The organism is Microvirga sp. BF8, assembly GCF_059888585.1.
The window spans coordinates 4,308,548-4,365,168 of the sequence record NZ_CM187619.1; the positions used below are offsets into that span (position 1 = coordinate 4,308,548).

General features: G+C 66.2%; 49 protein-coding genes (1 of these 49 cut by a window edge). 23 read left to right on the forward strand and 26 right to left on the reverse strand.

All coding sequences use genetic code 11. The annotated features are described in order from the left end of the window. From mnmE to AC522E_RS20370, 5 genes are all read left to right on the forward strand, one after another. On the forward strand, nucleotides 1-854 hold the 3' portion of the coding sequence (gene mnmE / locus AC522E_RS20350) for a tRNA uridine-5-carboxymethylaminomethyl(34) synthesis GTPase MnmE (protein WP_500748040.1). The gene continues 454 nt to the left of window position 1, outside the view; only the last 854 of its 1,308 coding nucleotides appear in the window; its start codon lies off the left edge, out of view; the stop codon is at nucleotides 852-854. A 189-nt stretch (nucleotides 855-1,043) separates the two neighbouring features. Continuing rightward, on the forward strand, nucleotides 1,044-2,930 hold the full coding sequence (mnmG, locus tag AC522E_RS20355; protein WP_500748041.1) for a tRNA uridine-5-carboxymethylaminomethyl(34) synthesis enzyme MnmG: 1,887 nt from the start codon (nucleotides 1,044-1,046) through the stop codon (nucleotides 2,928-2,930). After that, nucleotides 2,927-3,562, forward strand: coding sequence for a 16S rRNA (guanine(527)-N(7))-methyltransferase RsmG (rsmG, locus tag AC522E_RS20360; RefSeq protein ID WP_500748042.1), 636 nt, complete (start codon nucleotides 2,927-2,929; stop codon nucleotides 3,560-3,562). Before mnmG ends, rsmG begins: the two co-directional genes overlap by 4 nt. Further along, nucleotides 3,559-4,398: a ParA family protein gene (locus tag AC522E_RS20365; protein WP_500748043.1), complete on the forward strand. Its 840-nt coding sequence runs from the start codon at nucleotides 3,559-3,561 to the stop codon at nucleotides 4,396-4,398. Before rsmG ends, AC522E_RS20365 begins: the two co-directional genes overlap by 4 nt. Nucleotides 4,399-4,423: 25 nt before the next feature. Further along, the gene (locus tag AC522E_RS20370) at nucleotides 4,424-5,308 is read left to right on the forward strand and encodes a ParB/RepB/Spo0J family partition protein (protein ID WP_500748044.1); all 885 of its coding nucleotides are present in this window, start codon (nucleotides 4,424-4,426) and stop codon (nucleotides 5,306-5,308) included. A gap of 318 nt (nucleotides 5,309-5,626) precedes the next feature. Here AC522E_RS20370 and holA read toward each other — a convergent pair whose 3' ends face one another. From holA to leuS, 3 genes are read right to left on the reverse strand one after another with little or no spacing between them, the layout of a single operon-like run. Then, nucleotides 5,627-6,646: a DNA polymerase III subunit delta gene (holA, locus tag AC522E_RS20375; protein WP_500748045.1), complete on the reverse strand. Its 1,020-nt coding sequence runs from the start codon at nucleotides 6,644-6,646 to the stop codon at nucleotides 5,627-5,629. A 3-nt stretch (nucleotides 6,647-6,649) separates the two neighbouring features. Beyond that, nucleotides 6,650-7,189: an LPS assembly lipoprotein LptE gene (gene lptE, locus AC522E_RS20380; protein WP_500748046.1), complete on the reverse strand. Its 540-nt coding sequence runs from the start codon at nucleotides 7,187-7,189 to the stop codon at nucleotides 6,650-6,652. Next, nucleotides 7,176-9,797, reverse strand: coding sequence for a leucine--tRNA ligase (leuS, locus tag AC522E_RS20385; protein WP_500748047.1), 2,622 nt, complete (start codon nucleotides 9,795-9,797; stop codon nucleotides 7,176-7,178). The genes lptE and leuS overlap by 14 nt, the downstream gene beginning before the upstream one ends. Nucleotides 9,798-9,924: 127 nt before the next feature. Here leuS and AC522E_RS20390 point away from each other — a divergent pair, with 127 nt between their 5' ends. Beyond that, on the forward strand, nucleotides 9,925-10,611 hold the full coding sequence (locus tag AC522E_RS20390; RefSeq protein ID WP_500748048.1) for a YggS family pyridoxal phosphate-dependent enzyme: 687 nt from the start codon (nucleotides 9,925-9,927) through the stop codon (nucleotides 10,609-10,611). Between the two features lie 192 nt (nucleotides 10,612-10,803). Here the strand turns inward: AC522E_RS20390 and AC522E_RS20395 are convergent, their stop codons facing one another. Continuing rightward, complete coding sequence (locus AC522E_RS20395) at nucleotides 10,804-11,799, reverse strand: aldo/keto reductase (protein WP_500748049.1); 996 nt, start codon at nucleotides 11,797-11,799, stop codon at nucleotides 10,804-10,806. 117 nt (nucleotides 11,800-11,916) lie between these two features. On the opposite strand from AC522E_RS20395, the gene AC522E_RS20400 reads away from it, so the two are divergent. Then, a complete protein-coding gene (locus AC522E_RS20400; protein WP_500748050.1) occupies nucleotides 11,917-12,852 on the forward strand; it encodes a LysR family transcriptional regulator in 936 nt (311 codons plus the stop codon). A 317-nt stretch (nucleotides 12,853-13,169) separates the two neighbouring features. Then, a complete protein-coding gene (locus AC522E_RS20405; protein ID WP_500748051.1) occupies nucleotides 13,170-14,684 on the forward strand; it encodes an ABC-F family ATP-binding cassette domain-containing protein in 1,515 nt (504 codons plus the stop codon). A gap of 37 nt (nucleotides 14,685-14,721) precedes the next feature. Here AC522E_RS20405 and AC522E_RS20410 read toward each other — a convergent pair whose 3' ends face one another. The 4 genes from AC522E_RS20410 to AC522E_RS20425 form a co-directional block, all read right to left on the reverse strand. Then, nucleotides 14,722-16,830: a methyl-accepting chemotaxis protein gene (locus AC522E_RS20410; RefSeq protein ID WP_500748052.1), complete on the reverse strand. Its 2,109-nt coding sequence runs from the start codon at nucleotides 16,828-16,830 to the stop codon at nucleotides 14,722-14,724. 171 nt (nucleotides 16,831-17,001) lie between these two features. Then, complete coding sequence (locus AC522E_RS20415) at nucleotides 17,002-17,457, reverse strand: host attachment protein (RefSeq protein WP_500748053.1); 456 nt, start codon at nucleotides 17,455-17,457, stop codon at nucleotides 17,002-17,004. Nucleotides 17,458-17,533: 76 nt separating this feature from the next. Next, nucleotides 17,534-17,731 (reverse strand): YqaE/Pmp3 family membrane protein, encoded by a 198-nt coding sequence (locus tag AC522E_RS20420; RefSeq protein ID WP_500748054.1) that lies wholly within the window; start codon nucleotides 17,729-17,731, stop codon nucleotides 17,534-17,536. 95 nt (nucleotides 17,732-17,826) lie between these two features. Continuing rightward, complete coding sequence (locus AC522E_RS20425; protein WP_500748055.1) at nucleotides 17,827-18,360, reverse strand: L,D-transpeptidase family protein; 534 nt, start codon at nucleotides 18,358-18,360, stop codon at nucleotides 17,827-17,829. A 122-nt stretch (nucleotides 18,361-18,482) separates the two neighbouring features. Between AC522E_RS20425 and AC522E_RS20430 the strand changes: the two genes are divergently transcribed. After that, a complete protein-coding gene (locus tag AC522E_RS20430) occupies nucleotides 18,483-19,169 on the forward strand; it encodes a response regulator transcription factor (protein WP_500748056.1) in 687 nt (228 codons plus the stop codon). Nucleotide 19,170: 1 nt separating this feature from the next. Next, nucleotides 19,171-19,671, forward strand: a complete 501-nt coding sequence (locus tag AC522E_RS20435; RefSeq protein WP_500748057.1) for a cyclic nucleotide-binding domain-containing protein — start codon at nucleotides 19,171-19,173, stop codon at nucleotides 19,669-19,671. Nucleotides 19,672-19,705: 34 nt separating this feature from the next. Here AC522E_RS20435 and AC522E_RS20440 read toward each other — a convergent pair whose 3' ends face one another. The 5 genes from AC522E_RS20440 to AC522E_RS20460 all read right to left on the reverse strand — a co-directional run bounded on the left by AC522E_RS20440 (nucleotide 19,706) and on the right by AC522E_RS20460 (nucleotide 27,335). Then, nucleotides 19,706-21,415, reverse strand: a complete 1,710-nt coding sequence (locus tag AC522E_RS20440; protein WP_500748058.1) for a methyl-accepting chemotaxis protein — start codon at nucleotides 21,413-21,415, stop codon at nucleotides 19,706-19,708. A 422-nt stretch (nucleotides 21,416-21,837) separates the two neighbouring features. Further along, nucleotides 21,838-22,650, reverse strand: a complete 813-nt coding sequence (gene xth, locus AC522E_RS20445; protein ID WP_500748059.1) for an exodeoxyribonuclease III — start codon at nucleotides 22,648-22,650, stop codon at nucleotides 21,838-21,840. A 114-nt stretch (nucleotides 22,651-22,764) separates the two neighbouring features. Then, a complete protein-coding gene (locus AC522E_RS20450; protein ID WP_500748060.1) occupies nucleotides 22,765-23,565 on the reverse strand; it encodes a class I SAM-dependent methyltransferase in 801 nt (266 codons plus the stop codon). A 60-nt stretch (nucleotides 23,566-23,625) separates the two neighbouring features. Beyond that, entirely contained in the window at nucleotides 23,626-24,630 is a 1,005-nt protein-coding gene (locus AC522E_RS20455; RefSeq protein WP_500748061.1) for a LolA family protein, read from the reverse strand. 110 nt (nucleotides 24,631-24,740) lie between these two features. After that, complete coding sequence (locus tag AC522E_RS20460) at nucleotides 24,741-27,335, reverse strand: FtsK/SpoIIIE family DNA translocase (RefSeq protein WP_500750788.1); 2,595 nt, start codon at nucleotides 27,333-27,335, stop codon at nucleotides 24,741-24,743. 94 nt (nucleotides 27,336-27,429) lie between these two features. On the opposite strand from AC522E_RS20460, the gene AC522E_RS20465 reads away from it, so the two are divergent. The 3 genes from AC522E_RS20465 to AC522E_RS20475 are packed head-to-tail and all read left to right on the forward strand — an operon-like array spanning nucleotide 27,430 to nucleotide 29,523. Beyond that, nucleotides 27,430-27,867 (forward strand): DUF2946 family protein, encoded by a 438-nt coding sequence (locus tag AC522E_RS20465; protein WP_500748062.1) that lies wholly within the window; start codon nucleotides 27,430-27,432, stop codon nucleotides 27,865-27,867. 44 nt (nucleotides 27,868-27,911) lie between these two features. Further along, the gene (locus tag AC522E_RS20470; RefSeq protein WP_500748063.1) at nucleotides 27,912-28,901 is read left to right on the forward strand and encodes a DUF1775 domain-containing protein; all 990 of its coding nucleotides are present in this window, start codon (nucleotides 27,912-27,914) and stop codon (nucleotides 28,899-28,901) included. 19 nt (nucleotides 28,902-28,920) lie between these two features. Next, a complete protein-coding gene (locus tag AC522E_RS20475; protein WP_500748064.1) occupies nucleotides 28,921-29,523 on the forward strand; it encodes an SCO family protein in 603 nt (200 codons plus the stop codon). Nucleotides 29,524-29,783: 260 nt separating this feature from the next. Here AC522E_RS20475 and AC522E_RS20480 read toward each other — a convergent pair whose 3' ends face one another. The 4 genes from AC522E_RS20480 to AC522E_RS20495 all read right to left on the reverse strand — a co-directional run bounded on the left by AC522E_RS20480 (nucleotide 29,784) and on the right by AC522E_RS20495 (nucleotide 33,572). Next, on the reverse strand, nucleotides 29,784-31,121 hold the full coding sequence (locus AC522E_RS20480) for an ammonium transporter (RefSeq protein WP_500748065.1): 1,338 nt from the start codon (nucleotides 31,119-31,121) through the stop codon (nucleotides 29,784-29,786). A gap of 37 nt (nucleotides 31,122-31,158) precedes the next feature. Beyond that, a complete protein-coding gene (locus AC522E_RS20485; protein WP_224311611.1) occupies nucleotides 31,159-31,497 on the reverse strand; it encodes a P-II family nitrogen regulator in 339 nt (112 codons plus the stop codon). A gap of 368 nt (nucleotides 31,498-31,865) precedes the next feature. After that, entirely contained in the window at nucleotides 31,866-32,681 is an 816-nt protein-coding gene (locus tag AC522E_RS20490) for a hypothetical protein (protein WP_500748066.1), read from the reverse strand. Between the two features lie 333 nt (nucleotides 32,682-33,014). Beyond that, nucleotides 33,015-33,572, reverse strand: coding sequence for a transglutaminase-like cysteine peptidase (locus tag AC522E_RS20495; RefSeq protein WP_500748067.1), 558 nt, complete (start codon nucleotides 33,570-33,572; stop codon nucleotides 33,015-33,017). A gap of 310 nt (nucleotides 33,573-33,882) precedes the next feature. Here AC522E_RS20495 and AC522E_RS20500 point away from each other — a divergent pair, with 310 nt between their 5' ends. From AC522E_RS20500 to AC522E_RS20510, 3 genes are all read left to right on the forward strand, one after another. Further along, nucleotides 33,883-34,701 carry an ABC transporter ATP-binding protein gene (locus AC522E_RS20500; RefSeq protein WP_500748068.1) on the forward strand — a complete coding sequence of 273 codons (819 nt, stop codon included), beginning with the start codon at nucleotides 33,883-33,885 and terminating at the stop codon, nucleotides 34,699-34,701. 196 nt (nucleotides 34,702-34,897) lie between these two features. After that, complete coding sequence (locus AC522E_RS20505; RefSeq protein ID WP_500748069.1) at nucleotides 34,898-35,689, forward strand: ABC transporter permease; 792 nt, start codon at nucleotides 34,898-34,900, stop codon at nucleotides 35,687-35,689. 44 nt (nucleotides 35,690-35,733) lie between these two features. Further along, entirely contained in the window at nucleotides 35,734-36,756 is a 1,023-nt protein-coding gene (locus AC522E_RS20510; protein ID WP_500748070.1) for an ABC transporter substrate-binding protein, read from the forward strand. 59 nt (nucleotides 36,757-36,815) lie between these two features. On the opposite strand, the gene AC522E_RS20515 is transcribed toward AC522E_RS20510, so the two are convergent. After that, on the reverse strand, nucleotides 36,816-37,739 hold the full coding sequence (locus AC522E_RS20515; protein ID WP_500748071.1) for a LysR family transcriptional regulator: 924 nt from the start codon (nucleotides 37,737-37,739) through the stop codon (nucleotides 36,816-36,818). A 107-nt stretch (nucleotides 37,740-37,846) separates the two neighbouring features. Here AC522E_RS20515 and AC522E_RS20520 point away from each other — a divergent pair, with 107 nt between their 5' ends. Further along, nucleotides 37,847-39,028, forward strand: coding sequence for an MFS transporter (locus AC522E_RS20520; RefSeq protein ID WP_500748072.1), 1,182 nt, complete (start codon nucleotides 37,847-37,849; stop codon nucleotides 39,026-39,028). A gap of 2 nt (nucleotides 39,029-39,030) precedes the next feature. After that, on the forward strand, nucleotides 39,031-40,065 hold the full coding sequence (locus AC522E_RS20525; RefSeq protein ID WP_500748073.1) for an aldo/keto reductase: 1,035 nt from the start codon (nucleotides 39,031-39,033) through the stop codon (nucleotides 40,063-40,065). Nucleotides 40,066-40,106: 41 nt separating this feature from the next. Here the strand turns inward: AC522E_RS20525 and tesB are convergent, their stop codons facing one another. Next, nucleotides 40,107-40,964, reverse strand: coding sequence for an acyl-CoA thioesterase II (gene tesB / locus AC522E_RS20530; protein WP_500748074.1), 858 nt, complete (start codon nucleotides 40,962-40,964; stop codon nucleotides 40,107-40,109). 134 nt (nucleotides 40,965-41,098) lie between these two features. On the opposite strand from tesB, the gene AC522E_RS20535 reads away from it, so the two are divergent. From AC522E_RS20535 to AC522E_RS20545, 3 genes are all read left to right on the forward strand, one after another. Then, complete coding sequence (locus AC522E_RS20535; protein WP_500748075.1) at nucleotides 41,099-42,352, forward strand: ubiquinone biosynthesis hydroxylase; 1,254 nt, start codon at nucleotides 41,099-41,101, stop codon at nucleotides 42,350-42,352. An 87-nt stretch (nucleotides 42,353-42,439) separates the two neighbouring features. Further along, nucleotides 42,440-44,563, forward strand: coding sequence for a cadherin domain-containing protein (locus tag AC522E_RS20540; RefSeq protein WP_500748076.1), 2,124 nt, complete (start codon nucleotides 42,440-42,442; stop codon nucleotides 44,561-44,563). 470 nt (nucleotides 44,564-45,033) lie between these two features. Then, on the forward strand, nucleotides 45,034-47,307 hold the full coding sequence (locus AC522E_RS20545) for a CDC48 family AAA ATPase (RefSeq protein ID WP_500748077.1): 2,274 nt from the start codon (nucleotides 45,034-45,036) through the stop codon (nucleotides 47,305-47,307). Nucleotides 47,308-47,316: 9 nt separating this feature from the next. Here the strand turns inward: AC522E_RS20545 and AC522E_RS20550 are convergent, their stop codons facing one another. The 3 genes from AC522E_RS20550 to AC522E_RS20560 form a co-directional block, all read right to left on the reverse strand. Further along, entirely contained in the window at nucleotides 47,317-48,555 is a 1,239-nt protein-coding gene (locus AC522E_RS20550) for an NAD(P)/FAD-dependent oxidoreductase (protein ID WP_500748078.1), read from the reverse strand. Between the two features lie 9 nt (nucleotides 48,556-48,564). Continuing rightward, on the reverse strand, nucleotides 48,565-49,593 hold the full coding sequence (locus AC522E_RS20555; RefSeq protein ID WP_500748079.1) for a 4-hydroxyproline epimerase: 1,029 nt from the start codon (nucleotides 49,591-49,593) through the stop codon (nucleotides 48,565-48,567). A gap of 87 nt (nucleotides 49,594-49,680) precedes the next feature. After that, complete coding sequence (locus tag AC522E_RS20560) at nucleotides 49,681-50,610, reverse strand: dihydrodipicolinate synthase family protein (RefSeq protein WP_500748080.1); 930 nt, start codon at nucleotides 50,608-50,610, stop codon at nucleotides 49,681-49,683. Between the two features lie 128 nt (nucleotides 50,611-50,738). Between AC522E_RS20560 and AC522E_RS20565 the strand changes: the two genes are divergently transcribed. Beyond that, nucleotides 50,739-51,437 (forward strand): GntR family transcriptional regulator, encoded by a 699-nt coding sequence (locus tag AC522E_RS20565; RefSeq protein ID WP_500748081.1) that lies wholly within the window; start codon nucleotides 50,739-50,741, stop codon nucleotides 51,435-51,437. Between the two features lie 46 nt (nucleotides 51,438-51,483). Continuing rightward, a complete protein-coding gene (locus AC522E_RS20570) occupies nucleotides 51,484-52,959 on the forward strand; it encodes an aldehyde dehydrogenase family protein (protein ID WP_500748082.1) in 1,476 nt (491 codons plus the stop codon). A gap of 60 nt (nucleotides 52,960-53,019) precedes the next feature. Here AC522E_RS20570 and AC522E_RS20575 read toward each other — a convergent pair whose 3' ends face one another. From AC522E_RS20575 to ppa, 4 genes are all read right to left on the reverse strand, one after another. After that, complete coding sequence (locus AC522E_RS20575) at nucleotides 53,020-53,508, reverse strand: DUF2165 family protein (RefSeq protein ID WP_500748083.1); 489 nt, start codon at nucleotides 53,506-53,508, stop codon at nucleotides 53,020-53,022. A gap of 29 nt (nucleotides 53,509-53,537) precedes the next feature. Next, nucleotides 53,538-55,154, reverse strand: coding sequence for a GMC family oxidoreductase (locus AC522E_RS20580; protein WP_500748084.1), 1,617 nt, complete (start codon nucleotides 55,152-55,154; stop codon nucleotides 53,538-53,540). Nucleotides 55,155-55,171: 17 nt separating this feature from the next. Further along, nucleotides 55,172-55,600, reverse strand: a complete 429-nt coding sequence (locus tag AC522E_RS20585; RefSeq protein ID WP_500748085.1) for a sugar dehydrogenase complex small subunit — start codon at nucleotides 55,598-55,600, stop codon at nucleotides 55,172-55,174. 388 nt (nucleotides 55,601-55,988) lie between these two features. Beyond that, on the reverse strand, nucleotides 55,989-56,522 hold the full coding sequence (ppa, locus tag AC522E_RS20590; RefSeq protein ID WP_500750790.1) for an inorganic diphosphatase: 534 nt from the start codon (nucleotides 56,520-56,522) through the stop codon (nucleotides 55,989-55,991). Between the last annotated feature and the right edge of the window lie 99 nt (nucleotides 56,523-56,621).

The window sequence follows — 56,621 nt, forward strand, 5'->3', positions numbered from 1 at the left end:
TCGGAGATGCCGCGGAGAGGTGGCGGGAAGATATTCTTGCAGCGCTCGCGCTGCTCGAGGCCAGCCTGGACTTCTCCGATGAGGGCGACGTGCCGGAAGGGCTGGAACGGACGGTGATCGAGCGCCTCGAGGGGATGGAGGCCTCCCTCGCGCAGGTTCTGGCGAACCGCAGCGGCGAGCGGCTGCGGGAGGGGCTGACCGTCGTGCTCGCCGGGCCGCCGAATGCCGGCAAATCCACCCTTCTGAACGCCCTGGCGCGGAGGGACGTGGCGATCGTGTCGCCGATCCCGGGAACGACCCGGGACGTGCTGGAGGTTCATTGCGACCTCGGCGGCCTGCCGGTCGCCGTCGTGGACACGGCGGGACTGCGGGAGAGCGACGATGAGATCGAGCGCGAAGGCGTGGCCCGAGCCCGGGCGCGCGCGGCCAAGGCCGATCTCGTGCTCTGGCTGGTTCCTCCCGAAGGGACCGAAGACCATCCTCCCGCCGCACGACAGGTGCTCCGGGTTGGCACGAAGGCGGATTTGAATCCGAACCGTCGCGATTGCGACCTGGTCGTTTCCGCGGCCACAGGGGAGGGGATGCGCGAATTGATCGACCGGCTCGGCCTCGAGGCCAATGCCGTTCTCGGCGAGGCGGACGCTCTCCTGACCCGGGAGCGCCACAGACGGGCCCTGGAGCGGGCGCAGGCCTCGATCAGGGCGGCGGTTGATTTGCTTGTGCGGCAGGGTCCGCTCGAGCTTGTCGCCGAGGAGGTGCGCCTCGCGGCCCGCGCCTTCGGCGAGATCACCGGACGGGTCGACGTGGAAGAGGTTCTCGACCGGCTGTTTTCCAGCTTCTGCATTGGGAAATAGGGCGCGGAAACCATATCTGCGACTGTCAGTGCCCGGTGCAGGGGGCTTGGAGAATCACCTGAAAAGCTGTCTGAGAAGATGTGGGCAAGCTGTGGGATGCGGTGGATCGTTCGCGATGTTTCACGTGAAACAATTTGCCCTTTTGACCTCCGGTGACGGACGTCCTAGAGCCCTCCTCTGGAGAAGCACATGAGCCATTTCGATGTCATCGTGGTCGGCGGGGGCCATGCCGGAGCGGAGGCCGCGGCAGCGGCCGCGCGCCTGGGCGCGCGCACGGCCCTCGTGACCCACAAAACGGCGACGATCGGCGCGATGTCGTGCAATCCGGCCATCGGGGGGCTTGGCAAGGGTCACCTGGTTCGTGAGATCGATGCCCTCGACGGCGTCATGGGCAGGATTGCCGACCAGGCCGGAATTCAGTTCCGCCTGCTGAACCGGCGCAAGGGCCCGGCCGTTCGCGGCCCGCGCACCCAGGCCGACCGTAAGCTCTATGCCCGCGCCATGCAGGCGGAATTGGCGGCCACGGCCAATCTCGCGATCATCGAGGGCGAGGTCGACGATCTCGCGATCGAGAACGGCCGGGTGACGAGCGTGCGGCTGGCCGATGGTCGTGTCCTGCCGGCCGCGGCCGTCGTGCTGACCACCGGAACGTTCCTGTCCGGCCTGATCCATATCGGCGAGCGCAAGATTCCAGCCGGGCGCATGGGCGAGGGGCCCGCTCTCGGGTTGTCGAAGACATTCCAGCGCCTCGGCGTCACTCTCGGCCGCCTGAAGACCGGAACGCCGCCGCGCCTGGATGGACGGACGATCGACTGGTCCGGGGTCGACAAGCAGGCGGCGGACGACGAGCCGGTGCCCTTCTCGGCCCTGACGACGCGGATCACCACGCCGCAGATCGAATGCGGCATCACCCGCACGTCGGCGGCTGGACATGATCTCATTCGCGCCAATCTCCACCGGGCGCCGATGTATTCGGGCGATATTCAGAGCACGGGTCCACGCTACTGCCCATCCATCGAAGACAAGGTGGTCCGCTTTGGTGATCGCGACGGGCACCAGATCTTTCTTGAGCCGGAAGGGCTCGACGACATCACGGTGTATCCGAACGGGATCTCGACCTCCCTGCCGGAGGACGTTCAACTCGCACTTCTTGCGGTGATCCCCGGCCTCGAGCGTGTCCGCATGCTCCAGCCCGGCTATGCCATCGAGTACGACTATGTCGATCCCCGCAACCTGACGACCGGGCTGGAGACCAAGGCCGTGACCGGCCTGTTCCTGGCCGGGCAGATCAACGGTACGACCGGTTATGAGGAAGCGGCCGCCCAGGGTCTGGTAGCCGGCCTCAATGCCGCTCGCCGTGCGGCGGGGCAGGACGCCGCCGTTTTCGATCGCGCCGAATCCTATATCGGCGTGCTGATCGACGATCTCGTGACCAAGGGCGTCAGTGAGCCCTATCGCATGTTCACCTCGCGCTCCGAGTACCGGCTGAGCTTGCGCGTCGATAATGCGGATGAGCGGCTGACCGAGAAAGGTCTCGATCTCGGTTGTGTCGGAACGGCGCGCGCGGCTCATTATCGCGACAGCCGGGAGCAACTCCACCGCGCCACGGAGCAGCTTCGGGCCCTGTCGGTGACGCCGGTCGAGGCATCACGCCGCGGGCTGGAATTGAACCAGGACGGCATCCGCCGCAGCGCCTACCAGTTGCTTTCTTATCCTCTGATCGGTTGGCCGGAGCTGATTTCCGTATGGCCCGAATTGGGGGCGACCCCGCCAGCGATTCGCGACCGGATCGAGACCGATGCCACCTATGCCGTATATCTCGACAGGCAGAAGGCCGATATTGCCGCCTATCGCCGGGACGAGAGCGTCGTCCTGGAGGAAGGTCTGGACTTCCGGGCTCTTTCCGGCCTGTCGAACGAGATCAAGGCCAAGCTGGACCGGGTCCGGCCCCGGACGCTTGGCCAGGCGGCCCGGATCGAAGGCGTAACTCCGGCGGCCCTGACCTTACTGGCGGCGCATGCGAAGCGGTTGAACGGAGAACCGCGCCGCGACGTCGATTCGGGTCTGAAACCATGACCGGCGCCGTCGGTGTGGCCGATCTCCTGAAGCCGTTCGATGTTTCACGTGAAACATCGGAGAAGCTGGCGCTTCTCGAAAGGGAGCTCCGGCGCTGGCAGGCCATCAAGAACCTGGTGGGTCCCGGGACGCTCGACCGGATCTGGGAGCGGCACATCCTCGATTCGCTCCAGCTTCTCGAATACGCCCCCAAGGCCAAGCTGTGGCTCGACCTCGGATCAGGCGCCGGATTTCCGGGCCTGGTCCTCGCGATCGCCGGGCAGGAGCGTGGCCTCGAGGTCCATCTGGTCGAGAGCAATTCGCGCAAATGCGCCTTCCTTCGCCATATCGTTCGCCTCACCGGCGCCAAGGCCACGGTTCACGAAGCGCGACTGGAGAGTGTGGTCCCAGCCTTCATCGGCAAAGCCGACGTGGTCTCCGCCCGTGCTCTGGCCTCCCTTGCCACCTTGCTGGACTGGACAGCGCCTTTGTTGAAAGCGGGGACAATCGGCCTCTTCCCCAAGGGCCGCGATGTGGAGGCCGAATTGACCGAAGCCCGAAAATCATGGAAGTTCGCTGTCGAGGTCCTGCCCAGCCGAACCGATTCCGAAGCCAGGATCCTTCGCATTTCCTCCATTGAGAGCCTGTCATGACAAGCGACCGCAGCGGATCCGAACCAGGAGCGCGACCGGCCAAGCCGCGCGTTCTGGTCCTCGCCAACCAAAAGGGTGGTGTCGGCAAGACCACGACGGCCATCAATCTGGGCACGGCCCTTGCCGCGATCGGCGAGAAGGTGCTGATCATCGACCTCGACCCGCAGGGCAACGCCTCGACGGGGCTCGGCATCGACCGCAAGAGCCGGAGCATCTCGACCTACCATGTCCTGGCCGGCGAGGCGTCGCTGGACAGCGCGATCACCGAGACGGTGGTGCCGCGGCTGTTCGTGGCGCCATCGACTCTCGACCTTCTCGGGGTCGAACTGGAGATCGCCAGCGAGCGGGACCGGGCGCATCGGTTGAGGGCGGCCATCCAGAGCCTCATGACGTCAGAAGTAAGCGATCCCTTTACCTATATTCTGATCGATTGCCCGCCTTCGCTCAATCTCCTGACCATTAACGCCTTGACCGCAGCAGACGCCGTTCTGGTGCCACTCCAATGCGAATTTTTCGCTCTGGAAGGTCTCAGCCAGCTGCTCAAGACCGTCGAGCAGGTCCGCTCGGCCCTGAACCCGCAATTGTCGATCCACGGTGTGGTTCTGACCATGTTCGACCCGCGCAACAACCTGTCCGGTCAGGTCGTGGCCGACGTGCGCCAGTTCATGGGCAACAAGGTTTACGAGACCATGATCCCGCGCAATGTCCGCGTGTCGGAAGCGCCGTCGCATGGCAAGCCGGTCCTTCTCTACGATCTCAAATGTGCCGGCTCGCAGGCCTATCTGCGGCTGGCGTCCGAAATCATCCAACGGGAGCGCGCCCTGCGCGCCGCCTGACAAGAACCATAAAAAGGGGTCGTGAATGGCAGAAGAAGCAAAGCCTCGTTTAGGGAGAGGTCTCGCCGCTCTGATCGGCGAGGTGGGAGACGAGATCGGGGTCGTCGAGCGCGGCCGCGGCCAGCGCAAGGTGCCCGTCGCGTTTCTTCGCCCCAATCCGCGCAATCCCCGCAAGCACTTCGCCGACAGCGAGCTGCAGGAGCTTTCCCAGTCGATCAGGGACCGGGGGATCATCCAGCCCATCGTCGTGCGGCCGGTGCCGAAGACGCAGGATGCCTACGAGATCGTCGCCGGCGAACGCCGCTGGCGCGCGGCCCAGGTCGCCGGGCTCCACGAGGTGCCCGTGGTCGTGGTCGAGATCGACGACAAGACCTCCCTCGAATATGCCATTCTGGAAAACGTCCAGCGCGCCGATCTCAATCCGATCGAGGAGGCGCAGGGCTATGCGCGGCTCATGGCCGAGTTCTCGTACACCCAGGACAAGCTGTCCAAGGTCATCGGCAAGAGCCGCAGTCACATCGCCAACATGATGCGGCTCAGCGACCTGCCGGAGCCGGTGAAGACCCTGCTCGTCAGCCGTCAGATCACGGCCGGCCACGGCCGGGCGCTCCTCGCCGTGAAGGATCCCGTCGCCACGGCCAAGAGGATCCTCGACCAGGGCCTGAGCGTCCGCCAAGTGGAGGAGATCGCCCAGACGGACCAGACGATGCCGGCCAAGCTCGAGACCAAGTCGGTGAAACTGAAGACCGACAAGGATCCCGATACCCGCGCCCTGGAGCGGGCCCTGCAGGACGTGCTCGGCCTGTCGGTCTCCATCGACCACAAGGGCCAGGGCGGCGAATTGCGCATCCGCTACAAGACCTTGGAGCAGCTCGACGGCCTGTGCCGGAGGCTCAACCCGGCGGGGTAGGGCAGCGCAGGGTCCATTCTGCCCATCCCCGCGATGCCCAGGACGCCATCATTCCTTTCCCGGGCCACGTCAGCGGAGCCTGGAACCCACAACCGCCGGCGTTTCCGGACAAGGAGCTTCGGGCGCCCTCGTGCCCGATCCGCCCCATCGGTGGAAGAGGTTTCCCCACGTCGCGTGGTCCTGCCGGTCGCGCTCGCCTCGGCGCCGGCGAGTCTCGCGAGCCTCGGGAGAGAGCGGGTCACGGCGTTGCGTGATCGGGAAGCAATGCCGCTGCCCATGTCCGCCGCTCCGGCTGCAACGAGAGCGTGGACGGATGGCCTACCGCCGTGCCGCCCGTGCCAGGTCGAGCAGGGTCTTCGCCACCACCACGTGGTCGAGATCGGACAGGCGACGGGTATCCAAAAGGCTGGCCTGCAATTGCGCGATGGCCAGTTTCAGGCTGTCCGAAGTCCAGCGCTGCAGGTGGCGCTCGACGAGGGGTTTGCGTCGGAAGTGCAAGCTGCGCATGCCTTCCATGACAGCGCTCGCCGGCTTGCCGTCCTCGATGGCGAGACGGGCCGTGAGCAGCATCAGCGCATGGCGCAGGGCGGCGCCGAGTACGGTCGAAGCGCTGACGCCCTCGGCCGCCAGGCGCCGGGAGCCCGTCTCGAGATCCGTGCCCTGACCGGCAAAGGCCGCATCGACGACGGCGTCCATGGCGAGGCTCGACACGTCGCTCAGGATCGCGTCCACATCCTGCAGGGTGATCTCGCGCTGCCCATGGGCATAGAGCATCAGCTTCGTCAGCTCCCCGCGGGTGGCGAGACGGTCACCGCCGAGGCTCGCGATCAGGGCGGTCCGGGCATCCCGTGAAATCGTGAAGCCTCCACTCTTCAGCGCGTCGTCGACGACTGCGCCGAGATCGCGGCCGGAATCCGCATAGCAGGGCAGGGCGAGGGCATTCTGCGATTTCTCGCAGAGGGTGCGCAGGGGCGCGGATCTGGCGAGATCGCCGCCCTCGATGACGATGACGGTCTCCTGCAGCGGGCCCTTCAGCACGATGTCCACCGCCGGCGCGATGTTGCGCGATGTCGCCTTGATCCAGAGAGCCCGTTTGCCGCCGAACAGGCCCATGGTGCCGGCTTCGTCCGCAAGGCGCGCGGGATCGGCGGCGAGGTCGTCGCCGTCGATGCGGATGAGCTGGAACGGGTCCGACGGATCGTCGACCGCGCGCTCGGCCAGGGCCCGCGCCCGCTCGTTGATGAGGCCGACATCCGGCCCGTAGAAGAGGAAGACGCCGATCCCGGGATTGGGGCGCCGCAGCACCCCCTCCACGTCACCGGCCTTGATCGCGACCATGGCTTAAGGGCTGCGCGTCGCGAGCTCCATCGCCAGGCGGGTCTTGACCTGATCGGCCAAGGCCTTCGCGAGCCTGATCTCCGCGTCGCGGGCGGCACGCACGGTGGCGAAGCGCTGCGGGAAGCGTTCGTAGGTGGCGTAGGATGTGGCGACGCCGGTCGTGACCGGCTTGGCTCCGTCCTTCGTCGTGAGCGTGTAGGTCAGGTTGCCGACGATGGTCGCGGTCTGGGCCCGGCCTGTCACCGTGTCGACGATGGGCGTCTGGAGCGACTGACCGAGGGAAAGGTTCAGGACATAGCGCTTCGGCATGTCCGCACCCGAGCCGTTGAGGGCGTAGATGATCTCGCTGCGCAGGTAGTGGCCGACGCGCGCTTGGGCATCGGACCATTTCAGCTCCGGCACCTCGATGGAGGCGAGCACCGTCTGCAGCGATTCGCCCGAGGCGGTGGGGCCGTAGAGAGGACGGAAGCACGCGGACAGGCCCAATGAAAGGCCTGCCACGACAGCGAGACGGGCAAGGCCCTTGAGGTTAAGCGACGACATTCACGATCCTCTGTGGGACGACGATGATCTTGCGGGCGGGCCTTCCTTCCATAGCCTTTTGCACCGCTTCAAGCGAGAGCACAGCCGCTTCGACGGCGGCCTGGTCCGCATCGCGCGCCACCGTGACGTCGGCGCGCTTCTTGCCGTTGACCTGCACGGGGAGGGTGATCGAATCCTCCATGAGGAGCGACCGCTCCACCGCCGGCCAGGCGGCTTCCGCCACGAGACCCGGTTCGCCGAGAACCTCCCAGCTCTCTTCCGCCAGGTGCGGCATCATCGGTGCCAGCAATTGCACGAAGATCCGCCCGGCCTCGCGGAAAGCTCCGGCCAGGCCGGGCTCGTCGGCGGTTTTCGCCCGACCGATCAGATCCTGAAGGGAGTTGGCGAATTCGTAGAGATGGGCGACGCATCGGTTGAAGCGCAGGCGCTCCACGTCCTCCTCGACGGCGGCGAGGGCCTTGTGCGCGGCCTTGCGCACGGCAAGGCCGATCGGCCCGTCCGCAGCTGCGCCGTCGCCGCTGCCCGAGCGGTCCGCCAGTTCCGAGATCAGGCGCCAGACGCGCTGGACGAAGCGGGCGGCGCCCTGCACGCCTTCCTCGGTCCAGATCACGTCGCGTTCCGGCGGCGAATCGGAGAGCATGAACCACCGGGCCGTGTCGGCACCGTAGGAACCGATGATCTCGTCCGGATCGACGGTGTTCTTCTTCGACTTCGACATCTTCTCGATGGAGCCGATCTCGACGGGCGCGCCCGTCGTCACGTCGAAGGCCCGGCGCACGCCGCCCTCGGTCTCGATGCGCACGTCGCTCGGCAGCACCCAGCCGCCGTTGGCATCCCTGTAGGTTTCGTGCACCACCATGCCCTGGGTGAACAGGCCGTCGAAGGGCTCGTCGAGTCCGGCATGGCCGGTCCGGCTCATGGCGCGTGTGAAGAAGCGCGAATAGAGCAGGTGCAGGATCGCGTGCTCGATGCCGCCGATATACTGGTCCACCGGCAGCCAGTGATCGACGACGTTCTTGTCCGTCGGCTCGTCCGTCAGGGTCGGATCGGTGAAGCGCGCGAAGTACCAGGATGAGTCGACGAAGGTGTCCATGGTGTCCGTCTCGCGCCGGGCCTTGCCGCCGCATCGCGGACAATCGACATGCTTCCAGGTCGGATGCCGGTCGAGCGGGTTGCCGGGCACGTCGAAGGACACGTCCTCCGGGAGGGTCACCGGGAGCTGATCCTTCGGCACGGGGATCGTGCCGCAGGATTCGCAATGGATGATCGGGATCGGGCAGCCCCAGTAGCGCTGGCGCGAAATGCCCCAGTCGCGCAGGCGGAAATTGACCTTGCGCTCGGCGACCGGACGGTTGTTGCGCGTCTCGCTCTCGAGGCGGCGCGCGACCTCCTCCTTGGCCTCCGGGATGGTCATGCCGTCGAGGAAGCGGGAATGGATCATCCGGCCGTCGCCGTCATAGGCGGTGTCGGTGATGATGAAGCTGTCGGGATCCACGTCGGGTGGGCAGACGACCGGCGTGTTGCCGAGGCCATACTTGTTGACGAAGTCGAGGTCGCGCTGGTCATGTGCCGGACAGCCGAAGATGGCGCCGGTGCCGTATTCCATCAGGATGAAGTTCGCCACGTAGACGGGCAGCGTCCAGCCCGGATCGAAGGGGTGCTCGGCGCGGATGCCGGTGTCGAAGCCGAGCTTCTCCGCCTTGTCGATGGCCTCCTGCGCCGTGCCCAGGTGCTTGCATGCCTCGATGAAGGCGGCGAGCTCCGGGTTCTTCGCAGCGGCGGCCCTGGCCAGCGGATGGTCGGGCGCGACGGCCATGAACTTCGCCCCGAAGAGCGTGTCCGGGCGGGTCGTGTAGATCTCGAGCTCGGTCTCGCCGTTGGGAGCCGTGTCGGGGCGCAGGGCGAAGCGGACCAGCAGGCCCTCGGAACGGCCGATCCAGTTGCGCTGCATCAGGCGGACCTTTTCCGGCCAGCGGTCGAGGGTGTCGAGCCGGGCGTTCAAGTCCTCGGCGTAATCCGTGATCTTGAAGAACCACTGGGTCAGCTCGCGCTGCTCGACCAGGGCGCCGGAGCGCCAGCCGCGCCCGTCGATCACCTGCTCGTTGGCGAGCACCGTGTGGTCCACCGGGTCCCAGTTCACCTTGGCGGTCTTGCGGTCGACGAGGCCCGCCTCCAGGAAATCCAGGAACATGCGCTGCTGGTGCTTGTAATAGCTCGGATCGCAGGTCGCGATTTCCCGGCTCCAGTCCAGCGACAGGCCCATGGATTGCAGCTGGCCGCGCATGGTGGCGATGTTGGCGTAGGTCCATTCCTTCGGATGGACCTTGTTCTGCATGGCCGCATTCTCGGCCGGCATGCCGAAGGCGTCCCAGCCCATCGGGTGGAGCACGTTGAAGCCCCTGGCGCGCTTGTAGCGGGCGACCACGTCACCCATGGTGTAGTTGCGCACGTGGCCCATATGGATGCGCCCGGACGGATAGGGGAACATCTCGAGCACGTAATATTTCGGGCGCGGATCCTCGTTCCGTGTCCTGAACAGGTCGCGGTCGTTCCAGACCTTCCGCCATTTCGGCTCGGCTTCCTTGGCGTTGTAGCGCTCGGGCCTCATTTTTCTCGTCACACCGTCATTGCAAATAAAAGACGCGGCTTGCGCCGCAGGGTTGGCGCGGACTAGGACACAGCTCATTCGCGCGGTCAACGGCTTCGCGCGCGGGAAAGCGGTGCAGGGAAATCATATGAGCGACAACACCCCCGTCGAGCGCCTCGAACAGGTCCGCGCCGGCATCGCCCGCGCCGCCGCCGATTACGGACGCGACCCCGCCTCGATCACCCTCGTCGCCGTGTCCAAGACCTTCCCCGCCGAGGATATCGCACCGGTCCTGGAAGCGGGCCAGCGGGTCTTCGGGGAGAACTACGTCCAGGAGGCCAAGGCCAAATGGCCGCTCCTCCGGGAACGCTATCCCGACGCCGAGCTCCACCTCATCGGACCGCTGCAATCCAACAAGGCGAAGGAGGCGGTTCAGCTTTTCGACGTGATCCACACCGTCGACCGGCCGTCCCTCGCCGAGGCGCTGTCGAAGGAGATCGCCCGGCAGGGCCGGACCCCGCGTCTTCTTGTCCAGGTCAACACGGGCGAGGAGCCGCAGAAGGGCGGCGTCCTGCCCGCCGATGCGGACGCGTTCCTGGCGGCCTGCCGCGACCGCTACGGGCTGAGCATCGAGGGCCTGATGTGCATTCCCCCGGCGGAGGATCCGCCGTCGCCGCATTTCGCGCTTCTCCAGACGATGGCAAAGAAGCATGGTCTCAGGACGCTCTCCATGGGCATGAGCGCCGATTACGACGCCGCGATCCAGATGGGCGCCACCCATGTGCGGGTCGGCAGCGCCATCTTCGGGACGCGGCCACGGCCGTCCAAGGCCTAGAGCCTTTTCAGAGGATAGGAGAAGCCGCCTCGCCGCCCGAACATGCGGCGGATAAAGATTTTCAGCGGCGCTTCCCGGTTCATCAAACCGCAGGGCGGTCGAGCGCATCAGACGATGCTCCCGACGCGAAGGAGAGCGCAGGATCGGACCCAAGCGGAAAATCGCTTTCGGATCCGACGCACCCTGCGTCGCTTACGCTCTTTCACTGTCCAGGTGGGCCATCTGCACCGCCGCATAACGCTCGCCCGCCGCGGCGCCTTTGGGCACGGCGCGCTCGATGGCCGTCACATCCTCTTTCGTCAGCCTGACATCCAGGGCGCCGAGGGCCTCGGCGAGCCTGTCGCGGCGGCGGGCTCCGACCACGGGAATGATGTCGTCGCCTTGGGCGGCAACCCAGGCGATGGCGATCTGCGCGACGCTGACGCCCTTGGCCTCGGCCACATTCCTGAGAGCGTCGACCAGCTGCAGATTGCGCTCGACATTGCCTTCCTGAAAGCGGGGGCTGTAGGAGCGGAAATCGCCCGGTCCCGCTTGCTCTTTCCGCCAGTGGCCGCTGATCAGGCCGCGCGAGAGGACACCATAGGCCGTGATGCCGATCCCGAGTTCGCGGCAGATGGGCAGGATCCTGTCTTCGATTCCCCGCGAGACGAGGGAATATTCGATCTGAAGATCACAGATCGGGTGCGTGGCGGCTGCCCGGCGAATGGTCTCCGCACCCATTTCCGACAGGCCGATATGGCGGACATAGCCCGCCTTCACCATGTCGGCGACGGCGCCGATGGTGTCCTCGATCGGAACGTCGGGATCGAGGCGCGACGGGCGATAGATGTCGATATGGTCGACCCTGAGGCGCTGCAGGGTATAGGCCAGGAAGCTCTTCACGGCCTTCGGGCGAGCATCGTATCCGAGCCAGTTCCCGGCCGGGTCGCGCAGGGCGCCAAACTTGACGCTGATGATGGCCTGATCGCGGTTGCGGCCCTGGAGGGCCTCGCCGATCAGCATTTCATTATGGCCCATGCCATAGAAGTCGCCGGTGTCGAGCAGGGTCACGCCGGCCTCGAGGGCTGCATGGATGGTGGCGATGCTCTCGGCCCTGTCGGCCGGGCCGTACATGCCGGACATCCCCATGCAGCCGAGACCGAGAGCGGAAACCTGCGGGCCGGTCGCGCCCAATTGACGGTGGTGCATGCACTGTTCTCCTCATTCCGAGCGAGCGGCGTTCCGCTCACCTGGACGAAGTATGCGCGCTTCCTCCTCGTTCGATAATCCGGTATAGTCCGAACAGGGTGTTTGGAATTTTGAACAATGGCTGGGCCCGATCTCGCCGACCTCGAAGTCTTCGCCGCCGTGGCCCGCGCACGAAGCTTCCGCAGGGTGGCCCGTCTGCGCGGGGTCTCGGCCTCGTCCTTGAGCGAGGCGCTGCGCCGGTTGGAGACGCAGACGGGCGTCCGCCTTCTGAACCGGACGACGCGCAGCGTCACGCCCACCGAGGCCGGTCAACGGCTGCTCGAGCGCCTGGCGCCCGCCCTGGGCGAGGTGGCCGCCGCTCTGGACGCGGTGAACAGCTTTCGCGACAGCCCGACGGGAACGCTGCGGCTCAACGTTCCCGGCGCCGTGGCGCGCCTTGTTCTTCCCTCCATCGCCGGCCCTTTCCTGATTGCCCATCCCGGGATCAGCCTGGAGGTCACGGTCGACGACACGTTCATCGATGTTCTGGCCGCAGGCTTCGATGCCGGCATCCGCTACGACGAGCGGCTGGAAAAGGACATGATCGCCGTGCCGATCGGGCCTCGCGTGCAGCGCTTCGTGGTCGCCGGCGCGCCTTCCTATCTCGACCGCCATGGCCGCCCTCACCATCCAAAGGACGTGTTGAGTCACGCCTGCATCCGCCATCGCTTCGCCAGCGGTGTGATGCATCCCTGGGAGTTCGAGCACGACGGGGAAATCGTGAAGATCAGCCCCACGGCGCGAATGATCGCCAATAGCATCGACCTGGAGATCAGCGCCGCGGTTCAGGGGCTCGGCCTGATCGCCACCTTCGAGGGATTCGTGGAGCAGGAGTTGAAAAGCGGCGCCCTGGTTCCGGTGCTGGTGGAGTGGTCGCAGAATTTCTCGGGCCCGTTCCTGTATTATCCGAGCCGCCAACACATGCCGGCTCCCTTGCGGGCCTTCGTCGACTTCATCAAGAGCAGGCCGGACAACGCGGCGGCCGACGTTGCATCGCCTGCTCATTCTGGATAAGCTCGCCCATCGATCCACACCAACCACAGGAGGGCTGCATGTGTGAAGCAATGCATCTACGCATGTTCGGCCCCTGGCAGGCCCTGCAGCAGCTTGTTGCAGGGCGGACCATGACACGGATCTGACGCTCAGGACCCTCGCCGACACGCATGTTCCCATATGGGAACCACGTCCTGCGTCCCTCTCTCATTCTGGTCAGCTCTGAACGGCTCCCGGCACCGAAGCCTGAAAACAGGCTCTGGCGCCGACGTCACGTTCACGACTTCGCGCCACGCGTGCCGCAGGGCCGCCGCGCCGACCGAATTGAGATCGACATCATGGCTTCCATCAGCCTCCGCACTATCGCCGTCCTGACTCCGGCTCCCCTGTTCCGCAACCTGACGCTCACCCTCGGCGACGCCGACCGCATCGGCGTCGTCGCCGGCAACGGCGGCGGAAAGAGCACGCTTCTGCGCTGCATGGCGGGTCTCGCCGAGCCAACGGAGGGCGACATCGTCCGCTCCCGCGGACTTCGCATCGGCTTCGTCACACAGGATGTGCCGGACGCGCTCCTCGACCTGTCCCTGCGCGAGGTTGCCCTCGACGGACTCAGCCCCGCGGAGCGCGCGGATAACGGCTGGCGTGCCGACATGGTTCTCGACGAGTTCGAGGCTCCGGAGGCCATGCGTCACCTTCCGTTGCGAAGCCTGAGCGGCGGCTGGCAGCGGCTGGCCCTCATCGCCCGGACCTGGATCGATGAGCCCGATGTCCTGCTCCTCGACGAACCGACCAACCATCTCGACCTCGAAAAGCTGTTCTGGCTCGAACGCTGGATCAGGGAAAGAGCCGGACAGGTCCCGGTGGTCATCGCCAGCCACGACCGGGGCTTTCTCGACGCCTGCACGACCAAAACCCTTTTCCTCAGGCCCGAGACATCGGTCGTCTTTGCCCATTCTCTCGGTCGCGCCCGCATGCTGCTCGACGAGCGCGATGCCGCCCTCGCCAACCGCAACGAGAAGGATCGGCGCGAGATCAAGCGCCTGCGCCAGAACGCCGGCGAACTACGCAATATCGGCGTCAACAGCGGCAGCGATCTCGCGCTCACCAAGGCGAAGCAGTTGAAGAAACGCGCCGATGCCCTGGAGGAGGGGCTGAGCGCTTTGCATCGCGACCGCACGGGCGACGTGCGGCTCTCCACGCGCGGGACCCACGCGCGGGTCCTTCTGGCGCTCGAGAATCTCGCGATCTGCAAACCCGATGGGACAAAGCTGTTCGAGATCCGCAAGCTCGAGGTCGCCCAGGGCGACCGCATCGTCGTGCTCGGCCGCAACGGCGTCGGCAAGTCGCGCCTCGTCCGGCTGTTGAACGACGCCGTGAGCGATGCCGGCGGGCGCGCCGGCATCCGCGTCAGCCCGAGCGTGGTGCTCGGCTACACGGACCAGGACCTGTCGCGGATCCCGCCCGGGGAGACGCCGCTGGGCTTCATCCTCTCCGCCTTCCGCCTTGGCGACCAGCGCAGCAGGGCGCTGCTGGCGGAGGCAGGGTTTTCCATCGCGCAGCAGCAAAGGGCCATCGGCACCCTCTCGCCGGGCGAGAAGGCGCGGCTCGGCCTCCTGGCCCTGCGCCTGACGGAGCCGAACTTCTATCTCATGGACGAGCCGACCAACCATGTGGACATCCCCGGCCGGGAGGCTCTCGAGAGCGAGATGCTGGCGGCCAACGCCACCGGCATCCTGGTCTCGCACGACCGTCGCTTCATCGAAACCGTCGGCACGCGCTTCCTGCTCGTGGAGGGAAGGAGAGCGACGGAGATCGAAGCGCCGGACATCTTTTATGCGGCCCTCAAGGCCTGATAGCGCGGGGATTGCGGAATGCCGCCCCCCAACCGGCTCAGGCTGCGTTGACGGCCGACAGGAAGTTTTCGACTTCGTGGCTGAGGGTTTCGGAGTGCTGCGAAAGCTCGCGGGCAGCACCGAGGACCTGGGTGGCCGCGGTGCCCGTCTCGCCGGCTCCCCGGCGGACTTCGGCGATGTTCCCGGTGACCATCTCGGTGCCCCGGGCCGCTTCCTGAACGCTCCGCGCAATCTCGGCCGTCGCCAGGCCCTGCTCCTCGACGGAGGCGGCGATCGCCATTGAGATCCGGGAGATCTCCGTGACGGTCGCGGCAATCTGCTGGATGACTGCGACAGCGTCCGCGGTTGCCTGCTGCACCGATCCGATCTGGCCCGCAATATCCTTGGTGGCGGACGCCGTCTGGCCGGCGAGGTCCTTGACCTCGGAAGCCACGACGGCAAAGCCGCGGCCCGCGTCGCCGGCCCGGGCTGCCTCGATGGTGGCGTTCAGCGCCAGCAGATTGGTCTGATCGGCGATGCCGTCGATGAGCGCAACCACATTGCCGATTCTCTCGGCGGAGGCGGCGAGGTTCTGCACGGTCTCATTGGTGCGCTCCACGTCCCCGACCGCTCGCTCGGCGATTGCGGATGCCTGGGCCACTTGGCCCGCGATTTCCCGGATCGAGATCGACAGTTCCTCCGTGGCCGCGGCGACCGTCTGCACGTTGGACGAGGTCTGCTCGGCTGCGGAGGCGACGCTCACCGACTGGCCCCGTGTTCGATCCGCAACATGGGTCATGGATTGCGCCGCGGCTTCCATCCAGGTCGCAGCCGTCGTCAGAGACTGGACGACGCCGCCGACCTTGAGTTCGAAGTCCCGCGCGAGCTCAGCCATGAGACGCCTTTTCTCGGCGGCGCTGCGGAGTTCCTGCGCATGCGCCGCCTGCTCGAGGCGGTCGCGTTCGATGGCGTTGACTTTGAACACTGCGACGGCCCGGGCCATGGCTCCGATCTCGTCATCGCGCGTCGTCCCCGCGACCTCGACAACAAGGTCGCCTGCCGCCAGCCGGCTCATGACGCCGGTCAGACCGGCGATGGGTCGGACGATACGCCCGATGACGATCCACAGGCCGATCACGGCGACAACCAGGCTGAGGACGAATATCCCGGCAGCCCACATGATCTCCACGCTTGCCTGCGCGAAGGCTTCCTCCGCGACGGAATCGGCGGCGATGCCCAACTCCGTCCCAAGAGCCAGAAGGGTGTTGATCGCTGTCGTCGCCCGCTGAAACCACTCATCGCTGCTGATCGAGTAGGACCCGGTTTCAGCCTCCTGGAGGATCACTTCACGGGTCTTCTCGAAGGAGCCGAGATAAACGTCGCGGACCGAACCGACGGCTTTGATGACCGAGGGCGGCAGATCCTGCCGCAGCGCCAGCGGCTCGATGCCGGCCCAGGCCGATTCCACCCGGCCGCGCAGACGCGCCTGGATCCGGATGGCTTCGATGCTGGCCGCGTTGCCGTCGCTGATCTGGCCCGCGACATGGGCCCGCTCGCGGCCCGCATATTCCGCCATGTCGGTGACCGCCGCCCGAACCGTGACCAGATGAGCCATCTCGGACTGGGGCGGCTCCGCCAGAACCTCGAGGAACGTGCTGACGGCCCTGACATCCTCGATCGCGCGGGTGATCGCCGGCACGATACCCTGGATGATCTCGCGCGACCGCTCGGTCAGAGGTTCCCGGAGCTCCTGATCCACCTGCTTGCGAAATGCCATCAGACGGGTATGGCCGTCTTCGGCCTTGGTCATGGCCCGCCGGACCCTGTCCGGCTCTGACAGGGTCGCGAGCGCTTTCCCGACAGCCTCGACGGCATCCGCAACCGCCTTGTCGCCGGTCGCCCGCTGCCTGGCGAGCTCCTCGAAACGGCTCGCCGAGGCCGGCTCCGCCCTGCCCAGCGCGACCACCGACATCGCCCGCTCGATAGCGAAGCTCCCGGCGGCCGCCAGGAGACGCTCTTCCGCTTCGTTGACGATGATGAATCGAGCCGCGTCCTGGCGGGAATGCCAGGCGCCGTAGGCCCGCAGGCCTGCCGTCCCGACCATGAGCAGGGCCATGCCGATGATGATCGACGGCAAGAGGATTCGAATGTGCTGAAGCTGCTTCATCTTCTGGCTTTGCCCGTAGCGCAGACCGTTGCGCTGCGGCTTTGCCTATACAGCCGAGCTTGATGGTCGTTGATCGAGCGCAACCAATTCCCAGGATGGGGCCGATCGTCTGGGTTTTCGCTGGGTCACCCTGCGGAGACGGGCGGTGAACCCGCAGCGTCCCCGGTTCCTTCAGGCTTCCGCCTGCAGATGTGCCTCGATCTCGTGCACCGGGTGCTTGGTGAGATCCTTGTTGATTTCCGCGACGATGCGGCTCCTGACGGGAGCGGAAATCTGCTTGCGAAGCTCGGCCAGGGTGCGCGGCGGAGCGGCGACGATCACGGCCTTGGCCTGGGCGGCGGCGCGCTCGAGTTCCGTCGCCACGTCGCCGGCGAAGCGTGCCTCGGCAAGGGCGTGCCAGTCGGTCTGCTCCATGGCGCTGCGGTCGTTCGCACCGCCTCCGGCGAAGGCGCGTCCCGGCTTGTCGGTGCCCTGGTCCGCCGTCGGGGGATTGTCGGGGGCCTCCATGACCTTCGCCACTGTCAGGTTCCAGTGCACCTCGTCGCCGGAATTCTTCAGGAACAGGGCCTTCCGGCCGTCGCTGACGAGCACCATCCCGTCATGAGGCAGCTTGAGACGCTTGGTCATGGGCGCATTCCCTTCTGCAAACATCGTCGATCAGAATATCACGGCGGCCGCGAAAAGGAGACAGGCCGCGCCGATCCTACCGGCCGTTCTGCCGGATCGCCGCCGCGATCTTCTTGTCCGTGTTGTATTGGCCGAGCGCATAGACCGCCCAGAACGCCGCGGGGAGCCAGCCGACGATGGTGACCTGCAGGATCAGGCAGATCAGCCCGGCGAAGGGCCGACCGATGGTGAAGAAGCTCAGCCAGGGAAGGATCAGGGCAATCAGGAGACGCATGCGCGGTCGGCCTTTCGTTCGTCTGAGCCGTTAGATAGGAACTCCCGTCCGCTCTTGCAAAGCTTGGTTCCCGGACGCTCCGATCGAGCCGACGCCTATCCCATGATGGCGATCTTCGTCCGCGGCCCGATGCGCTCCAGCAGGCGGCGGATCATGTCCGGGCGAACCGCGACGCAGCCTTCGGTCGGCGTGAAGCCGGGGCGGGCGAGATGCAGGAAGATGGCGCTGCCCCGTCCGCGCCGGATCGGCCCGCGATTCCAGCCGATGTCGAGGACAATGTCGTAGAGATGATCGTCCCGCCACATCCTCTCGTGGCTTGTCGGGCAGGGCAGGGGGACGGGGCGGTTGTAGCGCCGGTCCTTCGGATCGTCCGACCAGCCGTCGTGGATACGGATCGGATGCAGGGCAAGGCCCGTCCGTGGACGGGGGAAGCGGTCCGACCGGTAGAAGCCCTGGATCAGAGCAAAGCGCCCGACAGGCGATGCGCCGTCGCCTTCGCGCTTGCTCCGGCTCGTTCCCGAGCGCCCGAGGGCGCAGGGCAGGACGAGGTTTCCCGCCCGCAATCGCCCGCGGCGATGATCGAGCGGGGAGCGATGGACGACGACGAGATTGACGTAGGCTGGCTTCATGGGCAGTGGAAGGGGCAGGGCTGCCCCTTGTTGTCAAGTCGGGAATGACTAGTCTAAGGGGCAGGCGCACGATCCGCAAAAGTGGGCTTGCCTCGCGCTTTTTAGCCGCCAAAGGGTTTGAGATGTCGAATGCCAGCCGTCTCCTCGTCGTCGACGACGATCAGGATCTGCGCGACACGCTCGTCGAGCAGCTTGGTCTCTACGAGGAGTTCCACGTCACGACGGCGGCGAATGCGACCGATGCGATGCAGGCGGTCAAGAGCGGCCGCATCGACCTCGTCATCATGGATGTGGGCCTGCCCGACCTGGACGGCCGCGAGGCGGTCAAGGCCATGCGCCACGAGGGCTTCCGCAGCCCGATCATCATGCTCACCGCCCAGGGCTCCGACAGCGATACGGTGATGGGCCTGGAGGCGGGCGCCAACGATTACGTGGTCAAGCCGTTCAAGTTCGCCGTCCTGCTCGCGCGCATCCGGGCCCAGCTGCGCCAGTACGAGGCGAGCGAGGACGCGGTGTTCCAGATCGGACCCTACACCTTCCGTCCCGGCGCAAAGCTGCTCACCAACGAGAAGGGCTCCAAGCTCAAGCTGACGGAAAAGGAAACCGCGATCCTGCGCTATCTCTATCGCGCCGGACAGGCGGTGGTCGGGCGCGACACCCTTCTCGCCGAGGTCTGGGGCTACAATTCCAACGTGACCACGCACACCCTCGAAACGCATATCTACCGGCTGCGCCAGAAGATCGAGACCGATCCCTCCCAGTCCCGCATCCTCGTCACCGAGCCCGGCGGCTACAAGCTGATTCCTTGAAATGGCACTCGAAGACGATATCGCCATCCTGTCCAGCGCGCCGCTGTTCAGCCTGCTCGACCGGGACGCGCTGCGCCTTGTCGCCTTCGCGGCCGAGAGCCGGAACCTGCGGGAGGGCGACACCCTGTTCCGCAAGGGCGATCGCTCGGATGGCGGATACGTGGTCAGCCGCGGCGCCATCGTCCTCGATGCCCGCGAGGACGGCTCGGCGGCGGATTTCGTCGCGGGGCCCGGATCGCTGATCGGCCAGACCGCGCTCTTCACCCGCATCGAGCGCCCGGCAACCGCTACGGCCCGCGAGGCCTCGACCGTCATCCGGGTCTCGCCGAGCCTGATGCGACGCGTCCTGGAGGAGTTTCCGGCGGCGGCCGCCGCCATGCACGCGGCGATGGCGCAGGACCTCGTCGGCCTGACCGAGGGTCTCGAGCAGGTGCGCCGCAAGCTCGTCGCCATCGACGGCGAGGAAATCCCGGCCGCCGCATCGGGGCCGGGATCGGTCTGAGCCTTCAAAAGATCCGGGCCGTCCGGCCCGAGACCTATGCGGCCTTGACGCCGGAAAGGAACTCCTCGACTTCGCGGCCGAGATTTTCCGCGTAGCGGGCCAGCTCCTGAGCCGCGCTCAGCACCTGGGTGGCCGCCGCGCCGGTCTCGCCGGCCCCGTATTTCACGCTCTCGATGCTCTCCGTCACCTGCCCGGTGCCGCGGGCGGCCTCCTGAACGCTGCGGGAGATCTCCGACGTCGTGGCGCCCTGCTCCTCCATGGCGGCGGCGATGCCGGTGGAGATGCTCGAGATTTCATCGATGATCGTGCGGATGCCCTGGATCGCGCCCACCGCTTCGTGGGTGGCGCTTTGAATCTGGGCGATCTGCGCACCGATCTCCTCGGTCGCCTTCGCGGTCTGGGTCGCCAGGGTCTTCACTTCCGAAGCCACAACGGCAAATCCCCGCCCGGCTTCGCCGGCCCGGGCCGCCTCGATGGTGGCATTGAGGGCAAGCAGGTTGGTCTGCGACGCGAGGTCGTTGATCAGGGTGACCACGTTGCCGATGCGCTCGGCCCCGCTCGCCAGCGCCTGCACGATGTCGTTCGTGCGCTTGGCGCTCTCCACAGCCTCGCTGGAGATCTGCGAGGATTGCGTGACCTGGCGGGCGATCTCCTGGATCGAGATCGACATCTCCTCCGTCGCGGCCGCGACAGTCTGGACGTTGCCGGAGGTCTGCTCGGCCGCCGCGGCGACGCTGACGGATTCCTGGTTGGTCCGCTCCGCCGTCACAGTCATCGTTTGTGCAGTGGCTTCCATCTCGGAGGCGGCCGAGGCGAGGCTGTGGGTGAGGGCGGAGACATTGGCCTCGAACCGACGGGCCAGCTCGTCGAGCCGCAACGCCCGGTGCATCTTCGCCTCGCCCTCGGCGGCCTGCTCGATGGCGAGGCGCTGCCGCTCCGCCGTGTTGTCGCGGAAGATCTCGACGGCGCGGGCCATGGCGCCGACCTCGTTCCTCCAGGCCGCATAGGGCACCGGCTGCGACGTGTCGCCATGGGCGAGACGGGTCATGGCCTCCGCGAGCTTCGGGATCGGCCGGAACAGGGTCCGGGCCGCCAGGATGGCGGCCAGGGCAAGAACGAGGACGGCGATCAGCGATGCGAGCCCCATGCGCCACATGAGGCGGTCGGCGGCGGCGGCGAGCTCGGTCGTCTCCACGCCGGTGCCGAGCACGCCGAGAATCTGCCCGCTCTGGCCGAAGACGGGGAAGTTGATCAGCAGATAGTCCTTGCCGAGCACCTTGGCCTCGCCGACATAGACCTTTCCTGCCGAGACGACGGGAAAGACGCTGCCCTTGCGGTCCATGGGAGTGCCCACCGCACGGGATCCGTCGGGATTGCGCAGGTTCGTGGCGCGGCGGATGAAGTCGCCGGCCTTGTCCTTGGCGAAGAGGGTCGCCGGCGCCTGCGTCGCCTCGGCGATGCGGTCCACGAGTTCGTCGCTGTAGAACACGGCGTCGTCGTTGACGACGATGCCCTCGATGGCGCCGGAAGCGTCCTTCTTCGCCTTCATGCTGCCGACGGAGCCCTGGAGGATTCCCGCGAAGGTGCGCACATTGGCCTGCAATTGCGCGAGGGCGTTGGCACGCACATCGGCGCGGGTCTGCAGGGAGACGACGGCGAAGAGGACGGCGGCGGTCAGGACGACGAAGGCGATCATGGCCGCCATCGTGAGATGGGAGAGCTTGCGGTGAGCGACGAAGGACACGGGATTTCCCCTGGGTAAGATAGACCCGAGACGTCGCAGAGCCACTTTAAGAACTGGTGAATAACGACTGTGGAAACCAAGAATTCGCAAGGTTTCGCGTCTGCGCAGAACTTTTGGAATCGACTGCCAGGAGTAGATTCCTTGTAACCATCGGACGTGCATTGTCCGGGTCCGAGACGAAAGCTCCATCCGCGTCGTCGCAGCCGTGATCAGGACACGCGGGCCTTCATGCCGCTGTGCCTGATCATGCACCGTCAGCGGTGATGGATTCCGGACTTGCCTGACGGCAATCCGGAAGGACAGCGTGAGGGGATGAACCTCCGTCATTCCGGGGCCGCGAAGCGGAGCCCGGAACGACAATGGGTCGGGCCCGGTGCTCGACGCGGCACCTTCCCGCGCAAAAGGAGGGGCGTCCCCGCCGATCAAAGCTCCAGAACGGCAGTCACCGGCGCGTGGTCGGACGGGCGCTCCCAGCCGCGGGTCTCCTTCGTCACGTCGATGGCGCGCAGGCTGCCGGCGAGGTCGTCGGAGAGCCAGATATGGTCGAGCCGGCGGCCCTTGTTCGCGGTCTGCCAGTCCGGAGACCGGTAGCTCCACCAGGAATAGATCTTTTCCGGCTCCGGGCGTAAGGCGCGCATGGCATCGGTCCAGCCCGCCTCCTGGCGCAGTTCTTCGAGGGCCTGCGTCTCCACGGGCGTGTGGCTTACCACGTCGAGCAACTGCTTATGGCTCCAGACATCGTGCTCGAGAGGCGCCACGTTGAGGTCGCCGACCAGGATCGCCGGCGCCGATGTCGGCCGCGAACGCCCGCCCCAGGCCCTCAGCTCCTCCATGAATTGCAGCTTGTGGCGGAATTTCTCGTTGAGGTCCGCATCCGGAATGTCGCCGCCGGCGGGGACGTAGAAGTTGTGGATCGTGACCCCGGAAGCGGCCTTGGCCTGGGTCAGGGTCACGGTGACGTGCCGGGCGTCCTGCCGGCCGCACATCTCCATGGTCGACGTCTCGGCGAAGGGATAGCGCGACAGGATCGCGACCCCGTTATAGCCCTTCTGCCCGATATGCACGACGAAGGGATAGCCGAAGGATTGGAGCTCCTTCAGGGGGAACTTGTCGTTCGGGCATTTCGTCTCCTGAAGGCACAGGACGTCCGGGCGGCGCTCGTCGAGGAAGCGCCGGACCTGATCGATCCGCAGGCGGACGGAGTTGATGTTCCAGGTGGAAATGGTGAGATTCACGGCGCAGGCATCCTGTCGTCTCGAGCCCTCTTCGGCTACGACAGATTCATCCGCAAGGGAAGGGTGCCGGGCGAATACCGGGCTTCGCGCGAAGCAGGGCTCGAAGCATCCCCTTCACCGCTTGCGGCCGCGCAGGGCCCAGGCCCGCGCCACCAGCGCAATACGGCCGTCCGGCTGGATCGGAAGGGTGTTTCGCAGGCGCTCGCGGAGGGCCGCCCGCGCCTCGTCGCTCAGGGACATGCAATAGGCCGGCGCGGGAGCCTGCCCGCCCAGAAACGGCGTCCAGTAATCCTCGAAGTCGCGGAAGACGGTCGGGATGTCGATGGGCCGGGTTTCGATGTCGTCAAGGCCGGCCTCTCCGAAGAGGGCCCGCAGGGGCTCGGGGCGGCAGATCGTGAAGCGCGCGCCTTCGTCGGCCTCGCGGGCCTGCGGATCGAGGGCGGCGGCCGCGTCCCAGAAATGGCGCATCAGCTCCATCCGGCCCGCATAGTCCCAGACATAGAGGGCGATCTGCCCGCCGGGCCGGACGACACGCACCATCTCGGCGGCCGCGCGCGGCCGGTCGGGGACGAAATTGAGCACGAGGCCCGAAACGGCACGGTCGAACGCATTCGCCGCGAAGGGAAGACTTTGCGCGTCGGCCTGCTGCAGCTCGACCTTGGAATGGCTCAGCCTCTCACGGGCAAAAGCGAGGAAACCGGCCGAGGGATCGATTCCCGCCATGCGTGCTGGGGAGCAGCGCTCGAGGACTGCCTCGGCCAGCGCTCCCGTCCCGCAGCCGACATCGAGCCAGTCGAGGCCGGGCGGCGGATCGAGCCAGGTGAGAAAATCGCGGGCGACCAGCCGGCTCCAGCGACCGACATAGGGTTCATAGACTTCGCCGCTGGCCCAGCGGTTCTTCGGGATCTCGGCCATCGTCCGCCACTCCGCCACGGGAGAGATGCGGCCAGTCTACTTCATCCGCCGCCGATCACCCTAGCGGTTGTTGCCGATGATCGGCGCGTTCGGAATCCGGAACAGGCCCTGGTCGATGGACCGGCCGCGGTTGGTCTTGTTCAGGGTCACGACGGTCTGATAGCCCTGCGGATCGGTGATCCGCCACTGGGTCAGGTTCTGCATGTCGGGATCGAAATAGAGCGCGATCCGGGAGGTGCCGCCCAGGGTCGAGCTGTCCTCCAGGTTGATGCGCACCGAGTTCGGATCGGAGGAAATGCCGGTGACCGCGATGTCCTGGCCGAGATTCACCCTCTCGCGCAGCAGGAACTTCAGGGGCGTCTGCTGGATGAAATAGAGATCCTGCGTGTTGAGCTTCTTGTCGCGCACGGCGACCGACGTGCCATCGGCGATGACCTCGAGGGTGGCGGGCGGATCGTATTCGAAACGCAGCTTGCCAGGCCGCTGCAGATAGAGCGTGCCGCCGAGTCTGCGCCCGTCGCCGCCCACCTGGGTGAAGTCGGCCACCAGGGTGCCGAGACTGGTGAAATAGGCATTGGCCCGGCTGACGATCTCCTGGTTCGAGAGAGGCTGCTGAACTTTCGCGACGGCGGTCGGGGTGACGGCGGTGGTCACGATGGGCCGCGGTGTGATCTCCACGGATTCCGGGCCCGCAGCGGCTTCCTTCAGGACGGCCGGGCGAACCGGCGGCGGAGGCAGGGGCGCCACCTGCGGCAGGGCCGTGGCTTCCAAGGCGGCTTCCTTGACCGGCTCGGCGGGTTTCGGGGCTGGTGCGGCCGCGATGGTAGCCGGAGCGGCGCTCGGCTGGGCGGACTTTCGGGGTTGAAAGGTCGAGGTCGCGGGCGGCGCCTTCGTCAGGGTGAAGCCTTCCGCAGCAGAGGCAAGCACCGCCGGCGCCGTCGGCGAGGATGCCCTTGGCGGCTGGAACAGTTCGTAGGGAAGCACCTGAGCGGCAGCCGGCATGGCACCCGCGCCGGCCGAGGCGGCGAGGAGCGATGCGAGGCGGGTCAGGCTCGAAAGGCGCATCCGGAACGATCCTTCCAGGTCAGGTTGGGCGCTGCGCTAGCTTTCCCATGTGGCTAATCGATGACGCGACCGCCAGGGCTAAGGTTCCTTCTGCGTCGATTCGAACCACGTCAATCCTCGCCAAGATCCGGGGTCTCCATGAGGATTTCGCGCTTTCCAGCGTGATTGGCCGGGCCGACGATGCCCTCCTTCTCCATCCGCTCCATGAGCGAGGCGGCGCGGTTGTAGCCGATCTGCAGCCGGCGCTGGATGTACGACGTCGACGCCTTCTTGTCGCGCAGGACGACGGCGATGGCCTGGTCGTAGAGGTCGCCGGAGCCCGAGCCGAATTCGCCCTGGTCGAAGACCGGCGTGTCGCCGCCGTCTCCACCGGCATCCTCGTCGGCCGTGACGGCCTCGAGATATTGCGGCCGGCCCTGGCGTTTGAGGTGGGCGACGACCTTCTCGACCTCCTCGTCGGAGCAGAACGGCCCGTGCACGCGGGTGATGCGCCCACCGCCGGCCATGTAGAGCATGTCGCCCTGGCCGAGGAGCTGCTCGGCGCCCATCTCGCCGAGGATCGTGCGTGAGTCGATCTTCGAGGTCACCTGGAACGAGATCCGCGTCGGGAAATTCGCCTTGATCGTGCCGGTGATCACGTCCACCGACGGCCGCTGGGTGGCCAGGATGACATGGATGCCCGCCGCCCGGGCCATCTGCGCCAGGCGCTGGATGGCGCCCTCGATCTCCTTGCCCGCCACCATCATCAGGTCGGCCATCTCGTCGACGATGACGACGATGTAGGGCAAGGGCTCGAGGTCCATGACCTCGTCCTCGTAGACCGCCTGGCCGGTCTCGCGGTCGAAGCCCGTCTGCACCGTGCGGGTGATGACCTCGCCCCGGGCCTTGGCCTCCGAGACCCGGGCGTTGAAGCCGTCGATGTTGCGCACGCCCAGCTTCGACATCTTCTTGTAGCGGTCCTCCATCTCCCGAACCGCCCATTTGAGCGCCACCACGGCCTTCTTCGGGTCCGTCACGACGGGCGTGAGGAGATGCGGGATGCCGTCATAGACCGAGAGCTCGAGCATCTTCGGATCGACCATGATCAGCCGGCATTCCTCGGGCTTCAGGCGATACACGAGGGACAGGATCATGGTGTTGATGGCGACCGACTTGCCCGAGCCTGTGGTGCCCGCGACGAGCAGGTGCGGCATGCGCGCCAGGTCGGCGATCACCGGCTCGCCGCCGATCGTCTTGCCCAGGCACAGGGCGAGCTTCTGCTTGGTCGATTCGAAATCCTGGCTCGCCAGCAGTTCGCGCAGAAACACGGTTTCGCGCTTGTGGTTCGGCAATTCGATGCCGATGGCGTTGCGGCCCTGGACCACCGCCACGCGGGCGGAGACCGCACTCATGGAGCGGGCGATGTCGTCGGCAAGCGAAATGACGCGCGACGACTTTGTCCCCGGAGCCGGCTCCAGCTCGTAGAGCGTCACCACCGGGCCGGGGCGCACATTGATGATCTCGCCCTTCACGCCGAAATCCTCCAGCGTTCCCTCGAGCAGGGTGGCGTTCTGCTCCAGGGCATCCGCGGAGACCAGGGGCGTCTGGGGCTTCTTCGGCTCGGCGAGCAGGTTGAGGGCGGGCAGCTGGTAGTCGCCCTCGTCGAGGAAAGAGGGTTGGGCCTCGCGGACCATGCGCTTGCCGGGTTTGGGCGCCGCGGGGACAGGGGCCACCCGCGAGGGGGCAGGCTCGGGCATGGAGACGCGCCCGCCGCCCGTGACCGGCGGCCCGTCCCAGTCCTCGTCGTCCTCGTCGTGGAGCGGCGCCGCGGCCGGCTCGGGCTTCGGCCGCCGGGGCGCGTCGTCGAGGATCGGCTCGCGTCGGGTCCAGATCGCGTCCGGTGCGCCGCGGCGGGCGTTCTTGCCAGGCCGGGCGGGTTCGTCGGCCTCGCCGGTTTCGGCCCGCTTCTCCGCCCAGCGCCGTGCGCTGGCGCGCAGGCTCATGAACCCGTGGGCGAGAGCGCCGAGGGACACGATGCCCCAGCCGGGCTCGTCATGGCCGGGATCCTCGGGATCCTCCCACTCGGCCGGCTTCCTCCGGCCGCGCTTGGCATCCGCCGCCTCGTCGAGATCGTCCGGATCGGCGTGGTGCTGCTCAGAGAGGCCGAGGCCGCAGGCGGCGCTCAGGGTCAGGATGGCGAGGCCTGCGAAGACGAGGCCCAGCACTGCGCTGGCCGAGCCGTTCGACAGGCCGGTCACGGCCTTGGCGGCGGCCAGGATCGCATCGCCGACCACGCCGCCGAGGCCCGTGGGCAGGGGCCAGCGGTCCGTGGCGGGCAGGGCGCTGGCGAGCGCCGTCGCGGCGCCCGCGCCGAGGATCCAGAGGGCGAAGCGCAGCTGCGCCCGGCCGAGATGGCCGGCTTTCATCAGCCGCCAGCCCCACAGGGCAAGCGGCAGAAGGGCGGCGATGGAGCCCAGTCCCAGAAGCTGCATGAGAAGATCGGCGACGATGGCGCCGGGCCAGCCGAGCAAATTGCGGACCGGGGCATCGGTGGCATTGTTGAGGCTTGGATCGTCCACCGACCAGGTGGCGAGGGACGCGGCCACCGCGCCGGCCAGGGCCAGCAGGCACAGGCCGATCATCTCCTGGGCGCGCCGGGCGACGAAGGCCCGCAGGGCGCTGGAGAGACCGTCATAGGCTGATGAAGAGCGGCGTGCCGTGCGCATCGAGAAAACCCGGACTGAAAATCTCATTCAACAAAGAATCGTGCTGCGACATTAGGAGGATCGGGTTAAGGGCCCTTTAACCCTAAGAATCCCGTTGTGCCTGTTGACGGCGCGCGCCCGGCGGATCAGTGTCCGCCGCATGACGGGCAGGGCATCCTTCAAGCTTTGGCAGCGGGCCGGAATCACGGCGGTGATCGCCTATGCCCTTGCGCTCCAGGCCCTGCTGTTCTCCTACGGCGGCGCACTCCATGCGGAGGCCTCCGCCGCCTCCGCCGCCTCCGCCGGAATCATCTGCAGCCAGGGGAACGGGCATTCCGCGCCCGACGCGCCGGCAACCTCCCACGATGCCCTGTGCTGCATCCTGAGCTGCGGCATCTCGGCCGCCTCCGCCGGGCCGCTCCCGGTCCTGGCCGGGATCGCGCGGCCGGCGACGGTTCCCGTCATCATCGCCTTCCTGCCGGACGAGCCGCCGCACGCGCGCTCCGCCGGGGTGTTGCCTGTCGGATCGCGCGCGCCGCCGCGCCTGGGTTGATCGTCTTTTCGAAGATCGTTTTCCCCGACCACAGGACCATTCCCATGACATCATCCCTATCCGCCGGCGCGCTGGCCGCGGCCGCGCTCGCCTTCACCGCCACATCCGCCGTCGCTCATGTGACGTTCGAGACGGAGCAGGCGGCGGCGAATTCCACCTACAAGGCCGTGCTTCGCGTCGGCCATGGCTGCGACGGGCAGCCGACCCTCAAGCTCCGGGTCCGGGTCCCCGAAGGAGTCGTCGCGGTCAAGCCGATGCCCAAGCCCGGCTGGACGCTCGAGACCGTGAAGGGCGCCTATGCCCGTTCCTACGACCTCCACGGCGCGCCCGTGGGCGAGGGGGTCAAGGAAATCTCCTGGACCGGAAGCCTGGAGGACGGCCACTACGACGAATTCGTCTTCCAGGCCCGTCTGACCGAGATCTTCCAGCCGGGTGCGACCGTCTATTTTCCGGTGATCCAGGAATGCAGCAACGGGGCGGAGCGGTGGATCCAGGTTCCGGCCGCGGGCCAGGATGCCCATTCCCTGAAATCGCCTGCCCCGGGCGTGAAGATCGCGGCGGCGGCATCGGGCGCGCCGGCGGCCACGGTCCGGGTGGGCGACCTCGCCATCGAGCAGGCCTGGTCGCGGGCCACTCCGGTCGGCGCGAAGGTCGGCGGCGGCTATCTCCGCATCACCAATAACGGCAAGGAGCCGGACCGGCTCACCGGCGGCTCGGTCCCGCTCGCCGCGCGGGTGGAGGTGCACGAGATGTCCATGGTCGGCGATGTCATGCGCATGAAGCCGGTCGAGGGCGGGCTCGAGATCAAGCCGGGCGAGAGCGTCGAATTGAAGCCCGGCGGATACCACCTCATGTTCATGGACCTGACGGAGCCCCTGAAGGACGGCCAGGTCGTCAAGGGCACGCTCGTCTTCGGGAAGGCGGGTGCCGTCGCAGTGGAGTTCGCGGTGCGCGGCATGGGCGCGCCGGCGGGCGGCCACATGAACGGTCACATGAATGCTCAGGATGCGGCCCCCATGCCGCGCAAGCACTAGGTCCGGAAGGAGCACCCACATGGTTTTCAGACGATCGCTCCTTCTGCCGCTGCTCGTGTTCCTGACCGCGGCGCTGGTTCTGCTCGCCACCCTGTTCCTGCTGCTGCCGGAGCAGCGGCCGACGGGCAGCGCGTCGCGGGTTCCCATCGGCGGACCGTTCCAGCTCACGTCACAGGATGGCAAGCCCTTCTCCAGCGAGAGCCTGAAGGGCAAGCCCTTTGCCATCTTCTTCGGCTTCACCCATTGCCCGGAAGTGTGCCCGACGACGCTCTATGACCTGACCCAGGACCTCGAGGCGATGGGCAAGGATGCGGACAGGCTGAACGTGGTCTTCGTCACCATCGATCCCGAGCAGGATACGCCGGAGCTGGTGAAGACCTATCTCTCCTCCTTCGATCCGCGCATCGTCGGCCTTACCGGCACGCCGGACGAGATCGCCGCCGCCGCCAAGGCCTTCAAGGTCTATTACCGGAAGGTCCCGACCGATTCCGGCTACACCATGGACCACACGGCGACGATCTTCCTGATGGACGGGAAAGGCGACTTCTTCGGCTCCTCGAATTTCCAGGAGCCGCAGGAAATCCGGCGCGAGAAGCTGAAGAAGCTGGTGAAGAACGGGTGATCACGCGGCCTTTCGGCATTCGGCGTTCTTCTTCCCCGTCATTCCGGGACGCATCGAAGGTGCGGACCCGGACCCGTAACCGCTGATGGTCCAGCATGGGGCGCCGTGGCTGCCGCAGCTCTTCATCAAGGCTGGTGGCTGTGGGTACCGGGCTCCGCTGCGCGGCCCCGGAATGACAGGTGAAACAAAAAGCCCCGGCCTTTCGACCGGGGCTTTTCCTTTGACGACCCTCTGGATGGTGTGTTTCGTCGTCGGGAAGCTCAGTAGTTGTAGGCGCGCTCGCCGTGGTCGGCGAGGTCGAGGCCCTCGCGTTCCGCCTCGTAGGTGGCGCGCAGGCCGACGACGAGATCGACGATCTTGTAAAGGATGAACGAGCCGATGCCGGTCCACAGCAGCGTCACCACCACGGCGATCGCCTGCGTCCAGACCTGACCCGCGATCGTGTATTCACCGACGCCGTATCCGCCGAGAGACGGCGCGGCGACGATGCCGGTGCCGATGGCGCCGACGATGCCGCCGACGCCGTGGATGCCGAACACGTCGAGGGCGTCGTCATAGCCCAGGGCGTTCTTCACGGTCGTGACCGCCACATAGCAGACCGCGCCGGCCACGAGACCGAGCACGATGGAGCCCATGGGGCCTGCGAGACCTGCGGCGGGGGTGATGGCGACAAGGCCCGCCACCGCGCCGGAGGCGATGCCGAGGAGCGAGGCTTTGCCCTTCTCGAACGATTCCACCATCGTCCAGGCAAGGCCCGCGGCCGCAGGGGCGAGGATGGTGTTGAGCAGGGCGAGAGCCGCGCCTCCGGTGGCCTCCAGGTTGGAGCCGGCATTGAACCCGAACCATCCCACCCACAGGAGGCAGGCGCCGACGAAGGTCAGCGTCAGGGAGTGCGGCGCAAGCAGATCGCGGCCGTAGCCGATGCGCTTGCCGACGAGGAGCGCGCCGATGAGGCCCGCCACGCCCGAGTTGATGTGCACCACCGTGCCGCCCGCGAAGTCGAGGGCGCCGAGGCCGAAGAGATAGCCCTCCGAGAACCACACCATGTGGGCGATCGGCAGGTAGATGAAGGTCAGCCAGAGGGCCGTGAACAGCATCACGGCCTTGAACTTGATGCGTTCGGCGAAGGCGCCGACGATCAGGGCCGGCGTGATCGCCGCGAAGGTGAGCTGGAAGGCGATGAAGGTGAATTCCGGAATCGCCACGCCCTTGGTGAAGGTGTCGGCCGTGGAATCCGTGGTGATGCCGGCGAGGAAGGCCTTTGAGAATCCTCCGATGAAGGCGCCGATTCCGCCCGGACCGGAGGTGAAGGCCAGCGAGTAGCCGTAGAACACCCACAGGATGGCGACGAGACTGAACACCGAGAAGACCTGCATCAGCAGGGAGAGCATGTTCTTGGTGCGCACCAGCCCGCCGTAGAACAGGGCGAGGCCGGGAATGGTCATCAGGATGACGAGGATGGTCGAGACGAGCATCCAGGCGGTGTCGCCCTTGTTGACCGTCGGGGCGGCGGCCTCCTGCGCGAGCGCCGGATCGAAGGCCAGAAGAGCGAGCCCCATGCCCCCGAGCATGGCGGCGAGGTTCAAACGGGATTTCATCGGATTGAGACTCCGGACAAGGGAAAGGGAGCGGGCGTCACAGGGCATCGGCGTCAGCCTCGCCCGTGCGGATGCGGACCGCCTTCTCGAGGGGGACGACGAAGATCTTGCCGTCGCCGATCTGGCCGGTGCGCGCCGCGAGGGTGATGCCTTCGATCACCTTCGGGACGATCTCGGTCGGCACCGCCACCTCGATCTTCAGCTTGGGCAAGAAGCTCACCGCGTATTCGGCGCCGCGATAGATCTCTGTATGACCTTTCTGCCGCCCGTAGCCCTTTACTTCGGTCACAGTGAGCCCGTGCACGCCGAGGGAGGTCAGCGCGTCGCGAACCTCCTCCAGCTTGAACGGCTTGATGACCGCCATCACGATCTTCATGGGTTGAGCCCCCTTTGAAACGGTCGCCGACCAGATGGAAAGCTGGGACGGACAACGGATTTCCATTTGAACCCAACCTGTCGGGCGGGTGTCGCCAGGGGATTAAGCAAAAAACATGCCAAGCGGTGGAGGGCTTATGTCTTCCACATATTGTCCATGAAACCGGCATCGGAATCGGGCAGCTTCTGTCGGAGCTGCCTAAATCCTAGGCAGCTTGGCCGCCCTGAATGGTCCGAAACCTCTCACTGCTCCCGGGGCCCTCAAGTTCTGCTCGCCACGATGCCGATCACCACTTTTTCCGACGGACGCAGAAAACCCCTGGCCACGAATGCGGCCAAGGGTTCGAAGAGGCGAAGAGGGCGATGGCCTTAGCGGGTCGAATCCTGCTTGCCGTTCGGGCTGCCGTCGCCACCGCCGTTGCCGAAGCCGTTATTGCCCTGGCCACCGTGGTTGCCATTGTCGCCGCCATGGTTTCCGCGACCGCCGCCTCTGTCGCCGACGTCGCCACGGCCACGCGAGCCGCCGCCGAAATCGCTGCCGTTCGGGCTTTCCCCGGCGTTGCCAACACTCTTGTCGTTGCCCGGGTTGCCTGGACCATTTCCGACTGTGCCACCGCCGCCGGTACCGCTACCTCCAACGCCGCCACTTCCAACAGTGCCGCTACCGCCGAGGCTGGAGGATGCGCCGGGCTCCGCTGCACCCCTGGCGGACGCCGCGCCGCGGGCGCCGCCGAACCCGCCCGAAACATTGCTGCCTAAGGTGCTGCTGCCGCTGCTGGTGCTCAGGGCGCCACCGTTCAAAGTACCTTGCGCCTGACCGCGGGCCGCCACAGAACCGGTGCTGAGGGGGGAGCCGTTGCCGAAGATTGAAGGAAGCCCGGGCAGACCCGGAGCGGCGGTGGGATACGCCCCGTTCACCGCCGGCGTCGTCGCGCCGATGGATCCAGTCACAGGGCTGCCGCGACCGGACAGATTGTTTGCCGGGCGCAGGGCCTTGGGAAGGATAGCGCAGCGGCAGACTTCCTCTCCCTGAACGACATGAAGACGACAATTGCCGTACATCGAAGCGTTCGCCACCGCAGGCACGCATTGTTGCCCCGATCTCGCGGGCTGGGCATAGGACGGGACTGAAGAGGCAAGCAAAAGGGCGGCGCCGGACAAGGCGAGAGCGTGCGAACGTCTCATGGTTCACCTATAGACGATTGAATTTGTTGGGAGAGTCACAAAATGTGGCTCGGATCGCCAAATTGACGCCGGCCGAAAGACATAGTTCCGGGTTTCACAAGAAAAATTTCTGAATCCTATGTCAATAAAGACTTATTCCGGCTATTTTGGGTGATTAATATTTCAGCCAAACTTAGTATTATTAAGTGAATAACAATGAGCCAATAAAATACCTCCCTGAAAACTTTCGTTAATCAGGAAGGTATTTAACGCCACAAGCTATTATTGCATGGTCTATTAAAGCGCCGAACCCGCCAAACGGTTCCCGCGGATTTTCAAACGATCCGAACGAGGCTAGCCACCCCGGCTGCGGAAGCTGGCCCGGATGGCGGGCTGGCGACCGGCCACGGGCAGGTCGACGGTCGGCTCGCTCGTCCTCGCCCCGGATGCCGAGATCCAGCCACGGCCGGACTGCCGCGCATAGAAGGTATGGCCGGTCTGGGATGGAGGAAGAATGGAAGGGGTAAGATTGTCGAGCACATAACTGCCCCGGTCGGTGGCGACCGTGAGGACCGCATGAGGCTCGCCCTGCGAGGTCATGCCGACGGCGATCGACAAGGCAGAGGCTGGCCAGCCGCGTTCGATCAGCATCTTGCGCTTCAACAGTGCAAAATCCTCGCAATCGCCCTTGCCGCTGGTTGGCAGCGTCCAGACGTCCTCACGGCCGTACTGTTCCATGTCGGAAACTTCGGTAATGGTGCTGTTCACATAGCTGTTGACCTGCTGGAGCTGCGCCATCCGCTGGTCGGAGAGAGCCATGGGAGCCGGAGGCTTTGCCGATGCCGGCCCTGCCGGAATCAGCGCCACCATGGCTAGAAAGACGCCGGCGAGGCCGCGCGAGATCGAAATCATGAGAATTGACCCCCGAGTAGAATTTCTGAAATCGGGTTGGAACCGATGAGCTTCTGCAGCGTTGATTTGCGATCTCCGCTCAAAACATGACTTTATGCCTGGAAAAGGGCAGCTTGTCCGTTCGCGGGATTTGAGCCGCCTGCGAGGGCATGAGGCTGAGATCGCGTCCGGCCCTTGGACATTTGCCTTCTGGACATCGTCCCTTCCCGATCACGCTACGTGCCGCTATGGCAATTGCCCTTGCCATAGCGAGATGAGGCTTTAGGCTGACGGTAAGCGTCGCCGACAGACGCGGGAAACGCACAGCTCCATGCCGGTACCATCAATTGCTCCAGCCGTTTTTCTCCACAACGTCGCCATTACCTTCGGTGCGAAGGGAAGTGCCTACCGCGCCGTCGCCTCCATCGATCTCGCGGCCAGGCCGGGAGAGTTCATCGCCATCGTCGGGCCGACCGGGTGCGGAAAGTCGACGCTGCTCAACGCGTCGGCTGGTCTGCTGAAGCCGTCGGAGGGAAGCGTTTCGATCTTCGGGACGCCCCTCGAGGGTCTCAACCGCCGCGCCGGCTATCTCTTCCAGCAGGATGCGCTCATGCCCTGGAAGACGGCGCTGCAGAACGTCGCCGTTGCCCTGGAGCCTAAGGGACTGTCCTTCGCGCAGGCGCGGGACAAGGCCCGCGAATGGCTGCGCCGCGTCGGGCTCGCCGCCTTCGTGGACCGCTACCCCCACATGCTCTCCGGGGGGCAGAGGAAACGCGTGGCGCTCGCGCAGATGCTGATCCGCGATCCCGAGATCCTGCTCATGGACGAGCCCTTCGGGCCCCTCGATGCGCAGACACGGCAGATCATGGGCAACCTTCTGCTCGACCTCTGGGCGGCGGACCGCAAGGCCGTGCTCTTCGTGACCCATGATCTCGAGGAAGCCATCGCCCTCGCGGATCGCGTCGTGGTGATGTCCGCGGGCCCCGCCGCGCGGATCATCGGGGATTTCCCCGTGGCGCTGCCGCGTCCGCGCGACATCGCCGAGGTGCGGCTGGAGCCGGCCTTCCACCACATCCACAAGGAGATCTGGGCGAGCCTGCGCACGGAGGTGCAGAAGGCCTATGCGCAGGGCGAGGGGGCCATGCCGTGACGACTCAACCATTGTCGTTCCTGGGCCGCGAAGCGGAACCCGGAACCCGTAGACACCAGCGTTTCAAGACGAGAACGCCGGCGCTCGCCGCATTCCATCCTGCATGTGCGGCGGCCAGGGATACCGGGCCCGCGCCTTCGGGCGCGGGCCGGAATGACGATGAGAGCGGTTTCGGAACGACGGGGAAGCAGACATCATGAAACGCGTGAAACTGCTCGCGCTCCAGATCGCCGTCGGCATCGTGTTCCTGCTGCTGTGGCATGTGTTCACCGCCTATCCGATCCTCGCACCCGTCAAGCAGACGCAGTTCTTCTTCTCGAACCCCATCGACGTGATCGCGCGGGCGTGGAAGGAGTTCGCCACCGGCGAGATCTGGCGCCATCTCGGCATCACGCTGCTGGAGACCGTCCTTGCCTTCGCCATCGGCGCCGGAGGCGGCATTCTGTTCGGGTTCCTGTTCGCACGGCGCGACATGCTCGCCGCCGTGTTCGATCCCTACATCAAGGCCGCGAACGCCCTGCCGCGCGTGGTGCTTGCGCCCATCTTCGCCCTGTGGTTCGGCCTTGGAATCTGGTCGAAGGTGGCGCTCGGCTTCACCCTCGTCTTCTTCATCGTGTTCTTCAACGTCTATCAGGGCGTGCGCGAGGTCAGTCCGGTGGTGCTCGCCAATGCGCGCATGCTGGGGATGAACGAGCGCCAGCTCCTGCGGCATGTCTATTGGCCCGCGGCTTTGACCTGGATGTTCTCGTCCCTGCACACATCGGTGGGCTTCGCGCTCGTGGGTGCCGTGGTCGGCGAGTATCTCGGATCCTCGGCCGGGCTCGGCTACAAGATTCACGAGGCCGAGAGCGTGTTCGACGTGACGGGCGTCTTCGCCGGCATGCTGATCCTGTCGATCTTCGTGATCCTCATCGACATGGTCGTGACGCTGATCGAGAGACGGCTTCTCGTCTGGCGCCCGGGACCATCGACAAGCGGGCAGGCTTGAGCAATCCTGATATCCAACAACCATCAACGAGAGAGGGAGACGATATGGAACGCCGCACATTTCTGATCGGCACCGGTGCCGCCGCGCTCGCCGCCGGCATGAGCCGCAGCGCCTTCGCGCAGGAGAAGCCGGAGAAGAGCAAGGTCACCCTCGGCGTCGGGGGCAAGCCGCTGCTCTACTATCTCCCGCTCACGATCGCCGAGCGCAAGGGCTTCTTCAAGGAGGAGGGGCTCGATGTCGAGATCAACGATTTCGGCGGCGGCGCCAAGTCGCTCCAGGCGCTGATCGGCGGCTCCGTGGACGTGGTGACCGGCGCCTACGAGCATACCATCCGCATGCAGGCCAAGGGCCAGGACGTCCGCGCCATCACCGAGCTCGGCCGCTTCCCGGCCATCGTGATCGCGGTCAAGAAGGACAAGTCCGGGCAGATCAAGTCCGCCGCCGACTTCAAGGGCCTCAAGATCGGCGTGACGGCGCCGGGCTCCTCCACCGCGCTGACGACGCAATACGCCATGGTGAAGGCGGGGCTCAAACCCAGCGATGCGGCCATCATCGGCGTCGGCTCGGGCGCGAGTGCGGTCGCCGCCATGCAGAAGGGCGAAATCGATGTGATCGCGCATCTCGACCCGGTGATCGCGAAGCTCGAATCGGACGGCGACATCGCGGTCCTCATCGACACCCGCACCGAGGCCGGAACCCGGGCCCTGTTCGGCGGCTCGAATCCCGCCGCGACCCTCTACACGAAGAAGGATTTCATCGACGCCAATCCGGTGACGACCCAGCGTCTCGTCAATGCCTTCATGAAGTCCCTGAAGTGGATCCAGTCGGCGAAGCCCGAGGATGTCGCGGAAGCCGTGCCTCCGGAATACCATCTCGGCGACAAGCCGCTGTACATCAAGGCGGTGCAGAACTCGCTGGAAAGCTATTCCCGGACCGGCATCGTTCCGCCGGACGGGATGGCGAGCGTCATGGACATGCTCAAGACCCTCGATCCGGAACTGAAGGACGCGAAGGTCGATCTGTCCACCACCTTCGACGACCGCTTCGTGAAGAAGGCGGGAAGCTGAATCTGCGGGACCACGCATGAACACCGGGCGCCAGCGGGGTTTCCACTGGCGCCCTTTTCTCATGACGGCGCCGGATTGCCGGGCAGCGAGACGGTCTCGGCGAGATAGTCGATGAAGGCGCGCACCCGGGCGGGCAGGCGGCCGCCCTGGCCAACGAAGACCGCGTGAATGTCCTCCGTGTCGCCGGGATTGAAGGCTTCGAGCACGGGCACGAGGCGCCCCGCGGCGATGTCCGGGCCGACATGGAACCAGGCGAGGCGGGCCAGCCCGACACCGGCAAGGACGAGGCGCCGGGAGGTCTCGCCGTCGCCGGCCTGGGCATTTCCCACCGCCGGCAGGGTTCGCGTCTGTCCGTCTTCCAGGAACGGCCATTCGTCGAAGCTGCGGGCGAAGTTGAAGCCGATCCGGTTATGCTTCTCGAGGTCCGCAAGATTTCGTGGCGTGCCGGACTGCGCCAGATAGCGTGGCGACGCGACCACCACCATCCGGCTCGTTCCCAGTTTGCGCGCGACGAGCTGCGAGGTCCGCAGCGGACCGACACGGATCGCTACATCCGCCCGCTCCTCGAACAGGTCGATGACCTGGTCCGTCAGCACGATGTCCAGCTTCACCTCGGGATAGCGCTCCAGGAAGCCCGGCACGAGCGGCAGGAGATGATGCAGGCCGAAGGGCACGTTGCTGTTGACCCGGACCCGGCCTTTCGGTGCGGCCCCCACGGACGCCTCGCGCTCGGCGTCGTCGATCTCGGCCAGGACGCGCTTCGCCCGTTCGAAGAAGGCGACGCCCTCCGGCGTCAGCTGCAGTCGGCGCGTGGAGCGATGCACGAGGCGGGCGCCGAGCCGCGCCTCCAACCGCGCCACCAGCTTGCTGACGGCTGACGGGGTCATGCGCAGGACGCGGGCCGCGGCGGAGAAGCCCGACTGTTCCACGACCCGCACGAAAACCTCCATCTCTCCGGAGCGGTTGACGTCGATTCGAGCCATGTGAATTCATCTCACAAATCATATTCCCATCGGCATTCTAATTCAAAGGAGCGTCTGCCTCTAGCTTTGGCGGACGTCACCGAAACGGCCATGAACGGGAACCGCCCTTGCCCCTTGCCCTCTACACTCTCACTGCCGGTGCCTTCGCCATCGGCACCACCGAATTCGTGATCATGGGGCTTCTGCTCCAGGTCGCCGGGGACCTCGGCGTCTCGATCCCCATGGCCGGTCTGCTGATCTCCGGCTACGCTCTCGGCGTGACCATCGGCGCGCCGGCGATGACGATCCTGACGCGGCAATGGCCGCGCAAGACAGTCCTCGTCGCGCTGATGGTCATCTTCACCATCGGCAACATCGCCTGCGCCCTCGCGCCGAGCTATGGCGCCCTCATGGGCGCGCGCATCGTCACGGCTCTGGCGCACGGGACCTTCTTCGGCGTCGGCTCCGTGGTCGCGACCTCCCTCGTGGCGCCGGACCGCAAGGCCTCCGCCATCGCCATCATGTTCACGGGCCTGACGGCGGCGACGCTGCTCGGCGTGCCGCTCGGGGCCTGGATCGGCCTCGCCCATGGCTGGCGCGCGACCTTCTGGACGGTCGCCGCCATCGGCGCCGTGGCGACACTGGTCCTTGCCGCCATCATTCCCGGCAGTCCCCGAGACGAGGAGAGCACGTCCCTTCGCGAGGAATGGGCGGGGCTGATGCGGGTCCAGGTCGGGCTCGGCCTTGCCATGACAGTGCTCGGTTATGCCGGCGTCTTCGCGGTCTTCACTTTCGTGCAGCCGATCCTGACCCGCATCACCGGCTTTTCTGAAGCCGCGGTCTCGCCGATCCTTCTCGTCTTCGGGGCGGGCCTCGCCATCGGGAATCTTGGCGGCGGCTGGCTGGCCGACCGGCGCCTGATGCCGACGCTGATCGGAACGCTCGCGTTTCTCGCGCTCGTTCTCGGCCTCATGACCTTTGCGATGCATGACAAGGCGATCGCCATCGTCTTCGTCGGTCTCCTCGGGGCCGCCGCCTTCGCCACGGTCGCGCCCCTGCAGCTGCGGGTGCTCGAAAAGGCCGGCGGCGCCGGCCAAGGGCTCGCCTCGAGCCTGAACATCGCAGCGTTCAATCTCGGCAATGCCCTCGGCGCCTGGATCGGCGGTCTCGTCATCGATCACGGCCCCGGCCTCGAAGCGGTGCCGGTCGCCGCCACTCTCGTCACCCTTGCCGGTCTCGGCCTCGCGCTGTTCAGCCATTGGCTCGACCGGCGCGGTTCCGCTCCGCTCCTCTCGCAACAAGGAATCTGACCATGGAATACAGACGGTTAGGACATTCGGGCCTCGAAGTCCCGGTGCTCAGCTTCGGCGCCGGCACCTTCGGCGGCAAGGGACCGCTCTTCAGCGCCTGGGGCGATACCGACACGACCGAAGCGCGGCGGTTGATCGACATCTGCCTCGAGGCCGGCGTGACCCTGTTCGACACGGCCGACGTCTATTCCGACGGAGCGTCGGAGACGGTCCTGGGCGCGGCGATCAAGGGACGGCGGGACAAGGTCCTGCTGTCCACCAAGACCGGCCTGCCGACAGGCGAGGGCCCCAACCTGTCCGGCTCGTCCCGCGCCCGGCTGATCGTCGCCGTCGAGGCGGCCCTGCAGCGCCTCGGGACGGATTACATCGATCTTCTCCAGCTCCACGCGTTCGATGCGCGGACGCCCGTGGACGAGGTCCTCTCGACCCTCGACGATCTCGTCCGCATGGGAAAGATCCGCTATGCCGGAGTATCCAATTTCGCCGGCTGGCAGCTGATGAAATCGCTCGGCATCGCGGATCGCCACGGTTATCCGCGCTATGTGGCGCATCAGGCCTATTATTCGCTGATCGGCCGCGACTACGAGTGGGAACTGATGCCGCTTGCCCTCGACCAGGGTGTCGGCGCGGTGGTGTGGAGTCCGCTCGGCTGGGGCCGGCTCACCGGGAAGATCCGCCGCGGCGGGACGCTGCCCGAGACGAGCCGCCTGCACCAGACCGCGGAATACGGCCCACCCGTCTCCGACGAGCTCCTGTTTCGCGTCGTCGATGCCCTCGATGCCGTCGCCGAGGAAACCGGAAAGACGGTGCCGCAGATCGCCCTCAACTGGCTGCTGCAGCGCCCAACCGTGTCGACCGTGGTCGTGGGCGCACGCAACGAGGCGCAGCTGCGCCAGAATCTCGGCGCCGTCGGATGGGCGCTGACGCAGGAGCAGATGGCACGGCTCGATACGGCGAGCGCCGTCACTCCCGCCTATCCCTACTGGCCCTATTACCGCCAGGCGGGCTTCGCCCACGTCAATCCGCCCGCCGTGTGACGAGAGCCCGCCGCCCGGTGGCAAATCGGGCGGCGGCTCTCTCAGCTGCGGTCGCGGATCAGGCCTTCCTGCGCTACGGAGGCGATCAGAGTGCCGTCCTGCCTGAAGATCAGACCACGGGAAAAGCCGCGCGCACCGCAGGCATTGGGGGTGTCCTGAGCGTAAAGCAGCCATTCATCGGCTCGGAAGGGACGGTGGAACCAGAGCGCATGATCGAGGCTTGCGGCCTGCACCGTGGGATCGAACACCGTCCTTCCATGCGGAATGAGGGACGAGTCGAGCAGGGTCATGTCCGAGGCATAGGCCAGCACCGCCTGGTGCACGGCCGGGTCGTCCGGCAAACGGTCCGTGGCGCGGATCCAGACATGGAAGAGCGGCGCGCCGGGCTCCTTTGCCATGTAGCGGTGCATCTCCACCGGACGCATCTCGATGGGTCGCTCACGCTCGAAATAGGTGCGCATCGGCTCGGGCATCTTCCGCAGCAGATCGGCCTTCACCACGGTCTCGCTCGGCAACTCGTCCGGCCCCGGCACGTCCGGCATCGGCGCCTGATGCTCGAAGCCTTCCTCCGCCACCTGAAAGGAGGCGGACATGGAGAAAATCGCCTGCCCGTGCTGGATCGCCACCACGCGGCGCGTGGTGAAGCTGCGCCCGTCGCGGATGCGGTCGACCTCGTAGATGATCGGGACCTTCGGATCGCCGGGCAGCATGAAATAGCCATGGAGCGAATGGGGAAGCCGGCCCTCCACGGTCCGCGCCGCGGCGACGAGGGCCTGCCCGATCACCTGTCCGCCGAAAACCCGCTGCCAGCCGACTTTCGGGCTCTGGCCGCGAAACAGGTTCACCTCGAGAGGCTCGAGATCGAGAAGCTTCAGCAGGTTGGCGACGGCACTGGACATGAATTGGGGTCCTCTCGCGAAACTCCATCCATCGGAGAGCCGGCGTGGAACGTCAAGCTTGACGGAAAACGATCCATCGCGGACACCGCCCTTGTGCCCTAGATTCCTCCCGGGATCATCGTCAGGAGACAGCCATGAGCGGACAGAGCCCTCGCATCGTCATTGCAGGAGGCGGCCTCGCCGGTCTGTCGCTGGCTCTCGCCCTGAAGCAGGCTCTCCGCGACGGAATCGACGTGACGATGTGCGATCCGGCTTTGAAGCGGGATCCCCACGGAGACAAGCGCGCCTACGCCATCGCCCCCGCGGCGAGGCGCATGCTCGACGCATTGGGAGTGTGGGGCAAGGTGGCCGACGCGGCGCAGCCGATCCGCGACATGGCGATCACCGACAGCAGCCTGCAGGACCCGGTACGGCCGACCTTCCTGACCTTCGCGGGCGATGAGGCGGCTGCGGGCGAGCCCCTGGCCCATATGGTTGCGGGCGGCGACCTGACCGCCGCGCTGGTCGAGGCCTGCCGGAATGCGGATGTGTCCCTGATGGCGGCGGGCGTGACGGGCTTCTCGGCCGATGCGGCGGGTATCGATGTCGTCACCGATGGGGGCGGTCCCCTGCGGGCGGCCCTGCTCGTCGCCGCGGACGGCGCGCGCTCGCGCCTGCGCGAGCAGGCGGGCATCGCCTGGATTTCCTGGCCCTACCGCCAGTCCGCCATCGTCGCCACGATCCGCCACAGCCGCGACCACGAGGGCCGGGCCATCGAACATTTCCTGCCCGCAGGTCCCTTCGCGATCCTGCCCCTCAAGGCCGAGACGCATCCGGGCGGAAGCGTCCAGCACCGCTCCTCCATCGTGTGGACGGAGCGCAGCACGGAGGTGCCTCATCTCCTCCAGGCCAACCCGGAGGACCTGCTGGTGGAGCTCGAGCGCCGCTTCGGCCTCCAGCTCGGCGCCCTGTCCTTCGAGACGAAGCCGCAGGCCTTTCCCCTGTCCTTCGGAGTGGCGCGCCGTTTCACCGCCGACCGTGTGGCGCTTCTCGGCGACGCGGCCCATGTGATCCATCCCATTGCGGGCCAGGGCCTCAATCTCGGCCTGCATGACGCCGCGGCCCTCGCCGAGATCGTCACGGAGGCGCTGCGTCTGGGCCAGGATCCAGGCAGCGCCGAGGTGCTCGACGGTTACGAGCGGGCGCGGCGGGCCGACATTACTGCCATGGGCCTGGTGACGGACGGGCTCAACCGGCTGTTCTCGAACGATGTCCTGCCGGTCCGCCTGATCCGTGATCTCGGCCTCGGCCTGGTAGACCGGATGCCCGCGCTCAAAAGCTTCTTCATCCGCGAGGCGGCCGGGATGGCCGGGCGTACCCCGCGCCTTCTCAAGGGCGAGGCGCTCTGACGAAGATGCGGCGCCGCAGCCCTTTATTCATGTAACAGGATATCGTATTGGTCTGGAAATCCTCCGTTCCGATCCTGGAAAATTTCCATGACCAATTACTTTTTCGACACGACCCATCCGCTTCCGGCGCCCGGCGCCAACGCCCTCGTCGAATTGCCCGACGCGGGCACGACCTTCGTCGGCCTCGATATCGTCGCCGCGTCGGGCATCGCGCTGCAGACGGCCCTGAGGCAGCGGATCACGATCGCGGAAACGTTCAAGGTTCAGGGCAGCGGCTTCGCCCTCGAACTGAAAGGGGGCGACAGTGCCGTCTACAACGAGGGCGTCATCGTCTCCGATGCCAGTCACGGCATCGTCGTCTCCTATAGTGGCACAAGCGCCATCACGAATATCGGTTCGATCACCGCCGGCGGCGGAACGGGGATCCGGCTGTCGGGCGGGCATGCGCTCATAACGAACCGGGGAACGCTCACCGCTGCCGTCGGACTCGAATTTCAGACGGATGCTCCATCGTCATCCGACACGCTCGACCTCTTCAACGCCGGGACCATTTCGGCGTCGGGCCTCGCCATCAAGGGCGGTGCCGGAGCGGACCACGTCACCAACGCGGATCTGATCAAGACGACCTCCGCCAGCCCCGGCGCGGTGGCCATCGACCTTGGCGACGGCGGCGACATCTATGACGGGACGCAGGGAAATGTGACCGGACGGATCCTTCTCGGCGCCGGCAACGATACCGCCCATGGAGGCACCGGCGCCGAAACCTTCTCCCCCGGCGCCGGCAGCAACTATATCGATGGCGGCGGAGGCCTCAACGATACGGTCGACTATTCCTTTGCCACCGGAGGCGTAACCCTGAGTCTTGCTGCGACGGGCCAGCAATATACCGGCTTCCAGTGGGACCAGATCCTCAACGTCGAGAACGTCATCGGCAGTGCGCAGGACGACAAGCTGACGGGAAGCGATGGTTACAACACGCTTCGCGGCGGCGCCGGCAACGATACGCTCGAGGGCGGATACGGCAACGATGTGCTCGAGGGCGGCGACGGCATCGACACGGTCCGCTATTCGGGGGCCTCGGCGGTGACGGTCTCCCTGGGGAACGCCACGTCCCAGAACACGGGCGCCTATGGCAGCGATACATTGATCGATATCGAAAGGCTGGAGGGCGGTTCCGGTGCCGACAAGCTGACCGGCAACGATCTCGACAACACCCTGACCGGGGGCGGTGGCAATGACAGCCTGACCGGCGGGCTGGGCAACGACAGCCTGGACGGCAGTTCCGGCGAAGACACGGCCGTTTATGCGGGCAACAGCGGTGCCTACACGGTCACAAGCAATGTGGACGGCACCTTCAAGGTCACCGGGCCGGATGGCGAAGACACCCTCAAGGACATCCGCTTCGTCCAGTTCGCGGACAAGACGACAGCCCTTGTCAACAATGCGCCATCGAGCCTGTTCCTGTCGAGCACCGGCGTGTCCGAAGCCACGGCGCCCGGCTCCACGATCGCCACCCTGTTCGGGTCGGATCCCGACGGCGATGCGCTGACCTATTCCCTCGTGTCCAATGCGGGCGGGCTCTTCGCCATCAACGGATCGAGCCTCGTCCTCAAAGGCGCGCTCGATTATGAAGCCGCGAGGCAATACACCGTCGTGATCCGGGCGGCCGACGCTTACGGAAAAGACCTGCTCAAGACCGTCACGCTCAACGTGCGCAACGTGGTCGAGACCAATCCGCTCGTCCTGAAGGGCACCTCCGGCCAGGATGCTCTCGCCGGAGAGGCAGGAAACGACCGCATCACCGGCCTCGGCAGGAACGACACGCTCTGGGGCGAAGCCGGCAACGATACGCTCATCGGCGGAACCGGGAACGATGGGCTGATCGGCGGCTCGGGCAAGGACGTGTTCGTCCTCGATGCACGACCCAACGTGCGCACGAACGTGGACACGGTCTACGACTTCGTGCCCAAGGACGATGCGTTCCAATTGTCACGGAAGATCTTCACCAAGCTGCCCAAGAAGGGCGCGCTCGCCAAGAGCGCCTTCTGGATCGGCGATCACGTGCACGATGCGAGCGACCGGATCATCTACAACAAGAAGAACGGTGCCCTGTTCTATGATCCGGATGGCACCGGCCATGCCGCTGCAATCCAGATTGCGACGCTTCAGAAGGGTCTCAAGCTGACCTATCACGACTTCTTCGTCGTCTGACGACGGCACAGCTGCCGTCAGGGTCATCCGAGCCAGGGAAGGATCCATGGAAACGCCACACCTTGTCCGTCTCCCTGCGGGGGGTGGGGGAAGGCGCGTGTCATCCGGGATGGCCGTCGGGCAAGTCCGGAACTCATGAACACGACGATGCAGGATCAGGCGCAACGGCAACCATAGCCCTTCAGTCTGAATTGTCAGCGGTGACGGGTTTCCCCGATTCGCGCGGTCCTTCGAGCCATCCGGAATGACGGAGAGCCGCCTCGCCTCTGACGGTGAAACGACCCTATTGCCGGCCGTGCATGTTGCCGGGATCGCGATCCCCTCATGCAACAACTCCGCACACCGAACGTTTGTCCTTCGTCATGGGGGCAGAGCGCGGGACGGGTCTGGAACATCCCATCCGGATCGTTCGGCAAAGGGGACACCTCACATCGCGGGCAATTGCCGCGCTTCGGGCGAGGGAGACAATCATGGCGGACGAAACCCAGGGCACACGCCTGCAGGTGGCCAATGCGAGGCCGGAAGACGCCGGGCGCGGCGTCGCGCGCATCAGCCAGAAGGTTCTCTCGGAACTCGGCCTGCACGAAGGCGAGGCCATCGAGATCATCGGCAAGCGCCACACGACGGCCATCGCCGTGGCGCCCTATCCGGAGGACGAAGGCCTCAACATCCTGCGCCTCGACGGCCTCCAGCGGGTCAATGCGGGTGTCGGCAGCGGCGATCTCGTCGAGATCAGGCGCGCCGAGGTGCGTCCCGCGACGCGGATCGTGCTCGCTCCGGCGCAGAAGAACGTCCGCCTCCAGGGATCGGGCGATGCCCTGCGGCGCACGTTCTACCGGCGTCCGCTCACCGCGGGCGACGTGATCTCGACCTCGGTTCATTCCCGCACCGCCGATCCGCGCATGCCCGAGGAGCTCCGCGGACTTCTCAACATCCCCGCCTACGGCCTGCAGGAGATCCGCCTGGTGGTGGTCTCCACACAGCCCCGCGGCATCGTGCAGGTCACGGCCGAGACGGAAGTGGAGCTGCGTCCGCAATTCGAGGAGCCGAAGGACGCGCGCCGGGCCGACGTCACCTACGACGACATCGGCGGTCTGGGGAACACGGTCGATCAGGTCCGGGAGATGGTCGAGCTTCCCTTGCGTCATCCAGAGCTGTTCCAGCGCCTCGGCATCGATCCGCCGAAAGGGGTGCTTCTCTACGGGCCTCCCGGAACCGGCAAGACGCTCCTCGCCCGTGCGGTCGCCAACGAGACGGAAGCGCAGTTCTTCCACATCGCCGGTCCCGAGATCATGGGCAGCCACTACGGCGAATCCGAGCAGCGGCTCCGGCAGGTGTTCCAGGAGGCGCAGCAGAACGCTCCGGCGATCATCTTCATCGACGAGATCGACAGCATTGCGCCCAAGCGGGAGGAGGTGACCGGCGAGGTCGAGCGGCGCATCGTGGCGCAGCTTCTCACCCTCATGGATGGACTCGAGCCGCGTCAGAACATCGTGGTGATCGGCGCGACGAACCGGCGCGAGGCCATCGACGAGGCTCTGCGACGTCCCGGGCGGTTCGACCGCGAGATCGTGATCGGTGTTCCGGACGAGCCGGGGCGCCGCGAGGTGATCGCCATCCACGCCCGGGGCATGCCGCTGGCCGAGGACGTGGATCTCGATGAGATCGCCCGGATCACCTACGGCTTCGTCGGCGCGGATCTGTCCGCCCTGGCGCGGGAGGCGGCCATGGATTCCCTGCGCCGCATCCTGCCCGACATCAACCTGAAGGAGGGGATCCCCTCGGAGGTCCTGGACAACCTCCAGGTGACCCGTGAGGATTTCATGAACGCCCTGCGGCGGGTCCAGCCTTCGGCGCTGCGCGAAATCATGATCCAGGTCCCGAACGTGACATGGAACGACATCGGCGGCCTGGAGGAGGCGAGAACGCTTCTCCGGGAGGGGGTCGAGCTGCCGCTCAAAAGCCCGGAGGCCTTCCGCCGCATGGGCATCCGCCCGGCGAAGGGGTTCCTGCTCTTCGGCCCGCCCGGCACCGGCAAGACCCTGCTCGCGAAGGCGGTCGCCCGGGAGGCGCAGGCGAACTTCGTGGCCACCAAATCCTCCGATCTGCTCTCGAAATGGTATGGCGAATCCGAGCAGCAGGTCTCGCGCCTGTTCGCCCGCGCCCGCCAGGTCGCGCCGACGGTGATCTTCATCGACGAGATCGATTCGCTCGCGCCGGTGCGCGGCGGCGGCATGGGCGAGCCCGCGGTCACGGAGCGCGTCGTCAACACGATCCTTGCCGAGATGGACGGGCTCGAGGAGCTTCAGGGCGTGGTCGTCATGGCGGCCACCAACCGGCCGAACCTCGTGGATCCGGCGCTCCTGCGGCCCGGGCGGTTCGACGAGCTGGTCTATGTCTCCGTCCCGGATGCCGTCGGACGCCGCCACATCCTCGGCATTCACACCAAGAACATGCCGCTCGCCGACGATGTCGATCTCGACGGCCTCGCCGAGCGCACCAACCGCTATACGGGTGCCGATCTCGAGGACCTGACGCGGCGGGCAGGACTCCTTGCGCTGCGGGAATCCATCGATGCCAGGACGGTCACCAAGGCCCATTTCGACCAGGCCCTGCGCGAGACCAGGCCCTCCGTCACGCCCGAGATGGAGCAGGACTACGAGAGCATCCTGCGCACCCTCAAGCAGGAAGGGCCGCAGCGTCAGCCGATCGGGTTCATGCCCGTCCGCCAGGCTGCCGAATAGAGTTTCCGCTCAGCGCGAAAAGCGCTGGGCCGCGAAGGGCGCCGGATCGACAACGCTCGTGCGCCCGTCGACCAGGGCGGCCACCATCTGCGCGGTGACGGCCGCCTGGGTCAGGCCGTGATGGCCGTGCCCGAAGGCATAGATGATCCTCCGGTCCGCGCTGGCCGGGCCGATGACCGGCAGCGAATCCGGAACGGAGGGACGAAATCCCATCCAGCGCCTTGCCGGGCGCGTCTCGTCGAGATGCGGGAGAAAACGCTTCAGCCGCTGGATCATGGCCTCCGTGCGGCGATGGTTCGGCGGGGCCTTGAGGCCGGCGAATTCCACCGCGCCGCCGACCCGGTCTCCCGTGCCGAGGGGTGTCGTCACGAAGCCCTCGCCCTCGTACATGACAGGCCGGTCGAGCCCGAAAGTCCCGGTCGGAAAAGTGGCATTGTAGCCCCGCTCCGTATCGAGGGGGATCCGGTCGCCCGCCTGCTTCGCCAGGGCGGAGGACCATGCGCCGGCGGCGATGACAGCGCGGTCGCACGGCACGGTCTCGCCGTCCTCTGTCCGGATCACGATGGCCCTGTCGTCGCGGTCGATGCCGATGGCCTTGCCGCGGATCCGCTGAGCACCCCGCTCCGTCGCACGTTTGAGCAGATCGGAGGCGAGGGATCCCGGATCGGCAACATGGCAGACCTCCGGGTACAGCACCGCTGCCGCCACCTGTTCGAGGGCGGGCTCGATGCGCTTCAGCGCGTGCGGATCGAGAACCTCCACCGCAATGCCCACATCGCGCTGGCGGGCAAGGAGCGCCTTTGCGCTTTCGAACCCGCTCGGATTTCGCCAGACGGAGAGGAGCCCGCGCTCGAGCAGGAAGTGACTGAGCGCGAGCCGGTCGAGCAGCGCGCGCCAGGCCGGCAGCGCCTGCGCGTTGATGGACCGGATCGCCGTCATGCTCGATGCGATGGCCCCCGGTGACGAAGCGAGGACGAAGCGCAGGAGCCACGGCATCAGCCGGGGCAGATAGCCGGGCCTGATGGTGAGCGGCCCGAGCGGGTCGACCATCCAGCCCGGCAGGCTGCGCCACACCTTGGGAGAGGCCAGCGGCATGATGTCCGTATGGGCGATCCAGCCGGCATTTCCGTCGCTCGCCCGGCCCTCCATGCCCTCCGGGTCGATGAGAACGACCTCGTGACCCGCGTCGAGGAGGGCATGCGCCGCCGCCGTTCCGACAATTCCCGCGCCGATGATCGCGACCCGCATGTCAGGACCTCATGCCCGGCCTGTCCGGTCGACCACCTGGAAACCGTGGGCGAAGGGATCGCGGTCGTCGATGATGATGGTGTTGAAGCCGGTCACCCGCGCCCAGCCCTCGATCGATGGGATGATGGCGTCGCGGTCGCCGACCTTGGCCCGTCCCTCGATGCGGCCGGCGAAGGTGGAGCCGATGATGCTTTCGTGGACGAAGGTGTCGCCTTCCTTCAGGTCGCCGCGTGCGGCCAGCTGCGCCATGCGGGCGGAGGTGCCGGTGCCGCAGGGCGAGCGGTCGATGGCCTTGTCGCCGTAGAAGACCGCGTTGCGGGCGGTTCCGCCCTCGGTCTGCGGCGTGCCGGTCCACATCACATGGGTCAGGCGGTCGATGGCGGGATTGGTCGGATGTGCGATGGTGTAGCGCGCGTTGAACGCCTCCCGCAGCTTCGGGCTCCAGCGCAGGACATTGGAGGGGTTGATCGCCGACAGGTCGGCATAGAGCGCCTGCGGCTCGACGATCGCGTAGAAATTGCCGCCATAGGCGACGTCGACCTTCAGCGTCCCCAGGCCCTCGACCTCGACCTCGACCTCGTAGCCGGTCCCGTACAGGAAGGACGGCACGTTGGTGATCCGCACCTTCTCGATGAAGGGTCCGTTCTGCTCGTAGCGCGCCTCGACCATTCCGGCCGGAGTGTCGAGTCGCAGGAGCCCGGGCGTCTTCGGATGGATCAGCCCGTTTTCGAGGGCAATGGTCACGGTGCCGATGGTGCCGTGTCCGCACATGGGAAGACAGCCAGACGTCTCGATGAACAGGATGCCCACGTCGCAATCCGGCCGCGTCGGCGGATAGAGGATGGAGCCGGACATCATGTCGTGGCCGCGCGGCTCGAACATCAGCCCGGTGCGGATCCAGTCATGCTCCGCCAGGAAATGCTGGCGGCGGTCGAACATGGTCTCGCCCTTGAGAATCGGAATGCTCCCGCCGGTCACCACGCGGACCGGGTTTCCGCAGGTATGCCCGTCGATGCAGAAGAAGGTGTGCCGCGCCATGAATGCGTTCTCTGTGGAGATTGTCGCCGACCGTAGGGGAAGAGAGCGGGACGGTCGAGGAGGGGGCTCGACCGTCCCGCCAATCAATCAGGCGGCCGGCTTGAGCCCGACCTCCGGGAGGGCGGGGCGCGTCTTCAGGACCCGATCCATGACCGCCTCGACGGCGGCGCGCTCCTCGGCGCCGAGCGCAAGCCGCGGCGGACGGGTGATGTCCGAACCCCGGCCCATGATCTTCTCGCAGAGCTTGATGCATTGCACGAGATCGGGACGCGCATCGAGGTGGAGGAGAGGCATGAACCATTCGTAGAGCGGCATCGCCTCCTCGAAGCGGCCGGCCTTCGCGAGGCGGAACAGGGTCTCGCCCTCGCGCGGGAAGGCGTTCGACATGCCGGAGATCCAACCCGCGGCCCCGAGCATGACGCTCTCGACCACCACGTCGTCGAGGCCCGCGAAGAGCACGAAGCGGTCGCCGACCATGTTCCTCACGTCCGTGAAGCGGCGCGTATCGCCCGACGAATCCTTGAAGCAGACGACCGTGTCGCAATCGGCGAGCGAGGCCAGGATCTCGGGTGTCACGTCGTTCTTGTAGATGGGTGGATTGTTGTAGACCATCACCGGCAGGTCGGTGGCTTTCGCAACGCCGCGGAAATGGGCTGCGGTCTCATGCGGCTTCGAGGAATAGACGAGAGCCGGCATCACCATGACGCCGTCGAGACCGACACGTTCGGCGTCCTTCGCAACCTCGCAGGCGAAGGCTGTCGTGAACTCGGCGATGCCGGAAATCACCGGGACCCTGCCGCGGGAGACGGCCTTCGCGGTTTCCATCACCGCCACTTTCTCCGTGCGGCTGAGGGAGGTGTTTTCCCCCACCGTGCCGCAGACCACGAGCCCGGACACGCCGTCCCGGATCAGTCCTTCGAGGACCTTCGCCGTCGCGTCGAGATCGAGGGAGAAATCGGACCTGAATTGTGTCGTGACCGCGGGAAACACGCCTTCCCAGCCGATTCTTGCGCCCATGTCGTCCTGCTCCTGAGACAGCGGTTGAGATTTCGTATTGTAGATTGTATAAAATCTTCCATGTCAAGCCAACCGGGTCCGGAGCTGCTATCATCCCGGCTCCGCCGATCCTCCGACACCGGCCACAGATGAATTTCAGAGCGCCACCCGCCGCGAAACCGGCCCAGAAAACCCTCCGGCACCGGACGATCTCCGCGGCCGTCGCCGAGGAGCTGCGTCGTCGAATCATCGACGGGGCCTTCGCGGCGGGCTTCCAGCTGCGCCAGGACGCGCTCGCCACCGAGTTCGGCGTCAGCCGCATTCCGGTCCGCGAGGCGCTGATGCAGCTCGAGGCAGAGGGACTGGTGAAGATCCACCCGCACCGGGGCGCCATCGTTTCGGAATTGTCCACCGAAGAGGTGGAGGAGCTCTTCGAGCTGCGCGCGCTGCTCGAACCGCGCCTGCTGAAAGCCTCCGCGCGCCACCTGACGGAGGACGACTACCGGCAGCTCCATGCGATCCTGCAGGAGTACGGCGCGGAGCTGCGTGCCGAGCATGTCGGCCGCTGGGGCGAGCTGAACGCGGAGTTCCACAGATTGCTCTACCAGCACGCCGGGCAGCCGCGAACCCTTGCGATCGTCATCAATCTTCTTCAGGAATGCGACCGGCACACGCGGCTGCAGCTTTCGCTGACCGGAGGGATGGAGCGCGCCGAGGCGGAGCATGCGGAGCTCGTGCGGCTGTGCGCCGAGGGAAATGTCACGGTGGCCTGCGCGCTGCTGAAAACGCATATCGAGAATGCGGGCAAATCGCTTCGCGAATACATCAAGGATCACCATAAGGCGTGATCCTCAACCTTTCGAACACGCAGCAGACATGAGATGGAGCGCTGACATGAAGAAGAACTATATCGGCGGAGCATGGGTCGAGGCGGCGCATGGGGCGTCCAACGTCAATCCCTCGAACACCAACGATGTGGTCGGCGAGTTCGCCCGTGCCGAGGTTGCCGATGCTCACGCCGCCATCGCCGCCGCTTACGACGCCTTTCCGGCGTGGTCGCGGTCCTCGATTCAGCTGCGCCACGATATCCTGAAGAAAATCGGCGACGAAATCGTCGCCCGCAAGGACGAACTCGGCCAGCTCCTGTCGCGGGAGGAGGGCAAGACCCTGCCCGAAGGCATCGGCGAGGTTGTCCGCGCCGGCCAGATCTTCCAGTTCTTCGCCGGCGAGTGCCTGAGGCAGGCGGGCGACAAGCTCGCCTCCGTGCGCCCCGGTGTCGATATCGAGATCACCCGCGAGCCGGTCGGCGTCGTCGGGCTGATCACGCCATGGAACTTCCCGATCGCCATTCCGGCCTGGAAGATCGCGCCCGCGCTCGCCTATGGCAACACGATCGTGTTCAAGCCGGCGGAACTGGTGCCGGGTTCCGCCCATGCCCTGTCCGAGATCATCGTCCGCGCCGGCGTGCCGGAGGGCGTCTTCAACCTGGTGATGGGCAGGGGCTCGGTGGTCGGCGAGGCGCTGCTGACCAGCCCGGAGGTCTCGGCGATCTCGTTCACCGGCTCGGTCGCCACCGGCCGCCGCATCGCAGCCACCTGCATCGCGGCGGAGCCGATGAAGAAGCTGCAGCTCGAAATGGGCGGGAAGAACCCGCTGGTGGTGCTCGACGATGCCGATCTCGACGTGGCAGTGGATTGCGCGGTCAACGGTGCCTTCTTCTCGACCGGCCAGCGCTGTACCGCCTCTTCGCGGCTGATCGTGACGCAGGGCGTGCACGATCGCTTCGTCGATGCGGTGAGTGCGCGGATGCGCAGCCTCGTCGTGGACGACGCCCTCAAGCCCGGCACCCAGATCGGGCCGGTTGTCGACCAGAACCAGCTCGACCAGGATCTGTCCTATATCCGCCTCGGGCAGGAAGAAGGCGGCAAGCTCGTCTGCGGCGGCGAGCTTCTGAACCGGGAGAACCCCGGATTCTACCTGGCGCCGGCCCTGTTCACGGAGATCGACAATTCCACGCGCATCGCCCGCGAGGAAATCTTCGGGCCGGTGGCGACGGTGACGCGGGTGCGCGACTATGAGGAAGCGCTGGCGGTCGCGAACGACACGCCGTTCGGCCTGTCGTCGGGCATCTGCACCACAAGCCTGAAATTCGCCTCGCATTTCAAGCGCAACAGCGAGGCCGGAATGGTGATGGTCAACCTGCCGACGGCGGGTGTCGACTATCACGTGCCGTTCGGAGGCCGCAAAGGCTCCTCCTACGGGCCGCGCGAGCAGGGCCGCTATGCAGCCGAGTTCTATACCACCGTCAAGACCGCCTACACCTTCGACGGCAACAAGCCCGAGCCGCCGAAGACCCGCGCCAGCGAGTGAGTCGGACCATGGCCGGGGCCTCGCGGCTCCGGCCATGCCACCGGGATGGCTCTCCGGCTCTCAATCCTCGTCTGGCAGAACCACATAGATCAGGACGGCGAGGATCGTCACCACGAACCGGAAGGCGGAGGGAACGCCGTTCCATTGCTGGGACATCCACATCCCGAACCACTCGCCGCCGATGGACATGAAGCCCACCTGCCAGACGAGGAATCCCATCGTCAGTCCTGCTACGGCGAATGCCTTCGAACGGCGGAACAGGACTGCATTCTGCCGGTGCGCGGCCAGCATCCTGTAGGCGCCGATCCAGCAAAGCAGCGCGGTCACGACCTCCGCCGCAATGATCAGCGCATAGGCGGCGTGATGAAGCGCGGGGCTGGAAATCGCCCTGTAGCGGATCGTCGTGTCCGGAAAGACCGTATCCATGTCGAGGACATGGTTCACGAAGGCGAGGTTGCTGCCGTAATCGGTGATGTTGCCGAAGCCGACCAGGGTCGCGAACAGCGCAATGGCCGCGACCATGACCGTTTTCGAGAGACGGACGATCATGTCCCAGGACTCCATGTTTCAGAAGGGCGTCAGGCCCCGATGGCTGCTTTGACGGATTCGACCGCGCGCAGACTCAATGCCGCGATCGTCAGCGTCGGATTGCCGGTGGCGGACGTCGGAAACACCGCCGATCCCAGAAGAAACAGGTTGGGATGGTCGTGACTGCGCAGGTCCCTGTCGACCACGGACGTGGCGGGATCGTCGCCCATGCGCGCCGTGCCGATGACATGGCCTGCCCCCTGGAAGTCCGGATCGTGCCGGATCTCGGTCGTGCCGAGCTTCGCGAAGATGTCCGCATGAAGCGCCCGCGCGGCGGCAAGTCCCGCTTTCGCATAGTCGTCGATGCGATAGGAGAGGCGGGGCAGCGGTACGCCATACATGTCCCGGTCCGTGGCATCGAGCGTCACGCGGTTCTCCGGGTCGGGCAACTGCTCGATGAGCGAGGCGAGGCGGACATGCCGGGAGGCGTGATCCTTCAATGCCGCATCGAGCGCCTTTCCGCGCAGGCCCTGCTTCACGAACATCGCCGGCAGCGTGATCGGCGCGCCGGTCGGCCAGGACCAGCCGTCATTGCCGATCTCGACGCGGATGGCGGAGCGCTCCGTACGGAAGGAGCCGTCCCGCAGATTCTCGATGCCGGAGGTCGACAGCGGACCGCGATAGGGCCAGACGGGCCGGTCCGCGAGGGCCCAGCTCAATTGCGAGGGATGATCCATCAGGTTGCGCCCGACCTGATCGGAGGAGTTCGCGACCCCGTTCGGCGACGCCTCGGAGCGCGAATGCAGCAGCAGGCGCGGCGTCTCGATGGCGTGGGCGGCGATCGCGAACACCTTTCCGACGGCACGGCCCTCGCTCCCGTCGGAGCGCTTGAACCGGATCGCCGCGACTTTCCGGTCGGGGCCGATCTCCACGAAGGTCGCGGTGGTGCGGTCGTAAAGGACCGCGCCCTTGGCCTCGGCGCGCGCCACGTGCACGGTTGCATCGTATTTCGCCTGGACCGGGCAGACGGGGATGCAGCTCGCGCTGCCGCAGCAGCCCGGCCTGCCGTCACGCTCCGTCGAATTGCGACCCTGGGGTGTCGGGCGAACCTCGTAGCCGCTGCCTTCGAGCGCCGTTGCGAACGCCTTGTCGAGATAGGTCTGCGGGATCGCATCCATCGGGAAGGGGCGCGAGCGCGGTGCTCCGAGACTTTCTGTGGAACGGCCGGAAACGCCGATCTCCTCCTCCGCCTGGCCGTAGAACGGTTCGATGTCCTGGTAGGAGATCGGCCAGTCGGCTCCGTGGCCGTAGAGGCTCTTCAGACGGAAATCGTTGGGGACGAGACGCACGCAGGTGCCCAGCCAATGCCACGTCGTGCCGCCGACCACCTTCAGATAGGTGCTCTTGAACATGTCCGGGCCGCTCTGCCGGTACCAATGGTCGCGATCGTCCGTGACCGGATGATCCGCCTCGGGAGTCGCCGGATAGGGACATTCCGGCACCTTGATCGGCGCATCCCAGAAGCGTTGCACCGCGTCCGCCCGGTCGACCTTCGCGCCGGCCTCGAGGATCGCGACCTTGAGACCGGCCTCAGCGATTTTTGCGGCGAGGAGGGCTCCCGCGACGCCGGACCCGACGACGATCACGTCGGCTTGAATATCGGCCATGTTGCTCCGCTCGCGGATCAGCCCTGCGGCGCCTCGGCCCAATAGCCGGTTTCGCCGCCGCAAGAGGCAAAGGGTTTCGTGAAGTCGAGTGCGTTCCAGACGAGCGCATCGGTGAAGGTCGCGACTGCCTCGCCGTGACCGGTGTCATAGACGCCCGAATACCAGGCCGTGACGAGATCCTCCACGGTGGAACCGGTGGGCATCGGATCGCGAAGGAGGGCGGCGAGGGCCGGTCCCAGGCCGGCCTGCGTGAGTCCGGCCAGAAGGATCCTGGCGGTTCCGGGATCGAGGTCGGAGACCGTCACCTGCATCAGCCGTGCCGACAATGCACGGAACTGGTCGAGGGTCAGGGCCTCCTCGGAGGCGGCGGCCAGGACGGATCCGCCCAATGCCGCGGCCGAGAGGCCTGCAAGGAGCAGGGTGCGTCGCGTCGGCATTCCGGTCATGGATCGACACCTCTTCTCTGGAAGGCGCCTTCGTGCAAACCAGATCGGCCTGGACGCAACGGCATGGCCGGAATTGTCTAGGACCTTGGTCCGCGCAGGGCAAGAAGAGCGAAGTAACTTCGCTCTCTCTTCTTCATAAGAAGGGTCATCTGTCGCGAAATTCTTAACGCCGACGTTCTTCACACGCGGCGTGGATCGCTCTCATGCTCCGAAAGGCCCGGTCGGGAGCGCTTCGCCCTCGGCGAGCGGATCGGCATGCCGCGGTCCCGGAACCTGCTACGTCTTCGACGCGCAGGGGGCGGCGGAGTCCTGCTGCAGTCCCGATCGCCAAAGAAAACGGCCGGAGAAATTCCGGCCGCTTCGGACTCGCGAGGATTGGACCGGAGGCTCAGCCCTTCTTCTTTGCCCGCTCGATGCCTTCATTGATCAGGCGGCGGGCATCGGCGGCATCGCCCCAGCGGATGATCTTCACCCACTTGCCGGGCTCCAGGTCCTTGTAGTGCTCGAAGAAGTGCTCGATCTGCTTGAGGGTGATCTCGGGCAGGTCCGTATAGGTCTCGATCCGATCATAACGCTGGGTCAGCGCATGGGACGGCACGGCGATGATCTTCTCGTCCTCGCCCGCATTGTCCTCCATGACCAGGACGCCGACCGGGCGCACGTTCATGACGGCGCCGGGAATGACCGCGCGGGTATTGGCGACCAGCACGTCGCAGGGGTCGCCATCTCCCGAGAGGGTATGAGGAATGAAACCGTAGTTCCCCGGATAGCGCATGGCCGTATAGAGGAAGCGATCCACGAAGAGGGCGCCGGATTCCTTCTCCATCTCATATTTGATGGGCTCGCCGCCGAGCGGCACCTCGATGATGACGTTCACGTCATCCGGCGGGTTCTTTCCAATCGGGATCGCATCCAGGCGCATCAAGCTTTTCTCCGGAAGGGGACTTTCACGTGGGACGCTTCCTAACCGGTGAGGACGTCAGCAACAAGGTGCCGGCGCATTTTTCATGGGCGGTCGGAT

Excerpts from the sequence above, each read along its gene's own strand:
- AC522E_RS20435 (WP_500748057.1), top strand. The coding sequence starts at position 19,171 with ATGGCACTCGAAGACGATATCGCCATCCTGTCCAGCGCGCCGCTGTTC.
- AC522E_RS20570 (WP_500748082.1), top strand. The coding sequence starts at position 51,484 with ATGAAGAAGAACTATATCGGCGGAGCATGGGTCGAGGCGGCGCATGGG.
- AC522E_RS20455 (WP_500748061.1), bottom strand. The coding sequence starts at position 24,630 with ATGCGCCTTTCGAGCCTGACCCGCCTCGCATCGCTCCTCGCCGCCTCG.
- AC522E_RS20420 (WP_500748054.1), bottom strand. The coding sequence starts at position 17,731 with ATGCGTCTCCTGATTGCCCTGATCCTTCCCTGGCTGAGCTTCTTCACC.
- AC522E_RS20535 (WP_500748075.1), top strand. The coding sequence starts at position 41,099 with ATGAGCGGACAGAGCCCTCGCATCGTCATTGCAGGAGGCGGCCTCGCC.
- AC522E_RS20365 (WP_500748043.1), top strand. The coding sequence starts at position 3,559 with ATGACAAGCGACCGCAGCGGATCCGAACCAGGAGCGCGACCGGCCAAG.
- ppa (WP_500750790.1), bottom strand. The coding sequence starts at position 56,522 with ATGCGCCTGGATGCGATCCCGATTGGAAAGAACCCGCCGGATGACGTG.
- AC522E_RS20425 (WP_500748055.1), bottom strand. The coding sequence starts at position 18,360 with ATGAAGCCAGCCTACGTCAATCTCGTCGTCGTCCATCGCTCCCCGCTC.
- AC522E_RS20575 (WP_500748083.1), bottom strand. The coding sequence starts at position 53,508 with ATGATCGTCCGTCTCTCGAAAACGGTCATGGTCGCGGCCATTGCGCTG.
- rsmG (WP_500748042.1), top strand. The coding sequence starts at position 2,927 with ATGACCGGCGCCGTCGGTGTGGCCGATCTCCTGAAGCCGTTCGATGTT.
- AC522E_RS20475 (WP_500748064.1), top strand. The coding sequence starts at position 28,921 with ATGGTTTTCAGACGATCGCTCCTTCTGCCGCTGCTCGTGTTCCTGACC.
- AC522E_RS20400 (WP_500748050.1), top strand. The coding sequence starts at position 11,917 with ATGGCTGGGCCCGATCTCGCCGACCTCGAAGTCTTCGCCGCCGTGGCC.
- AC522E_RS20545 (WP_500748077.1), top strand. The coding sequence starts at position 45,034 with ATGGCGGACGAAACCCAGGGCACACGCCTGCAGGTGGCCAATGCGAGG.
- AC522E_RS20500 (WP_500748068.1), top strand. The coding sequence starts at position 33,883 with ATGCCGGTACCATCAATTGCTCCAGCCGTTTTTCTCCACAACGTCGCC.
- AC522E_RS20550 (WP_500748078.1), bottom strand. The coding sequence starts at position 48,555 with ATGCGGGTCGCGATCATCGGCGCGGGAATTGTCGGAACGGCGGCGGCG.
- AC522E_RS20510 (WP_500748070.1), top strand. The coding sequence starts at position 35,734 with ATGGAACGCCGCACATTTCTGATCGGCACCGGTGCCGCCGCGCTCGCC.
- AC522E_RS20485 (WP_224311611.1), bottom strand. The coding sequence starts at position 31,497 with ATGAAGATCGTGATGGCGGTCATCAAGCCGTTCAAGCTGGAGGAGGTT.
- AC522E_RS20390 (WP_500748048.1), top strand. The coding sequence starts at position 9,925 with ATGAGCGACAACACCCCCGTCGAGCGCCTCGAACAGGTCCGCGCCGGC.
- lptE (WP_500748046.1), bottom strand. The coding sequence starts at position 7,189 with ATGTCGTCGCTTAACCTCAAGGGCCTTGCCCGTCTCGCTGTCGTGGCA.
- AC522E_RS20540 (WP_500748076.1), top strand. The coding sequence starts at position 42,440 with ATGACCAATTACTTTTTCGACACGACCCATCCGCTTCCGGCGCCCGGC.
- mnmG (WP_500748041.1), top strand. The coding sequence starts at position 1,044 with ATGAGCCATTTCGATGTCATCGTGGTCGGCGGGGGCCATGCCGGAGCG.
- AC522E_RS20555 (WP_500748079.1), bottom strand. The coding sequence starts at position 49,593 with ATGGCGCGGCACACCTTCTTCTGCATCGACGGGCATACCTGCGGAAAC.
- AC522E_RS20430 (WP_500748056.1), top strand. The coding sequence starts at position 18,483 with ATGTCGAATGCCAGCCGTCTCCTCGTCGTCGACGACGATCAGGATCTG.
- holA (WP_500748045.1), bottom strand. The coding sequence starts at position 6,646 with ATGGTCGCGATCAAGGCCGGTGACGTGGAGGGGGTGCTGCGGCGCCCC.
- AC522E_RS20470 (WP_500748063.1), top strand. The coding sequence starts at position 27,912 with ATGACATCATCCCTATCCGCCGGCGCGCTGGCCGCGGCCGCGCTCGCC.
- AC522E_RS20395 (WP_500748049.1), bottom strand. The coding sequence starts at position 11,799 with ATGCACCACCGTCAATTGGGCGCGACCGGCCCGCAGGTTTCCGCTCTC.
- AC522E_RS20490 (WP_500748066.1), bottom strand. The coding sequence starts at position 32,681 with ATGAGACGTTCGCACGCTCTCGCCTTGTCCGGCGCCGCCCTTTTGCTT.
- AC522E_RS20480 (WP_500748065.1), bottom strand. The coding sequence starts at position 31,121 with ATGAAATCCCGTTTGAACCTCGCCGCCATGCTCGGGGGCATGGGGCTC.
- AC522E_RS20515 (WP_500748071.1), bottom strand. The coding sequence starts at position 37,739 with ATGGCTCGAATCGACGTCAACCGCTCCGGAGAGATGGAGGTTTTCGTG.
- AC522E_RS20565 (WP_500748081.1), top strand. The coding sequence starts at position 50,739 with ATGAATTTCAGAGCGCCACCCGCCGCGAAACCGGCCCAGAAAACCCTC.
- leuS (WP_500748047.1), bottom strand. The coding sequence starts at position 9,797 with ATGAGGCCCGAGCGCTACAACGCCAAGGAAGCCGAGCCGAAATGGCGG.
- AC522E_RS20560 (WP_500748080.1), bottom strand. The coding sequence starts at position 50,610 with ATGGGCGCAAGAATCGGCTGGGAAGGCGTGTTTCCCGCGGTCACGACA.
- AC522E_RS20585 (WP_500748085.1), bottom strand. The coding sequence starts at position 55,600 with ATGACCGGAATGCCGACGCGACGCACCCTGCTCCTTGCAGGCCTCTCG.
- AC522E_RS20415 (WP_500748053.1), bottom strand. The coding sequence starts at position 17,457 with ATGACCAAGCGTCTCAAGCTGCCTCATGACGGGATGGTGCTCGTCAGC.
- AC522E_RS20405 (WP_500748051.1), top strand. The coding sequence starts at position 13,170 with ATGGCTTCCATCAGCCTCCGCACTATCGCCGTCCTGACTCCGGCTCCC.
- tesB (WP_500748074.1), bottom strand. The coding sequence starts at position 40,964 with ATGTCCAGTGCCGTCGCCAACCTGCTGAAGCTTCTCGATCTCGAGCCT.
- AC522E_RS20370 (WP_500748044.1), top strand. The coding sequence starts at position 4,424 with ATGGCAGAAGAAGCAAAGCCTCGTTTAGGGAGAGGTCTCGCCGCTCTG.
- AC522E_RS20460 (WP_500750788.1), bottom strand. The coding sequence starts at position 27,335 with ATGCGCACGGCACGCCGCTCTTCATCAGCCTATGACGGTCTCTCCAGC.
- AC522E_RS20525 (WP_500748073.1), top strand. The coding sequence starts at position 39,031 with ATGGAATACAGACGGTTAGGACATTCGGGCCTCGAAGTCCCGGTGCTC.
- AC522E_RS20505 (WP_500748069.1), top strand. The coding sequence starts at position 34,898 with ATGAAACGCGTGAAACTGCTCGCGCTCCAGATCGCCGTCGGCATCGTG.
- AC522E_RS20410 (WP_500748052.1), bottom strand. The coding sequence starts at position 16,830 with ATGAAGCAGCTTCAGCACATTCGAATCCTCTTGCCGTCGATCATCATC.
- AC522E_RS20450 (WP_500748060.1), bottom strand. The coding sequence starts at position 23,565 with ATGGCCGAGATCCCGAAGAACCGCTGGGCCAGCGGCGAAGTCTATGAA.
- AC522E_RS20580 (WP_500748084.1), bottom strand. The coding sequence starts at position 55,154 with ATGGCCGATATTCAAGCCGACGTGATCGTCGTCGGGTCCGGCGTCGCG.
- AC522E_RS20495 (WP_500748067.1), bottom strand. The coding sequence starts at position 33,572 with ATGATTTCGATCTCGCGCGGCCTCGCCGGCGTCTTTCTAGCCATGGTG.